Annotated in this window: 53 protein-coding genes and 1 pseudogene (1 of these 54 cut by a window edge); 30 read left to right on the forward strand and 24 right to left on the reverse strand. The window is 69.5% G+C overall.

The annotated features are described in order from the left end of the window. The 8 genes and pseudogenes from A3AG_RS0107345 to A3AG_RS0107380 all read right to left on the reverse strand — a co-directional run. Window positions 1–244 (reverse strand): annotated as a pseudogene (locus A3AG_RS0107345) (IS256 family transposase); the annotation flags it as partial. A gap of 285 nt (window positions 245–529) precedes the next feature. Then, complete coding sequence (locus A3AG_RS0107350; protein ID WP_018004798.1) at window positions 530–718, reverse strand: hypothetical protein; 189 nt, start codon at window positions 716–718, stop codon at window positions 530–532. Window positions 719–1,208: 490 nt separating this feature from the next. Further along, complete coding sequence (locus tag A3AG_RS0107355) at window positions 1,209–2,708, reverse strand: tripartite tricarboxylate transporter permease (RefSeq protein ID WP_018004799.1); 1,500 nt, start codon at window positions 2,706–2,708, stop codon at window positions 1,209–1,211. A 13-nt stretch (window positions 2,709–2,721) separates the two neighbouring features. Further along, entirely contained in the window at window positions 2,722–3,228 is a 507-nt protein-coding gene (locus A3AG_RS0107360; protein WP_018004800.1) for a tripartite tricarboxylate transporter TctB family protein, read from the reverse strand. 71 nt (window positions 3,229–3,299) lie between these two features. Continuing rightward, a complete protein-coding gene (locus A3AG_RS0107365) occupies window positions 3,300–4,295 on the reverse strand; it encodes a Bug family tripartite tricarboxylate transporter substrate binding protein (protein ID WP_018004801.1) in 996 nt (331 codons plus the stop codon). 80 nt (window positions 4,296–4,375) lie between these two features. Continuing rightward, window positions 4,376–5,542 (reverse strand): DSD1 family PLP-dependent enzyme, encoded by a 1,167-nt coding sequence (locus A3AG_RS0107370; RefSeq protein ID WP_051073490.1) that lies wholly within the window; start codon window positions 5,540–5,542, stop codon window positions 4,376–4,378. Beyond that, window positions 5,535–8,588: an FAD-binding and (Fe-S)-binding domain-containing protein gene (locus A3AG_RS0107375; RefSeq protein WP_018004803.1), complete on the reverse strand. Its 3,054-nt coding sequence runs from the start codon at window positions 8,586–8,588 to the stop codon at window positions 5,535–5,537. The genes A3AG_RS0107370 and A3AG_RS0107375 overlap by 8 nt, the downstream gene beginning before the upstream one ends. 164 nt (window positions 8,589–8,752) lie before the next feature. Continuing rightward, window positions 8,753–9,973: a pyridoxal-phosphate-dependent aminotransferase family protein gene (locus tag A3AG_RS0107380; RefSeq protein ID WP_018004804.1), complete on the reverse strand. Its 1,221-nt coding sequence runs from the start codon at window positions 9,971–9,973 to the stop codon at window positions 8,753–8,755. 170 nt (window positions 9,974–10,143) lie between these two features. Here A3AG_RS0107380 and A3AG_RS0107385 point away from each other — a divergent pair, with 170 nt between their 5' ends. From A3AG_RS0107385 to A3AG_RS0107410, 6 genes are all read left to right on the forward strand, one after another. Beyond that, window positions 10,144–10,899: a GntR family transcriptional regulator gene (locus tag A3AG_RS0107385; protein WP_018004805.1), complete on the forward strand. Its 756-nt coding sequence runs from the start codon at window positions 10,144–10,146 to the stop codon at window positions 10,897–10,899. A gap of 104 nt (window positions 10,900–11,003) precedes the next feature. Further along, complete coding sequence (locus A3AG_RS0107390) at window positions 11,004–11,288, forward strand: CppA family protein (protein WP_018004806.1); 285 nt, start codon at window positions 11,004–11,006, stop codon at window positions 11,286–11,288. Window positions 11,289–11,415: 127 nt separating this feature from the next. After that, on the forward strand, window positions 11,416–12,519 hold the full coding sequence (locus A3AG_RS0107395; protein ID WP_026164021.1) for a malate/lactate/ureidoglycolate dehydrogenase: 1,104 nt from the start codon (window positions 11,416–11,418) through the stop codon (window positions 12,517–12,519). Window positions 12,520–12,841: 322 nt separating this feature from the next. After that, window positions 12,842–13,840, forward strand: coding sequence for an MBL fold metallo-hydrolase (locus A3AG_RS0107400; protein WP_018004808.1), 999 nt, complete (start codon window positions 12,842–12,844; stop codon window positions 13,838–13,840). 43 nt (window positions 13,841–13,883) lie between these two features. Beyond that, complete coding sequence (locus A3AG_RS0107405; protein ID WP_018004809.1) at window positions 13,884–14,705, forward strand: alpha/beta fold hydrolase; 822 nt, start codon at window positions 13,884–13,886, stop codon at window positions 14,703–14,705. Window positions 14,706–14,858: 153 nt separating this feature from the next. Further along, a complete protein-coding gene (locus A3AG_RS0107410) occupies window positions 14,859–15,857 on the forward strand; it encodes an NAD(P)H-quinone oxidoreductase (RefSeq protein ID WP_018004810.1) in 999 nt (332 codons plus the stop codon). A 43-nt stretch (window positions 15,858–15,900) separates the two neighbouring features. Here A3AG_RS0107410 and A3AG_RS0107415 read toward each other — a convergent pair whose 3' ends face one another. The 3 genes from A3AG_RS0107415 to A3AG_RS0107425 form a co-directional block, all read right to left on the reverse strand. After that, window positions 15,901–17,142, reverse strand: a complete 1,242-nt coding sequence (locus A3AG_RS0107415; RefSeq protein ID WP_051073491.1) for a YbfB/YjiJ family MFS transporter — start codon at window positions 17,140–17,142, stop codon at window positions 15,901–15,903. Between the two features lie 131 nt (window positions 17,143–17,273). After that, the gene (locus A3AG_RS0107420) at window positions 17,274–18,149 is read right to left on the reverse strand and encodes a LysR family transcriptional regulator (RefSeq protein ID WP_018004812.1); all 876 of its coding nucleotides are present in this window, start codon (window positions 18,147–18,149) and stop codon (window positions 17,274–17,276) included. Between the two features lie 90 nt (window positions 18,150–18,239). Next, entirely contained in the window at window positions 18,240–19,271 is a 1,032-nt protein-coding gene (locus tag A3AG_RS0107425) for a LysR family transcriptional regulator (protein ID WP_018004813.1), read from the reverse strand. A 152-nt stretch (window positions 19,272–19,423) separates the two neighbouring features. Between A3AG_RS0107425 and A3AG_RS0107430 the strand changes: the two genes are divergently transcribed. Further along, window positions 19,424–20,503 (forward strand): maleylacetate reductase, encoded by a 1,080-nt coding sequence (locus A3AG_RS0107430; protein WP_018004814.1) that lies wholly within the window; start codon window positions 19,424–19,426, stop codon window positions 20,501–20,503. A 31-nt stretch (window positions 20,504–20,534) separates the two neighbouring features. Here the strand turns inward: A3AG_RS0107430 and A3AG_RS0107435 are convergent, their stop codons facing one another. Together A3AG_RS0107435 and A3AG_RS0107440 are read right to left on the reverse strand one after the other, a co-directional pair. Further along, window positions 20,535–21,998, reverse strand: coding sequence for an aldehyde dehydrogenase family protein (locus tag A3AG_RS0107435; RefSeq protein WP_018004815.1), 1,464 nt, complete (start codon window positions 21,996–21,998; stop codon window positions 20,535–20,537). A 31-nt stretch (window positions 21,999–22,029) separates the two neighbouring features. Continuing rightward, on the reverse strand, window positions 22,030–23,022 hold the full coding sequence (locus A3AG_RS0107440) for a tripartite tricarboxylate transporter substrate binding protein (protein ID WP_051073492.1): 993 nt from the start codon (window positions 23,020–23,022) through the stop codon (window positions 22,030–22,032). Between the two features lie 333 nt (window positions 23,023–23,355). Here A3AG_RS0107440 and A3AG_RS0107445 point away from each other — a divergent pair, with 333 nt between their 5' ends. Further along, entirely contained in the window at window positions 23,356–24,291 is a 936-nt protein-coding gene (locus A3AG_RS0107445; RefSeq protein WP_018004817.1) for a 2-hydroxy-3-oxopropionate reductase, read from the forward strand. An 18-nt stretch (window positions 24,292–24,309) separates the two neighbouring features. Further along, window positions 24,310–25,179 carry a DMT family transporter gene (locus A3AG_RS0107450; RefSeq protein WP_018004818.1) on the forward strand — a complete coding sequence of 290 codons (870 nt, stop codon included), beginning with the start codon at window positions 24,310–24,312 and terminating at the stop codon, window positions 25,177–25,179. On the opposite strand, the gene A3AG_RS0107455 is transcribed toward A3AG_RS0107450, so the two are convergent. Further along, window positions 25,176–25,751, reverse strand: coding sequence for a flavin reductase family protein (locus A3AG_RS0107455; protein WP_018004819.1), 576 nt, complete (start codon window positions 25,749–25,751; stop codon window positions 25,176–25,178). The two genes, A3AG_RS0107450 and A3AG_RS0107455, sit on opposite strands and share 4 nt — an antisense overlap. Continuing rightward, window positions 25,748–26,926 (reverse strand): acyl-CoA dehydrogenase family protein, encoded by a 1,179-nt coding sequence (locus A3AG_RS0107460; protein WP_018004820.1) that lies wholly within the window; start codon window positions 26,924–26,926, stop codon window positions 25,748–25,750. The genes A3AG_RS0107455 and A3AG_RS0107460 overlap by 4 nt, the downstream gene beginning before the upstream one ends. A 157-nt stretch (window positions 26,927–27,083) precedes the next feature. Here A3AG_RS0107460 and A3AG_RS0107465 point away from each other — a divergent pair, with 157 nt between their 5' ends. Beyond that, complete coding sequence (locus A3AG_RS0107465) at window positions 27,084–28,070, forward strand: AraC family transcriptional regulator (protein ID WP_018004821.1); 987 nt, start codon at window positions 27,084–27,086, stop codon at window positions 28,068–28,070. Window positions 28,071–28,131: 61 nt separating this feature from the next. On the opposite strand, the gene A3AG_RS0107470 is transcribed toward A3AG_RS0107465, so the two are convergent. After that, window positions 28,132–28,275, reverse strand: a complete 144-nt coding sequence (locus tag A3AG_RS0107470) for an entericidin A/B family lipoprotein (protein WP_012355598.1) — start codon at window positions 28,273–28,275, stop codon at window positions 28,132–28,134. 315 nt (window positions 28,276–28,590) lie between these two features. Here A3AG_RS0107470 and A3AG_RS0107475 point away from each other — a divergent pair, with 315 nt between their 5' ends. From A3AG_RS0107475 to A3AG_RS0107490, 4 genes are all read left to right on the forward strand, one after another. After that, entirely contained in the window at window positions 28,591–28,863 is a 273-nt protein-coding gene (locus A3AG_RS0107475) for a DUF2188 domain-containing protein (protein ID WP_018004822.1), read from the forward strand. A 209-nt stretch (window positions 28,864–29,072) separates the two neighbouring features. Further along, entirely contained in the window at window positions 29,073–29,270 is a 198-nt protein-coding gene (locus A3AG_RS0107480) for a hypothetical protein (RefSeq protein WP_018004823.1), read from the forward strand. 181 nt (window positions 29,271–29,451) lie between these two features. Further along, on the forward strand, window positions 29,452–29,763 hold the full coding sequence (locus tag A3AG_RS0107485) for a hypothetical protein (RefSeq protein WP_018004824.1): 312 nt from the start codon (window positions 29,452–29,454) through the stop codon (window positions 29,761–29,763). Between the two features lie 174 nt (window positions 29,764–29,937). Beyond that, window positions 29,938–32,229, forward strand: a complete 2,292-nt coding sequence (locus A3AG_RS0107490) for a VTT domain-containing protein (protein ID WP_018004825.1) — start codon at window positions 29,938–29,940, stop codon at window positions 32,227–32,229. On the opposite strand, the gene A3AG_RS0107495 is transcribed toward A3AG_RS0107490, so the two are convergent. The 3 genes from A3AG_RS0107495 to A3AG_RS0107505 all read right to left on the reverse strand — a co-directional run bounded on the left by A3AG_RS0107495 (window position 32,211) and on the right by A3AG_RS0107505 (window position 34,062). Further along, entirely contained in the window at window positions 32,211–32,693 is a 483-nt protein-coding gene (locus A3AG_RS0107495; protein WP_018004826.1) for a DUF1579 domain-containing protein, read from the reverse strand. The two genes, A3AG_RS0107490 and A3AG_RS0107495, sit on opposite strands and share 19 nt — an antisense overlap. Before the next feature lie 165 nt (window positions 32,694–32,858). Next, complete coding sequence (locus A3AG_RS0107500) at window positions 32,859–33,212, reverse strand: DUF2880 domain-containing protein (RefSeq protein ID WP_018004827.1); 354 nt, start codon at window positions 33,210–33,212, stop codon at window positions 32,859–32,861. A gap of 112 nt (window positions 33,213–33,324) precedes the next feature. Beyond that, window positions 33,325–34,062 (reverse strand): GntR family transcriptional regulator, encoded by a 738-nt coding sequence (locus A3AG_RS0107505; protein ID WP_026164022.1) that lies wholly within the window; start codon window positions 34,060–34,062, stop codon window positions 33,325–33,327. A gap of 147 nt (window positions 34,063–34,209) precedes the next feature. Here A3AG_RS0107505 and A3AG_RS0107510 point away from each other — a divergent pair, with 147 nt between their 5' ends. From A3AG_RS0107510 to A3AG_RS0107545, 8 genes are all read left to right on the forward strand, one after another. Beyond that, complete coding sequence (locus A3AG_RS0107510) at window positions 34,210–36,399, forward strand: acetate--CoA ligase family protein (RefSeq protein ID WP_018004829.1); 2,190 nt, start codon at window positions 34,210–34,212, stop codon at window positions 36,397–36,399. Continuing rightward, entirely contained in the window at window positions 36,396–37,709 is a 1,314-nt protein-coding gene (locus A3AG_RS0107515) for a DUF1254 domain-containing protein (RefSeq protein WP_018004830.1), read from the forward strand. The genes A3AG_RS0107510 and A3AG_RS0107515 overlap by 4 nt, the downstream gene beginning before the upstream one ends. Before the next feature lie 12 nt (window positions 37,710–37,721). Beyond that, a complete protein-coding gene (locus tag A3AG_RS0107520; protein ID WP_018004831.1) occupies window positions 37,722–39,038 on the forward strand; it encodes a DUF1254 domain-containing protein in 1,317 nt (438 codons plus the stop codon). Continuing rightward, window positions 39,035–40,015: a Bug family tripartite tricarboxylate transporter substrate binding protein gene (locus A3AG_RS0107525; RefSeq protein ID WP_018004832.1), complete on the forward strand. Its 981-nt coding sequence runs from the start codon at window positions 39,035–39,037 to the stop codon at window positions 40,013–40,015. Before A3AG_RS0107520 ends, A3AG_RS0107525 begins: the two co-directional genes overlap by 4 nt. Before the next feature lie 66 nt (window positions 40,016–40,081). Continuing rightward, entirely contained in the window at window positions 40,082–41,104 is a 1,023-nt protein-coding gene (locus tag A3AG_RS0107530) for a Bug family tripartite tricarboxylate transporter substrate binding protein (RefSeq protein WP_018004833.1), read from the forward strand. A gap of 174 nt (window positions 41,105–41,278) precedes the next feature. Continuing rightward, on the forward strand, window positions 41,279–41,770 hold the full coding sequence (locus tag A3AG_RS0107535; RefSeq protein ID WP_018004834.1) for a flavodoxin family protein: 492 nt from the start codon (window positions 41,279–41,281) through the stop codon (window positions 41,768–41,770). Between the two features lie 84 nt (window positions 41,771–41,854). Beyond that, window positions 41,855–42,127 carry a hypothetical protein gene (locus tag A3AG_RS31485; protein WP_018004835.1) on the forward strand — a complete coding sequence of 91 codons (273 nt, stop codon included), beginning with the start codon at window positions 41,855–41,857 and terminating at the stop codon, window positions 42,125–42,127. A 60-nt stretch (window positions 42,128–42,187) separates the two neighbouring features. Next, window positions 42,188–43,006, forward strand: coding sequence for an SDR family NAD(P)-dependent oxidoreductase (locus tag A3AG_RS0107545; RefSeq protein ID WP_018004836.1), 819 nt, complete (start codon window positions 42,188–42,190; stop codon window positions 43,004–43,006). A gap of 16 nt (window positions 43,007–43,022) precedes the next feature. On the opposite strand, the gene A3AG_RS0107550 is transcribed toward A3AG_RS0107545, so the two are convergent. Both A3AG_RS0107550 and A3AG_RS0107555 read right to left on the reverse strand, forming a co-directional pair. Next, window positions 43,023–43,841 carry a BON domain-containing protein gene (locus tag A3AG_RS0107550; RefSeq protein WP_018004837.1) on the reverse strand — a complete coding sequence of 273 codons (819 nt, stop codon included), beginning with the start codon at window positions 43,839–43,841 and terminating at the stop codon, window positions 43,023–43,025. A 185-nt stretch (window positions 43,842–44,026) separates the two neighbouring features. Then, the gene (locus A3AG_RS0107555) at window positions 44,027–44,230 is read right to left on the reverse strand and encodes a hypothetical protein (RefSeq protein WP_018004838.1); all 204 of its coding nucleotides are present in this window, start codon (window positions 44,228–44,230) and stop codon (window positions 44,027–44,029) included. A 105-nt stretch (window positions 44,231–44,335) separates the two neighbouring features. Here A3AG_RS0107555 and A3AG_RS34205 point away from each other — a divergent pair, with 105 nt between their 5' ends. From A3AG_RS34205 to A3AG_RS0107570, 4 genes are all read left to right on the forward strand, one after another. After that, complete coding sequence (locus tag A3AG_RS34205; protein WP_145987523.1) at window positions 44,336–44,554, forward strand: hypothetical protein; 219 nt, start codon at window positions 44,336–44,338, stop codon at window positions 44,552–44,554. A gap of 23 nt (window positions 44,555–44,577) precedes the next feature. Next, on the forward strand, window positions 44,578–45,174 hold the full coding sequence (gene flhC / locus A3AG_RS0107560) for a flagellar transcriptional regulator FlhC (protein WP_026164023.1): 597 nt from the start codon (window positions 44,578–44,580) through the stop codon (window positions 45,172–45,174). Between the two features lie 113 nt (window positions 45,175–45,287). Then, complete coding sequence (locus A3AG_RS0107565; RefSeq protein ID WP_018004840.1) at window positions 45,288–45,674, forward strand: hypothetical protein; 387 nt, start codon at window positions 45,288–45,290, stop codon at window positions 45,672–45,674. A 457-nt stretch (window positions 45,675–46,131) separates the two neighbouring features. After that, window positions 46,132–47,010: a lipid A biosynthesis lauroyl acyltransferase gene (locus A3AG_RS0107570; RefSeq protein WP_018004841.1), complete on the forward strand. Its 879-nt coding sequence runs from the start codon at window positions 46,132–46,134 to the stop codon at window positions 47,008–47,010. Between the two features lie 121 nt (window positions 47,011–47,131). Here the strand turns inward: A3AG_RS0107570 and A3AG_RS0107575 are convergent, their stop codons facing one another. Further along, window positions 47,132–48,025, reverse strand: coding sequence for a LysR family transcriptional regulator (locus tag A3AG_RS0107575; protein WP_018004842.1), 894 nt, complete (start codon window positions 48,023–48,025; stop codon window positions 47,132–47,134). Window positions 48,026–48,159: 134 nt separating this feature from the next. On the opposite strand from A3AG_RS0107575, the gene A3AG_RS0107580 reads away from it, so the two are divergent. From A3AG_RS0107580 to A3AG_RS0107595, 4 genes are all read left to right on the forward strand, one after another. Then, entirely contained in the window at window positions 48,160–49,713 is a 1,554-nt protein-coding gene (locus A3AG_RS0107580; protein WP_018004843.1) for an acyl-CoA synthetase, read from the forward strand. A 27-nt stretch (window positions 49,714–49,740) separates the two neighbouring features. Then, window positions 49,741–50,922 (forward strand): acyl-CoA dehydrogenase family protein, encoded by a 1,182-nt coding sequence (locus A3AG_RS0107585; protein ID WP_018004844.1) that lies wholly within the window; start codon window positions 49,741–49,743, stop codon window positions 50,920–50,922. Window positions 50,923–50,999: 77 nt separating this feature from the next. Continuing rightward, window positions 51,000–51,992 (forward strand): tripartite tricarboxylate transporter substrate binding protein, encoded by a 993-nt coding sequence (locus A3AG_RS0107590; RefSeq protein WP_018004845.1) that lies wholly within the window; start codon window positions 51,000–51,002, stop codon window positions 51,990–51,992. Between the two features lie 90 nt (window positions 51,993–52,082). Further along, entirely contained in the window at window positions 52,083–53,177 is a 1,095-nt protein-coding gene (locus tag A3AG_RS0107595) for a CaiB/BaiF CoA transferase family protein (RefSeq protein ID WP_018004846.1), read from the forward strand. A gap of 184 nt (window positions 53,178–53,361) precedes the next feature. Here the strand turns inward: A3AG_RS0107595 and A3AG_RS0107600 are convergent, their stop codons facing one another. Both A3AG_RS0107600 and A3AG_RS0107605 read right to left on the reverse strand, forming a co-directional pair. Continuing rightward, complete coding sequence (locus tag A3AG_RS0107600) at window positions 53,362–54,273, reverse strand: DUF2950 domain-containing protein (RefSeq protein ID WP_051073489.1); 912 nt, start codon at window positions 54,271–54,273, stop codon at window positions 53,362–53,364. 15 nt (window positions 54,274–54,288) lie between these two features. After that, window positions 54,289–54,997 carry the final stretch of a DUF3300 domain-containing protein gene (locus tag A3AG_RS0107605; RefSeq protein ID WP_018004848.1) on the reverse strand. 737 nt of this gene lie beyond the right edge of the window, so the window shows 709 of its 1,446 coding nt (coding positions 738–1,446); its start codon lies beyond the right edge, outside the window; the stop codon is at window positions 54,289–54,291.

A 54,997-nucleotide genomic window follows, 5' to 3' on the forward strand; every position in this document is an offset into this window, starting at 1 on the left:
TGGCGCTCTTGCCATTGCGCTGGTTGGCCGTGCCGGCCGGGCGCTCGGCGCCAGCCGGGTAGCCCAGATGATGGCCGAGCTCGGCCCCCAGGGCGCGCTCGATCAGGGCCTTCTTGAACGCCATCGAGGCGTCCTGCACCGCCTCGGCGGTCATCGGACCCTTAACGAAATGGGCAATCAGGTCCTCGGGAATGGTCGGCAGCTCACGGTCGGCGGCCTGGCTGGTCTTGGTTTTGCGTGGCATACATGCTCCTTGGCGACATGTTATGCCCTAAACACAAAATTTCTGACAGGTCCGGCGCTGCTGTATCGCGGGCGAATCCAAAGGATTTAGCCTCCCGCTGGTTTTCTCCCCTCTCCCGCTTGCGGGAGAGGGGCGGGGGAGAGGGCAGGAGCATCGACGAAGTCGGGCGTCCAAATCCGGGCAGGTCTTTCAACGTTTGCTGTCCGGATTTTTGTGTGCAAGGCGTTTGAATTCCAAGCACCGCACCCCCTCCATGCCAATGCCAACAAGTGAGAACGGCCAGCCTCAGGAAACCGGCAACTCTTCTTCCAACACCCGTTCCGACTGCGCCTTCACCAACCCCAAAAAGCAAAACGCCCCAAAAGCCTGCTCCCACCATTCACTCTGCTGCTCTAGCAGAGCAAGCACGCCATCCATTCCCGCTGCCACTGCCAAGAGACTGTACCGGGCCGTTGATAGATCGATTTCCGCCATCGGACCCTCCAATCTTTACCTGAAGGTCCGCCGCGCGACGCTAGCGGAGGGCGGCGGGCCTGACGACGAGGGTGGAAGATTGATGCAAACACCAAGCCGGCCAGCCTTGCGGCTGCCTCGTGTCGGCCCGCCATGGATGACAAGCGCGTATGCGTGGAGACAGGCGGCGTCGAAGACGCCGACCTGTGGTGCTTGCAGTTCGGGCTTACACGCCCGGCCACCGTTGTTTGCGATGACCGTGTCAGTCTCCCGCATTAGGGTCAGGAACTCGATAAGACAGTTCCCATTCCTGAGCGGACGCAGCATCGTGCCGTCGCTGCGCCCTTTCGCAAATAGCCGATCTCCGAAACGATTCCTCAAGGCATGCCTTGGCTGGTGAGGTGGCAGATTTGCAGTCCTGACTTCGTGGATGCTTCTGCCCTTTCCCCCGCCTATCTCCCGCAAGCGGGAGGGTCGGCTCGTCGGGCTGCCGCAGAGCATGACCCGTCCCTCAGGCAACCCCCTTCCGGCCCCGCATCCTCAAATCACTGACCACCGGCCACACCAGTACGAACACCGCCAGCCCCATGATCGTCCCCACCAGCCCGTTCGACCAGAACACATCCAACGCCCCGGACGACACCAGCATCGTTTGCCGGAACGCGTCCTCGGCCCGGTCGCCCAGCACCAGCGCCAGCACCATCGGCGCCAACGGGTAATCCAGCTTCTTCAACACATAGCCCACCACGCCGAAGCCCAGCATCAGCCAGACGTCGAACAACGCGCCGTTGACGGTGTACGCGCCGATCGCGCAGATCACCAGGATCAGCGGCGCGATGATCGAGAACGGGATGCGCAGGATCGCCGCGAACAGCGGCACGGTCGACAGCACCACGATCAGTCCGACGATATTGCCCAGGTACATGCTGGCGATCAGGCCCCATACGAACGGCCCCTGCTCGGCGAACAGCAGCGGCCCCGGCTGCAGGCCCCAGATCATCAGGCCGCCCAGCAGCACCGCCGCGGTGGCGGAGCCGGGAATGCCCAGGGCCAGCATTGGCAGCAGCGCGCTGGTGCCGGCAGCGTGTGCTGCGGTCTCGGGCGCGACCACGCCTTCGACATTGCCCTGCCCGAACGAATCGGGATCCTTCGCCATGCGCTTGGCCACGCCATAGCCCATGAACGACGCCGCGGTGGCGCCGCCCGGGGTGATGCCCAGCCAGCAGCCGATCACCGACGAGCGCAGCACGGTCAGCCAGTAGCGCGGCAGTTCGGCCCAGGTCTTCAGCACCACCTTCAGGTCGATGCGGGCCTGCTTGCCGCGGAAGGCGACGCCCTCTTCCATCGTCATCAGGATCTCGCTGATGCCGAACAGGCCGATCACCGCTACCAGGAAGTCGAAGCCGCGCAGCAGCTCGGTCGAGCCGAAGGTCATGCGCAGCGTGCCCGAGACCGTGTCCATGCCGACCGCGGCCAGCACGAAGCCCAGGCACATCGCGATCAGGATCTTGGGCTTGGATTCCTTGCCCATGCCGACAAAGCTGCAGAAGGTCAGCAGGTACACCGCGAAGAACTCGGGCGGGCCGAAGCGCAGCGCGAACTTTGCCACCATCGGCGCGAGGAAGGTGATCAGCAGCACGCCGGCCAGCGCCCCCAGGCACGAGCCGGTGAAGGCCGAGGTCAGCGCCTTGCCGGCCTCGCCGCGCTGCGCCATCGGATAGCCGTCGAAGGTGGTGGCCACCGACCAGGCTTCGCCCGGAATATTGAACAGGATCGAGGTGATCGCGCCGCCGAACAATGCGCCCCAGTAGATGCAGGACAGCATGATGATGGCAGACACCGGGTCCATCGAGAACGTCAGCGGCAGCAGGATCGCCACGCCGTTGGGCCCGCCCAGGCCCGGCAGCACGCCCACCACGATGCCAAGCAGGATGCCGACGAACATCAGCCCGACGTTCTGCCAAGACAGCGCCACGGCGAAGCCGCCCATCAATGCATTGAGTTCATCCATGATCCGCCCCTCCCTAGTAGCCCAGCGCCGCTTCCAGCGGGCCCTTGGGCAGCGGCACACGGAACTGGATCTCGAAGATCCAGAACAGCAGCGCATTGATGCCGACGCCGATCAGCGCAGCCTTCCACCACGCCGCCTTGCCCACCCACACCATGAAGCCGGCGATGAAGAGCGCAGATGCCACGTAGATGCCGAGCAGCCCGATCAGCCCGACATACACGGTCAGCGGCACCAGGATCACGCCCACCTGCCGCAGCTGCTGCCACGTCGCAAACACGGCGCCGCGGTCGGCGCGCAGCGCCTGCACACCCACCAGCACGCTGCAGACCAGGATGATGAGCCCGACCCGCATCGGGAAATACCCCGCTTCCGGCCCGTCCGGCGCCCAGCCGGCGCCGATGGCGTAGTTGCTCCAGATCACCACCAGCGCGCCGGCCAGCAGGCACAGCGCCACCGCCAGTTCCACCGCCTTGACCGAGATGCCGGCGCCCGCATGCGCCGCTTCCTGTTGTGAATCCATGTTGTCCCCCGCCTTGCTTCAGGCCAACGGCTGCGCCGCGCGGCGCAGCCTCTTTTTGCTCCGCGCCAGCGTCAGCGCGCGGCGACGAAGCCCGCCTCCTTGATGATGTCGCGATGCGCGGCTTCGTCGCGCGCCAGGAAGTCGGTCAGTGCCTTGCCGGTGAGGAACTCGTTCTTCAGTGCGTTCTTCTCCAGGTATTCCTTCCACTCCGGCGTGGCCACGATCTTCTGCATCAGGTCCACGTAGTACTTCTGCTGCTCGGGGGTCACGCCGCCCGGCATCATGAACACGCGCAACATCTGGTATTGCACGTCGAGGCCCTGCTCCTTGCAGGTCGGCACGTCGTGCCAGCTCTGGGTCTGCGTGACCTTGCCGTTGTAGGCCATGCGCTCCGGCGCGAACACGCACAGCGCGCGATGCTCGCCGGCGCGCCACTGGCCGATCGATTCGGACGGGTTGTTGACGTTGGCGTCGATATGCTGGCCCGACAGCTGCGTGGCGGCCTCGCCGCCGCCCTTGTACGGCACATAGATGAAGCGGGTGCCGGTCTTCTTCTGCACCAGCGCGCTGATGATCTGGTCCTCGCGCTTGGAGCTGGTGCCGCCGACCTTGATCTTGCCGGCGCTGGCCCTGGACGCGTCGATGAACTGCGCGACGGTCTTGTACGGGGCCGCGGCATTGGTCCACAGCACGAATTCGTCCTGGGCGATCATCGCCACCGGGGTCAGGTCGCGCCAGCTGAACGGCAGGTGGCTCACCATCGGCACCGTGTACAGCGCCGACGAGGCCACCAGCAGCTTGTGCGGATTGCCCTGCGAGGCCTTGGTATCCATCAGCCCTTCGGCACCGCTGGCGCCCGCCTTGTTCAGCACGATTACCGGCTGGCTCATCAACTTGTGCCTGGCGATGATGCCCTGGATCGACCGTGCCATCTGGTCCGAGGCGCCACCGGCCCCGAACGGCACCACGATCTCGACCGGCTTGGCCGGCTCCCATGCCCATGCGCTCAGGCAGGCCGTGGCACCCACCACGGCCGCCAGGGTCTTCCTGACTGTGTTGCGTTGCATCGTTGGTCTCCTTTGGCTTTGACTACCCGCTGCCGCTGGTTGCGGCTCTTGTCTCTTTTTTCCTGCGCTGCCACGCGGTATCAGCGGCTCAGGCCGCGCGCCGCGATGTCCCACAGCCCGGCCACATGCCCGTCGCGGCAGCAAACGTATTGCGCGTGCAGGTTCGCGGTGGGATCGCAATGGCCAGGCACCAGCCAGAGCTTGCTGCCCAGCAGGGCCTGGGCGTCGGCGTCCAGCACCTGCAGCACGCCATGCTCATCGTTGGCCGCGACATAGCGCAGCGACTCGCTGCCCGGGCCGGACCATACGCGCGGCAGGCCGGAATCCACCGCGAGCGACTTCAGGCCCGCATCGCACACCGCCACGCCGGCGCGCGCGGTGCTCATCACCGTGGTCGACAGGAACAGGCCGTGCCGGGGCTGGAAGCGCCCGGGCCATTCGCTGGCGCCATAGTGGGCGTCGAGGAAAACGTAGCTGCCGGGCTGGATCTCGGTATAGACGCCGCTCTCGCAATCGAACTCCGCGGTGCCGCTGCCGCCGCCGGTGATGACCGGGCAGGCGATGCCACGGGCACGCAGGTGCGCCACATAGGCACCCGCCTGTTCGGCAGCACGCCGGGCCACGTCGCGGCGCCGGGTCCAGTGCGGCAGGTGCTGCGCGCCGCCGTGGTACGCCTGCAGCCCGCCGAAACGCAGCGACGGCGCCGCGCCGATGGCATCGGCCAGCCGGCCCAGCGCTGCGGGGCTGTCGACGCCGCAACGCCCCTGCCCGACATCGGCTTCCGCCAGCACGGTGATGCGCACCCCGCCGGCCGCCGCGGCGGCGGCCAGCGCGGCCACCTGGCGCACGTCGTCCACACAGACGCTCAGGTCCACATGCCGGGCCAGCTCTACCGCCATCGCCAGCTTGTCGGCGCCGACGAATTCGTTGCTGATGTGGATGCTGGCGATGCCGGCGGCGGCAAACGGATAGGCCTCGCTGAGCTTCTGGCAGCAGATCCCCACCGCGCCGGCGGCCATCTGCCGCTGCGCGATCGCGACCGACTTGTGCGCCTTGGCATGCGGGCGCAGCGCCACGCCGCCGGCATCGGCCAGCGCCTGCATCCGCGCCACGTTCTGCTCGAAGGCGTCGAGGTCGACCAGCAGCGCCGGCGTGCCTACGTCCTCGACGCGATCGCCAATCCTTGCCGGTGCCGGCGGCTGCAGGCGGGTGCGGTCCCGGACCGGCTCGTGCAACGGCTCAGTCATGGCGGCCACCCTCGAGCGACATCGCCAGTACTCTTGCCACATGCATGGCCTCGGCCTGCGCGCCGTCGCGGATCTGGTGGCGGCAGCTGGTGCCGTCCGCGACCACGATGGCATCGCCGGCGCGCCGGCGCACCGCCGGCAGCAACGACAGCTCGGCCATCGCCTGCGATGCTTCGAAATGCTCGGCCTCATAGCCGAAGCTGCCGGCCATGCCGCAGCACGACGACTCCACCGGCGCCACCTTAAGGTCCGGAATCCAGCCCAGCACGGTCTGCACCGGCGTGAAGGCATCGAACGCCTTCTGGTGGCAGTGCCCGTGCACGATGGCCTCGGAGACCTGCAGCGGCTGCAGCGCAAGCGCCAGCCGGCCCGCCTGGCGCTCGCGCACCAGGAACTCCTCGAACAGGAACGCCAGGCCGGCGAGCTGGCGCGCCTCGTCGCCATAGCCATAGCCCAGGAACTCATCGCGCAGCGACAGCAGGCATGACGGCTCCAGGCCGACCACCGGCACGCCGCGCGCGACGAAGGGGCGCAGCGTATCGAGCAGGCGCCGCGCCTCGGCCTTCGCCTGCTCGACCAGGCCCGCGGCGAGGAAGGTCCGGCCGCAGCACAGCGGACGTTCGCCTGCGCGGGTGTTGAAGTGCACGGTATAGCCCGCCGCTTCCAGCACGGCCTGCGCGGCGCGCGCATTGTCCGGCTCCATGTAGTTGCTGAAGGTATCGACGAAGAGCAGCACCTCGCGGCCATCGGCCTGGTTGCCCGCAGCTTTGGCCGCGCCGCGGCCGCGCGCCAGGAACGGCGCGGTGAAGCGCGGCAGCGAACGCTGCGGGGCAAACCCCAGCGCGCCTTTGATCCAGCCGGACACCCCGGGCAGGCTGTCGGCCAGCGCCAGCAGGCCCGGCACGCGGCTGGCCACGGGCGCATAGCGCGGCAGGAATGCGACCAAGCGCTCGCGCAGGCTGATGCCGTGCCGGCTGGTCCAGGCATGGCGCGCCTCGATCTTGAACTTCGCCATGTCGACGCCGGTCGGGCAGTCGCGCTTGCAGCCCTTGCACGAGACGCACAGGTCCAGCGCCTCCTTCACTTCCCTGCTGGCCAGTCCGTCGCTGCCGAGCTGGCCGGTCAGCGCCAGCCGCAGCGTGTTGGCGCGCCCGCGCGTGACGTGCTGCTCGTCCTTGGTCACGCGATAGCTGGGGCACATGGTGCCGGCGTCGAACTTGCGGCAATGGCCGTTGTTGTTGCACATCTCGACGGCCGACGCCAGGCCATGGGTGGCGGTATCGTTCCCCGTGCCCGGCGCGGTCTCGGCGCCCGTCATCGGGTCGCGCCGCACGTTCCACGCCGACCAGTCCAGCGCCGGGCTCAGCGGCAGCGCGGCGTAGCCGGGCGCGAAGCGGAAGTTTTCGCGCGCATCCATGCGCGGCGGGCGCACGATCTTGTCGGGGTTGAAGCGGTTGTCCGGATCGAACAGCGCCTTGATCTCGCTGAACGCGGCGTTGATGCGCGGGCCGTATTGCCAGGCCACCCACTCGCCGCGGCACAGGCCGTCGCCGTGCTCGCCGGAATAGGCGCCCTTGTATTCGCGCACCAGTTCGGCGGCCTCTTGCGCGATCTCGCGCATGCGCAGCGCGCCGTCGCGGCGCATGTCCAGGATCGGCCGCACGTGCAGCGTGCCGACGCTGGCATGGGCGTACCAGGTGCCCTCGGTCTCGTGCTTGTGGAAGACCTCGGTCAGGCGGCGGGTGTATTCGGCCAGGTGCTCGAGCGGCACTGCGCAGTCCTCGATGAACGAGACCGGCTTGCCGTCGCCCTTCATGCTCATCATGATGTTCAGGCCGGCCTTGCGCACATCCCACAGCGCCTTCTGCGCCTTCTCTTCCGGCATCTTCACCACCGAGCCGGGCAGGCCCAGGTCGGCCATCAGCTCGGCCAGCCGGTCCAGTTGCGCCAGCAGCGCCTGGCGGTCGTCGCCGGCGAACTCCACCAGCAGGATGGCCTGCGGATCGCCGGCCAGCGCACGCTCGACCACCGGGCGGAACGCGGGGTTTTCCATCGACAGGTCGATCATGGTGCGGTCGACCAGTTCCACCGCCACCGGGCGCAGCGTGACGATATGCTGGGTCAGGTCCATCGCCTGGTAGAACGTGGGGAAGTTGACCACGCCCAGCACCTTGTGCGCCGGCAGCGGCGCCAGCTTCAGCGTGAGCTGGCGGCTGCAGGCCAGCGTGCCCTCGGAACCGACCAGGATATGCGCGAGGTTGGCGTGGCCATCGTCGGTATAGGCGCGCGGATTCTGGCAGTCGAACAGGTCGATGTTGTAGCCGGCCACGCGGCGCAGCACCTTGGGCATGCGCTCGGCGATTTCGCCGCGCTCGCGCGTGGCGATGCGCTGCAACCCCTGCAGGATGCCCTCGGCGCGCCCTGGCGCCACCGGTTGCGCCAGCGAACCGAAGTGGCAGTCGCTGCCGTCCGCCAGCACCGCATCGATGGCCAGCACGTTATGCACCATGTTGCCGTAGGCGATCGAACGCGAGCCGCACGAGTTGTTGCCGGCCATGCCGCCGATGGTGCATTGCGCGCCGGTGGAGACGTCCACCGGGAACCACAGCCCGTGCGGCCTGAGCCAGGCGTTCAGGTGGTCCAGCACGATGCCGGGCTCCACCGTCACCGTGCGCGCGCCGGCATCGAAGGCGACCACGTTGTTGAGCCACTTGCTGGTGTCGATGACCAGCGCCTCGCCCACAGTCTGGCCGCACTGGCTGGTGCCGGCGCCGCGGGCCAGCACCGGCACGCGCTGGTCGCGCGCGATGTCGAGTGCGCGCACCAGGTCGGCCTGGTCGCGCGGCACCACCACGCCGACCGGCATGATCTGGTAGATGGAAGCATCGGTGGCATAGCGGCCGCGGGCGGCGCGGTCGAACAGCACGTCGCCGCGCAACTCCTTGCGCAGCAGTGCCGACAGCGGCGAGAGCGGCGAGGAGGCCCGGCGCTGCGCGGGCACCAGGTGGATCGGCTTGACCAGCAGGGAAGACGAAGTCATGTTCATGGCATGCAAGAAACAAGGGCTGCGCGCCCACGGCGATGCATGCGGCCGCCTGCGGTGGGCGCATGTCGTGGTGATGCTGCGGCAGGTAAGGCAGGCAGGTGGCGGACCGTGCCGCGCCCGCCCTGCCCCGCACCGCTCGGTCGGCCGCGCTCGGTCGGCTCCGCTCAGGCGGCAGCCTTGAGCACGGGCTTGTCGGCGTGCTCGGCGAGCGACGCCATGGCCGCGGCCACGCCGCTGCCGGCAAGCGGCACGCCGGCCAGCTTCAGCCCCATCTCGCAACCGGCGAGCGTGGCCATCAGGGTCAGGTCATTGCAATCGCCAAGATGGCCGATGCGGAACATGCGGCCGCGCATCTTGCCCAGCGCCTGCCCCAGCGACATGTCGAAGCGCTCGTAGATCAGCTTGCGCACCGCATCCGCGTCGACGCCGTCGGGCATCATCACGCCGGTCAGCACCGGGCTGTACACCGCGGGATCCGCGCACTGGATCTCCAGGCCCCAGGCGCGCACGGCACGGCGCGTCGCCTCCGCCAGGCGCTGGTGGCGGGCAAAGACCTGTTCCAGGCCCTCGCCCAGGATCATGTCGAGCGCTTCGGACAGGCCGTACAGCAGGTTGGTGTTGGGCGTGTACGGCCAGTAGCCGTTCTTGTTGGCCTCGATGATCTCGTCCCAGCCCCAGAACGCGCGCGGCAGCCTGGCGTTCTGGCTGGCGGCGATCGCCCTGGGCGAGAGCGCGTTGAAACTGATGCCCGGCGGCAGCATCAGGCCCTTCTGCGAGCCCGACACGGTCACATCCACGCCCCACTCGTCATGGCGATAGTCGGCCGAACCCAGGCCGGAGATCGTGTCCACCAGCAGCAGCGCCGGGTGCCCGGCGGCGTCGATGGCCCGGCGCACTGCGGCGATGTCCGAAGTCACGCCGGTCGAGGTCTCGTTGTGCACCACGCAGACCGCGCGGATCACATGGCCGCTGTCCTCGCGCAGGCGCGCCTCGATCATGTCCGCCTGCACCCCGCGGCGCCAGCCCTCGATGCCTGGCAGGCCCAGGAATTCCGGCCGCAGGCCCAGGGCCTCGGCCATTTTCTTCCACAGCGTGGCGAAGTGGCCGGTCTCGAACATCAGCACCCGGTCGCCCGGGCTGAGCGTGTTGGTCAGCGCCGCTTCCCAGGCACCGGTACCCGACGCGGGATAGATGATCACCGGCTGCCGGGTCTTGAAGATCTCCTTGATGCCGGCGAGTACCTTGCGGCCGAGCGCGCCGAATTCCGGGCCACGGTGGTCGATGGTCGGGTAGCTCATCGCGCGCAGGATGCGGTCGGGCACCGGGCTCGGGCCGGGGATCTGCAGGAAGTGGCGGCCAGAGGGATGGAAATCGAGGTGAACCATGAGAACGCGCCTCCTTGTTGGATTATGAATTTTGAATGCAATCGACTATAGCAGAGCGATCCGTGGGGCCCAAGGCGGAATTTGCGGCTTTTTGTCGTGGTTAACCCGCGCTTTGAAACCATGAAGCGCGATGCAGGTAGAATTCTCACCAAGCAGTTAGAGGACATTGAATGCAAAAATCAAATCATGAGGAGGCGACGGAAGGGGTTGCGGGGCATGCTGCGCCCCGCTCCCTGCCGCGCCTGGCACGCCCGCGCCTGCACGACACCGTGGTCGAGCACCTGCGCCAGTTCATCGTCGAAGGCGTGTTCGCGCCGGGCACCAAACTCAATGAACGCGAGTTGTGCGAGACGCTGGGGATCTCGCGCACGCCGCTGCGCGAGGCGCTCAAGGTGCTGGCCGCCGAGGGCCTGATCGATTTGCTGCCCAACCGCGGCGCCAGCATCTCGCGCATGAGCGAGGCCGAAGTCAGGGAGAGCTTCGAGCTGATGAGCGGCCTGGAGGCGTTTTCCGGCGAACTTGCCTGCGAGCGCATCACCGCGGCGGAGCTTGCGCAGATCAAGGCGCTGCACTTCGCGATGCTGGCCTGCCGTGCACGGAACGACCTGCCCGGGTACTACAGCCGCAACCAGGAGATCCACGACCGCATCAATGAGGCCGCGCGCAACGGGGCGCTGCGCCAGACCTACCAGTCGATCAACCGCCGCCTGCAGGCCTTGCGCTTTCGCTCCAACCAGCAGAGCGGCAAGTGGGACGAGGCGGTCCAGGATCATGAAGAGATGATCCAGGCGCTGGAAGCCCGCGACGGCAAGCGGCTGGCGGCGGTACTGAAGCGCCACTTGCTGGAGAAGCGCGAGGCGGTACTGCCACTGGTGTCGGGCGACGGCACCGGCACCAAGAATCTTGTGAAATCGACGGACGCGTAACCGCAGCGCAGCCTTTTACCGGGCCGGGGCCGGATTTTTCTTGCCTCCACGCGGATACTGTATATATTTACAGTACCTGTATGGATGAACAGTGGAGCCCCGGCATGGAACATTTGATCCGCGTGCAAAACGACTACGACCGCCAGGTGCTGGCCTGGCTGCGCCGCCGCATCGGCGACGCCGCGCTGCAGAGCGCGGTGGACCGGCTGGCGGACCCACGCAAGCCTTATCTGTCCACGATCTGCCGCAGCCTGGGCATCCGTCCGCCCAGCCGTCGCCAGTTCGCCGCCGAGACGGCGCGCATCCACCGCACTGTGGGCGACAGCTACCTCGCCCGCATCAGGGAAATCCTGGCAAAAGCCGCCGCACACGAACCCCCACGCCGGTAGGCATTTGCCGATCACCGGCCACGCGCCAATCATCGGGCGCGCGCCGGACGTATCATGAAAGCCCCGTTGCCGTCACACGGCACGGGGCTTCTTGTTTCTCAGCGTATTCATCCCTCCAAAGGCCGACATGAGCGAACTCCGCATTCCCACCCGCGCCCTGCAACAGTGGGTGACCGATCTCTGGCTTGCCGCCGGCAGCGGCATCCAGGAAGCGCAACTGACGGCAGATCACCTGGTCGGCGCCAACCTGAGCGGGCATGACTCCCACGGCGTCGGCATGATCCCGCGCTATGTGCTGGCGTGGCAGGCCGGCGAGCTGCAATTGAACCGGCAGGTCAGCGTGCTGCAGGACGCCGGCAGCCTGCTCAGCCTGGACGGCAACCGCGGCATGGGGCAGGCGGTGACGGCGCAGGCCATGGACATGGCCATCGCCCGGGCGCGCGAGCACGGCGTCTGCGTGATGGGGCTGCGCCAGTCGCACCACCTCGGGCGGGTCGGCCACTGGGCCGAGCAGGCCACCGCCGCGGGCATGATCTCGATCCACTTCGTCAACGTGCTGTCCAAGCCGATCGTAGCGCCGCACGGCGGCTATGACGCGCGCTACGGCACCAATCCGTTCACCATCGGCGTGCCGATGGCGGGCGAGCCGCCGCTGGTGCTGGACTTCGCCACCAGCGCCATCGCGCTGGGCAAGGTGCGCGTGGCCCATAACAAGGGCGTGCCGGTCGGGGCCGGCTGCCTGCTCGATGCGCACGGCGAGCCCACCACCGATGCCGCCGTGATGTACCCGCCCGCCGGCACGCCGCAGGGCGCACTGCGGCCCTTCGGCGAGCACAAGGGCCACGTGCTGGCGGTGATGTGCGAGCTGCTCGGGGCCGCGGTCACGGGCGGCCATACCATCCGCCCGGAAACGCTGCGGCACCAGCATGCGGTCTGGAACAACATGCTGGCGATCGTGTTCGATCCCGCGCGGCTGGGCACCAGCACCTCGTTCGGCCACGAAGTCGCGGCCTTCGCCGACTGGATGAAGAGCGCGCGGCTGCAGCCCGGCCAGACCGGCATCCAGCTGCCCGGCGAACCGGAGCGCGCGTTCCGCGCGGCCCGGGCGCAACAGATCCCCATCGATGCCGGCACGCTGGCGCAGCTGGACGACGCCGCCGCGAGCGTGGCAGTGGCGCGCACCAGCCGGCATCCCGCGCCCGGTCCACTGTCAGCGCTCGCGCGCGGCTGAACCGGGGCGCGGCGCAAGGCGCGCCACCGTGCTGGCGCGTACCGCTGCCCCCCATTGCAGCGCATCCAACCGGCTCGTCCGACAGCGGGGCCACTGCCGCCCACGCCGATGCAAATCTGCATCGGACCACCGCAAAAGCGCCGCACCGATAACGTCGACGCCGCTTCTATACTTGCCGCAAGTGCTGTACCGGACGCCTTGCCAGGCTTCCGCCACGATGCGCCCTGTCGTTTTCCCTTTCCCGATGCCACGACGCAGCGGTTGCCGCAACGCCATGCTCGTCGTCGCCGACGCCCTGACCCACTCCATGCCGACGCCACCCATGAAGATGCTTCGCACCTCGCTGTCCCACTTCGCCGCCTCGCTTGTCATGGGGATGGCGGCGCTGGCCCCCGGCCTGCCATCGGACGCCATTGCCGCCGCGCCGCTGGTGCAAAAGCAAGGCCCTGGCATTTACCGGGTCATGGTTGGCAACTTCGAAGTCACGGCGCTCCTCGACGGCACGCATGCCTTCCCGATCGACACGGTGGTGCAGGGCATGCCCGCCACGGCGATCGCCGACACCCTGGACCAGGACTTCCTAAAGCCGCCCGTGCAGGGTTCCATCAATGCATATCTGGTCAATACCGGCAGCAAGCTGGTGCTGATCGACGCCGGCGCGGGCGCGCTCTATGGACCCTGCTGCGGCCGCCTGGTGGATAACATCCGTGCCGCGGGCTACCAGCCCGAGCAGGTCGACCAGGTCCTGCTGACGCACCTGCATATGGACCACATCGGCGGCATCGCGGCCAACGGCAAGATGCTGTTCCCAAACGCCACCGTGCGTGCCAGCAAGGCCGAAGCCGACTACTGGCTCGATGCCGCCAACAAGCCCGGCGCGCCGCAGCTGCTTGTACGCTTCTTCGACGATGCCAGCGCGGCCGCGGCACCGTACCTGGCGGCGCATCGGTTCCAGCCTTTCGAAGGCGACGGGGAACTCGTGCCCGGCATTACGGCGATGCAGACGCCCGGCCATACGCCGGGACACGTGTCGTACGTCATCAGGAGCCAGGGACAAACGCTGGTGGTCTGGGGCGACATCGTCCATGTTGCCGCGCTTCAGCTGCGCCACCCCGAGACCACCGTCAGGTACGACAGCCATGCCGGCAGCGCCACGCGCTCGCGACGGAAAATATTCGACGAAGTCGTGCGCGAGCGCGCCCTGGTTGCCGCGGCGCATATCTCCTTCCCTGGCCTCGGCCATCTGCGCAAGCACGGCAGCCGGTACGAGTGGGTGCCGGTGAACTACGAAGCCGAGCCCGGCACAGGCGCCGGCCACTGAACCGGCCGGCACATCACGGCAATCTCCATCACGCAAAGTCACCATGGCAGACATCCATACCAAGGACGGAACACGCATTTTCTACAAGGACTGGGGCGCGGGCCGCCCGGTGGTCCTGTCGCACGGCTGGCCGGTCAATGCCGACGCCTGGGACGCCCAGGCGCTGGCGCTGGTGCAAAACGGCTATCGTGTCATCGCGCATGACCGCCGCGGCCACGGCAGGTCGGACCAGCCCGCGCACGGCAACGATATCGACACTTACGCCGACGACCTGGCCGCGCTGCTCGACACGCTGGACCTGAACGATGCCGTGCTGGTCGGCCATTCCATCGGTGCCGGCGAGGTGGCGCGCTACATCCGGCGCCATGGCACCGCGCGCGTGGCGAAGGTGGTGCTGATCGGCGCACCGGCCCCGGCCATGGCCAGGACCGAGGCCAATCCGGACGGTGTCCCGATGGAGATCTTCGACGGCATCCGGCGGGCCGTCGCGCAGGACCGGTCGCAGTTCTTCCGCGATCTGGCGGTACCGTTCCACGGCTACAACCGCGCCGATGCCAGGGTGTCGCAAGGCGTGGTCGATGCCTTCTGGGCGCAAGCCATGACCGGGGGCATGCTCGGCCAGCATGCTTGCGTGCGCGAGTTTTCGGAGGTCGACTTCACCGACGACCTGCGCGCGCTCACCGTGCCCACGCTGTTCCTGCACGGCGACGATGACCAGAACGTACCGCTCGAGATGTCCGCGCGCCTCGCCGTAAAGCTCGTGCCGGATGCCCGGCTGAAGGTCTACCCCGGCGGTTCGCATGGCCTCATCGCCACCAGTGCCGACGCGGTCAATGCCGACCTGCTGGACTTCGTGAAGACGTAAATGCCCCGCGGCGGCGCTGTTGGCGGGCCGCTGCAGAATTGCATGGCACCAAAGGAAAAGTCCTTGCAATTTCCGCGAAACCGCCAACCTATACTGGGCTTCCCTTACCGGCTTGCGCGCCCTCCCTCTGCGCGGGCCACTCCAGGAGTCCTAGTGAAAGCCATCACCCTCCCGTCCTTCGGCGATGCCGATGTCCTGCAACTGGCCGAGGTCCCCGATCCCGCGTTGCGTCCCCATGACCTGCTGGTGCGCAACCACGCCGCCGGCGTGAACCGCGCCGACGTCAACCAGCGGCGGGGCGCCTATGGCCGCGCCGACTTTGGCGACTCCGCGCTCATGGGCCTCGAGATTGCCGGCGAGGTCCTGGCCGTTGGCGACGCGGTGCAGGGCTTCGCAGCGGGCGACCGCGTCATGGGCATCGTCGGCGGTGGCGGCTATGCGGAACTGGCGCGGATCGACTATCGCATGGCCATGCCGGTTCCCGCGGGCCTGAAATACGTGGAGGCCGCGGCCATTCCGGAAGCCTTCGTCACCGCGCACGAGGCCCTGCTCCACCTTGGCCAGCTTCGCGCCGGCGAGCGCGTGCTGATCCACGCAGCGGCAAGCGGGGTGGGCTCCGCCGCCGTCCAGATGGCGGCAGCGTGCGGGGCGCAGGTCTTTGCGACGGCCAGCGGCCACAAGCTGGATCAGCTGGATGCACTTGGCGCAAGCGTGCTGATCGATTACCAGCGCGAGGACTTCCGGACCGTCATCGAGCAAACCACCGCGGGCCGGGGCGTCGATGTCATCGTCGATTTTATCGGCGCCCCGTATTTCGAGCGCAATATCCTGTCGCTCGCCAATGGCGGCCGGCTGGTCCAGGTCGGCATCCTCGGCGGCGGCAGCGGCGCCAGCGTGCCGCTGGAACGCATCCTGTACGGCCACCTCAAGATCCTTGGCACGGTGATGAAGTCACGCACGCAAGCCGAGAAGCACGCCATGGTCAGCCGCTTCAGCACGCACTGGCTGGCGGACTTCCCGGCCAGCGGACTGAAGCCGGTGGTCGACAGCGTAGTGCCGCTGGAACGTGCTGCCGAGGCCCACCGGCGCATGGAGTCCAACCAGAGCATCGGCAAGATCGTGCTCGCCGTGAGCCATCACGGCGCGGCGTAGGCGCGAGGGCCGGCAGGCGTCAGGTGCCGCCGGCCCCACCGGGTCACCGCTGCGCGGCGTGCGCGCGTGCCAGCCACAGTTCCGGGATCGCGAGATCCGAAGCGAGCGCGATCACCAGCGCCCCCAGGGCAATGCCGAACAGCGGCCGATGATTGCCCCCGTTGGCGGCGAACACCGCCGAGTACGCATACCCCGCCAGGGCCTGGCACGCCGCGAAGCTGATCGTCGCGCGGCTCCATGCGCGGCTCTGCGAGACATGGTCATGCAGGCGTTCGTGGAGGCGCGCCAGCGCCAGCGGCACGATTCCCGGCGGAAAGGTGCCGACCGCCATGGTCGCCGCCGCGAGGCAGAGCATGCTGCCCGACAGCCAGAACACCCCCACGGCAATGGCCTGCACGGCCAGCGTCAGGCGCAGGGCCCGCCGCGCGCCGAGGCGATCGGCGAGCCAGCCATACAGCGGCGGCCCGGCGATCGCGCCAACGCCATACACCACCCAGAACTGCGCACCGGCATGCGCGCCCGCGCCGAGGCCGCGTGCGACGAAGTCAACCAGGAACACCATGGCGGGCACCAGCGCCACGGCCATGAGGCCGTATTGCAGGAACAACAGCACAACGCCGCGGTCCAGGCGCTGGCCGTGCTCACCGGCGCGCACGGCGGCCCCGGCGGACGCGATCGCCGCGCTGTCGTGCCGATGCGGCCACGCGAACCAGGTCGCGGCCGTCAATACGGCGGAAAGGGCCGCCAACCCGATCCAGGTCGAACGTAGTCCAGACCCCAGCAACATCGGCACGACCGTGCCCGAGCCCGCAATGCCCACGCCGATGCCAAGGAAGATGGCGCCGCTCGCCAGGCCGCGACGCTCGCGCGGCACGTGGGGCAGGATGGTCGCGGCGGCCAGCACCATGATGGTGCCTCCCGCAACGCCCGAAGCCAGGCGCCAGATGAAGAACCACGTCACCGACACCGGCCACGCGCAGGCAACGAAGGCCACCGTCACCAGCACCATCATCGCGCGCAGCGTCGCCACGCTCGAGCTGCGCCGCGCCAGCGGATGCGCGACCAGCGCGCCGACCAGATAGCCGGCCAGGTTGGCCGCGCCCAGGAACACCACGTTCGAAGCAGAGAACCAGTGCGCGTCGATCAGCGGCGGCACCAGCGGCGCATAGGCGAAGCGCGCCAGCCCGATGCTGACGAGACTGGCCGAGAAGCCGGCAAGGATGTATTGCCACACGCGCGCTGGCGCCGTGGCATGGGATGCGTAGGAGGAGGGATTGGAAGACATGGCTGCAGGCATTGAGGGAGACCGCCGACGCGGTCCGGTGCCTGCGAGTATAGGTAGCCCCCTTGCCACTGCCGCGTGGCAGTTTGCCCGCGCTGGCATGCAGATCTGCAGCACCTTGCCTGAGGCCGCCGCTAGCTCCCGCGCGGCTGGAAAGCGTCGACGACGCTGTCGATCATCGCCCTGACCCGCGCGGTATGCCGCAGGTCCTGGTGCGTGACCAGCCAGACCTCGTAGCGGCCGGCACGCTCGCGCTCGGGCCAGATCCGCACCAGCCCGTCGCGCTCGGCCAGCGGCACCGGCACCTCGCCGATGGCCATGCCGGTGCGGATCATGGTACGCAGCATCAGGCTGGAATTGACCGCCGCCACCAGCCTGCCCGTGTGGATCGGCTCGCCGACGAGGGTCGGCGCGGCACTGCCGTGCAGGTACGGCTGGTACATCACCAGGTCATGGCCCGCAAAGGCTTCGGCCTGCGCGGGCGTGCCGCGCCGGCCGAGGTATTCAGGTGACGCGAACAGGCCCACCGGCCAATGCGCGAGCCGGCGCGCCACCAGGTCCGGATTCTCCGGCTTCATGTTGCGTATCGCGATGTCCGCCTCGCGGCGCGCCAGGTTCAGCATCTGCGTCGAGGTATTCAGCATGACGCGCACATCCGGATGCTCGGCATGCACGCGTGCTATCGCCGGGATCACGAACTCGAGGGCAAGCGAATCGGTGGTCGTCACCTTGACCTCGCCGGCCAGGCGGCTGTCGGCGCCCTGGGCCTGCCTGACCAGGTCATGGGCGAACTTCTCCATCTTCTCGGCCGAGCGCAGCGCATTCTCGCCCGCGGGCGTCAGCACATAGCCTTCGGAAGTGCGCAGGAACAGCGTGGCCCCCAGGGCATGCTCCAGTGCCGCCAGCCGGCGCCCTACCGTCGCCTGGTCAACGCCGGCCACACGGGCAGCCTGGCGCAGCGTGCGCTCGCGCTGGAGCGCCAGAAAAATTCGAGTATCGTCCCAGTTCACTTCGGTGCGGCGCCTGGCGCCTGTTCTGATTCATCCCGATGCGCCAGGGCCGGACTTCCGCGGCGGAATCCGCTAGTCCTGCCCCCGCCCTTATGCCCGCGCTTCCTGTGCGGGCGCCCTGCTCCCGGCCTTGCGCGCCGGCGCGCGCCGGGGGCCCTCCGGCAACGCTGCGGCCGGGTCGCGCCGTCCGCTCTCGCGCGCCGGCACCATCGCCAGTTGCCAGCTCGGCGGCGAGCCGATGCCATGGGCCAGGTGGGCGTAGAACGCCTTGACCTTCGCCGTGGCGCGCGGGGCGGCGCGCAGCAGGTAGATGTTGCTTTGCGGCTGCGGCAAGGTGCCTTCCAGCAACAGTTCCTCGAGGCGCCCGGCGCCGATGTCCTCGCCCACGGACCAGTCCGGCATCAGCGCGATGCCCAGTCCCTGCAGCACCGACAGGCGCCGCGCATCGCAATCGTCGCACTCGACCGCGAATGCCGCGCGCGCGGCATGAACCGGCGTCAGCAGCTCGCGCCAGCCGCGCATGCTGGTGCTGTGCGCGCGGTCGATCAGGCGATGCCGGACCAGGTCATCGACATGGGTGGGACGCCCGTGCGTGCGCAGATAGTCCGGCGTCGCGCAAACGACATAGCGCTGCGTGGCAATCGCGCGCGCAATCAGGTTGCTGTCGGCCTGCTGCCCCACGCGGATCACCAGGTCAAAGCGCTCGAGCACCGGGTCGACCACGCGCTCGGTCAGCTCCAGCTCGACCGACAGGCCGGGATACTGCGCGTAGAGGCTGCCCAGGTGAGGCACCACATGGCGGCGCGCGAACGCCGGCAGGCAGGCCACCCGCAGCCGCCCGGCAACGCCCTGCTCCAGCGCCGCCACCGCATCGCGGGTTTCGCTCAGGTCCTGCAGGATGCGCGCGGCGCGCTCGTACAGCAGGTCGCCTGCGTCGGTGCGCGCCAGCGCCCGGGTCGAGCGCGTGAACAGCGCCACGCCCATTTCGCGTTCGAGCGCGTCGATCTGGCGCGCCACCGACGACGCCACCTGTCCGCGCTGGCGCGCCACGGCGGAAAAGCTGCCGGTACGCGCGACGTCGACAAAGGTGGCCAGGTTTTCGGCAAAGCGAACAAATTCCATTTGTGCTTCCTTCGCAAAGGCATTGCGCAGCCGCGACGGCTTCCCGCAGCCATCACGCTGCCCGTAGTATCGGTGTCATTGAGGCCTGCGACAAGTCTTTGCACGATATGCAAAGCGCCAGGGCCGGTTCCGTTATCCGAGCGAGTCTTGCAATGCATCCCTTTTCCTACCAGACCTTGCCCCAGCGGGTCGTGTTCGGCCATGGCAGCCTGGCACGGTTGCCCGATGAAGCCGACGCACTCGGCGCCGGCCGCGTGCTGGTGCTGTGCACCCCCGGCCAGCGCGCGCTTGCCGAGCGTGCCGCCGCGCTGCTTGGCCCGCGCAGCGCCGGCATCTTCGATGGCGCGGTCATGCATGTCCCGATCGAACAGGCACGCCGCGCGCGCGAGGCCGCGGCGCGCAGCGGCGCCAGCGCCGTGGTTGCCATCGGCGGCGGCTCGACCGTCGGCCTGGGCAAGGCCATCGCGCTGGAGTCGAACCTGCCGGTGATTGCGGTGCCATCGACCTACGCGGGATCCGAAATGACGCCCATCTACGGCCTGACCGATGCCGGCCTGAAGCGCACCGGCCGCGATGCCCGCGTGCTGCCGCGCACGGTCATCTATGACCCTGAGTTGTCGCAGGCGCTGCCTGCCGCGATCAGCGTGACCAGCGGCATCAATGCGATCGCGCACGCGGCCGAGGGTCTCTATGCCGCGGACCGCAACCCGGTCAGCGAGTGGATGTCGCGCGAAGGCATTGCGGCGTTGAGCCGCGCCTTGCCGCTCATTGCCGACGCCGCGTCGCCGGCGCAGGCCCTGCGTGCGGCGCGCGGCGATGCGCTGTATGGCGCCTGGCTGTGCGGCGCCGTGCTCGGCAGCGTCACGGTGGGGTTGCATCACAAGCTGTGCCACACGCTGGGCGGCACGCTGAACCTGCCGCACGCCGAAGTGCACACGGTGGTGCTGCCGCATGCGCTGGCCTACAACGCCGCTGCCGCGCCGCAAGCCATGCAGGCCATCGCGCAGGCCATGGGCGCTGAGCACGCTTGCGGCGCGCGCGCGGTCTTCGACCTGGCCCTGCGGCTGGGCGCGCCGACCTCGCTGCGTGAGCTGGGCATGGCGGCGGCCGATCTCGACCGGGTCTGCGCGCTGGCGCTGCGCGACCAGTATCCGAACCCGCGCCCGCTCGAACCCGAAGGCATCCGGCAACTGCTCGAGGATGCCTTCGCAGGCCGGCCGCCGCGCGGCTGACACGCGGCCAGGACGCGGGACGCCCGCCGCCTCAGCGGCGGAAGTGCGGCGCAATCTGCGCGTCGACATTCACCCACACCGAGCGCGCCTCGGTGTAGTCGCGCATGGCCTCGAAGCCCATCTCGCGGCCGTAGCCCGACTGGCCCACGCCGCCAAACGGGCTGGCGGGGCTGACGCGCTTGTAGCAGTTGATCCAGCACATGCCCGCCTGCATCGCCCCGGCAAGCTGGTGCGCCCGCGACAGGTCGCGGGTCCACAGGCCGCTGCCGAGCCCGTAGGGCGTGCCGTTGGCAATGGCCAGCGCCTGCTCGTCGCTGCCAAAGCGCAGCACGGTGACGAACGGGCCGAACACCTCTTCCTGCGCCACGCGGTCATCGGGCCGCGCCTGCACGATGGTCGGCTCGACGTAGTAGCCTTGCGCCAGCGCGGCGTCTGCGGGCGCCTTGCCCCCCGCCAGCACCTGCCCGCCCTGGTCGCGCGCAATCTCCACGTACGACAGCACCCGGTCACGATGCTGTGCCGAAGTGAGAGGCCCCATCTCCGTCTCCGGGTCCAGCGGGTCGCCGATCCGGATCGAAGCCGCCAGCGCACTGAACCGGTCCAGGAACGCATCGGCAATGCGCTCGTGCAGCACAAGGCGCGATCCGGCGATGCAGGCCTGGCCCTGGTTATGGAAGATGGCCCAGGCCGCGCCGTTGATCGCGGCATCCAGATCGGCATCGTCAAAGACGATGTTGGCGCCTTTGCCGCCAAGCTCCAGCTGCACGCGTTTCAGGTTGCCCTGCGAGGCCTCGACGATCCTGCGCCCCGTGGCGGTCGAGCCCGTAAAGGCAATCTTGCCGACGCGCGGATGCTCGGCAAGGCGCTGGCCCGCCGTATGCCCGTAGCCGGGCACCACGTTGACCACGCCGTCCGGAAAGCCGACCTCGGCCATCAGCTCCGCCACGCGCAGCGACGACAGCGGCGTCAGCTCGGACGGCTTGATCACCACCGTATTGCCCGCGGCCAGCGCCGGGCCCATCTTCCAGCTGGTGAACATCAGCGGGAAGTTCCACGGCACGATCTGCCCGACCACGCCGATCGGCGCCCGCTGCACGTAATTGAGGAAGCCCGGCTCCACCGGCACCACCGTGCCTTCGAGCTTGTCGGCCATGCCGCCGAAGTAACGGAAGCAGGCGGCCGTGCGCGGCACATCGAGGGCGCGCGAATCGCGAATCGGATGGCCGGTGTCCAGCGATTCGAGCCGTGCGAGTTCTTCGGCGTTGGCTTCGATGGCATCCGCCAGCTTGAGCAGCAGGCGCCCGCGCTGCGCCGCGGCCATGCGGGACCACGCCGGGAAAGCGCGCTCGGCGGCTGCCACCGCCTCGTCGACATCGGCCGCCTGCGCGGCCGCGATGTGGGTGATGACACTGCCGTCGTGCGGGTTCAATACTTCGATGGTGGCGCCGCTCAGTGCGTCGACGAAGCGCCCGTTGATAAAGAGCTTGTTCTGCATGCTGGATGGTTGACAGGTTAAGGCCGACGAACTAGTCGGCAACGATATTGCGGGACTTGATCAGCCGGCCCCAGCGCGCCGATTCCTGCTGGACCAGCTGGTTGGCCTGGGTGCCGTCGCCGGCCACGATATCGAAGCCGCCATCGGTCAGCTGTTTCGCCACGGCGGGATCGCGCAGCGTTGCCGTCACCGCGGTGGCAAGTCTGGCAACGACCGCGGGCGGCGTCTTCGCCGGCGCGATCATGGCGACCCACGAGTACGCCTCGAAGCCCTTGTAAAGCTCCGCCACTGCCGGCACGCCGGGCAGGCGGGCGTCGCGTTGCGTCGACGTGATCGCCAGCGCGCGCAGCTTGCCGGCCTGCACATACGGCAGGCACAGCGCCAGGCTGGCGATCATCGAATCGACGTGGCCGCCGAGCAGGTCGTTGATGGCCGGGCCGCCGCCCTTGTACGGAGTATGGATGCCGCTGGTGCGCGCCGCTTCGTGGAAGGCTTCGGCCACCAGCTGGTTGGAGCTGCCGGACCCGACCGAAGCGTACGACACCTTGCCCGGCGTTCGCGCCGCCGCCACGTACTCCTGCACAGTCTTGTAGGGTGAAGCGGCGGGCACGACCAGGACCATCGGCGCCCGTACCATGTACGAGACGCCGGTCAGGTCCTTGTGCGCGTCGTACGGCAGCTTCGGATAGAAGTGGCGCTCGGTGGCAAAGCTGTCGAACACCATGCCGATGGTGTACCCGTCCGGCTGGCTGCGCGCAATCTGGCCGGTGCCGATGGTGCCGCTGGCGCCGGGGCGGTTGTCGATGATCACCGACTGGTCCAGGCGCTTGCGCAGTCCCTCCTGCGTCTGGCGCGCGACCTTGTCGACCACGCCGCCGGCGGGGAACGGCACGATCAGCGTGACCGGCCTGGTCGGCCAGGTCTCGGCCGCGCCCGCGGCCGCAGGCAGCGCCAGCGCCAGGGCAGCCAGCGCCGGAGCCAGCCACCCGATGCGCGGCCCTGGCGGGGCCGACCGGGGGACCATGAAACGTTGCTTGCGTACAGATGCGGTCTCCATTTGCTTCACCTCGGTTTGCATTGCTTTGTTTTGCGGTGGGCACATCTCACCTATTGCTTTCTGAGCAAAGATGCGTTGCCGCATTTTGCCGATCCAATAATATGGGCCGCTGCGGCGGGCGATAAGACCTTCGCACCGCCTAATGCCTTTGCGGCCAAAGCAAAGATATTGGCACTGGGCCTACCCTGGCCGCGCGCTCGCCCCCAGCGCGGCGTGATCGCATGGGGGATGCCCGGGATGCGGTCTATCATCTGGATAGGCGCCGGCACCGGCACGGCGCAACACCTACCGGACACTGACATGAGCAAGATCGGCTTTATCGGGCTTGGCGTGATGGGCAAGCCCATGGTGCGGCACCTGCTCGACGGCGGGCATGCCGTGTTCGCCCACAGCCGCAGCGGCGTGCCGCAAGACCTGCAGGATGCCGGCGTGACCGCCTGCGCCAGCGCCGAGGACGTGGCCAGGCAGTCGGAGACCATCATCCTGATGCTGCCCGACACCCCCGACGTGGAAAAGGTGCTGTTCGGCGAGCGCGGCGTCGCCGATGGCCTGGCCGATACCGCGGACGGCGTCACGGTGATCGACATGAGCTCGATCTCGCCGATCGCCACGCGCGAGTTCGCGCGCTGCATCGAGGCGATCGGCGCGGACTATATCGACGCGCCGGTGTCGGGCGGTGAAGTCGGCGCCAGGGCCGGCACCTTGTCGATCATGGCCGGCGGCAAACAGGAGGTGTTCGACCGCGTGCTGCCCATCCTGCAGCTGATGGGCAAGAACATCACGCGCGTGGGCGCGGCCGGCGACGGCCAGGTGGCCAAGGTGGCCAACCAGGTGATCGTGGCGCTGACCATCGAGGCGGTCAGCGAGGCGCTGGTGCTGGCGGCGCGCGCCGGCGCCGACCCGGCGCGCGTGCGCGAGGCGCTGATGGGCGGCTTCGCCAGTTCGCGCATCCTGGAAGTCCATGGCGAACGGATGATCCGCCGCACCTTCGACCCCGGCTTTCGCATTGCGCTGCACCAGAAGGACCTGGAGCTGGCGCTGTCGACCGCGCGCGAGCTTGGCGTGGGACTGCCCAATACGGCGTCGTGCCAGCAGCTGTTCAATGTCTGCAGCGGACTGGGCGGCGCGGCCTGGGACCATTCCGGGCTGGTCCGGGCGATCGAGCATTTGTCTTCGTTCGCCCTCGGCGACTCCGGCGAGACCGGCGAGGGCGGTGACGCAAGACCCGCCGGCTAAACGCAAGGCCCGGTCCGCATGCCGCATGCAAGCACCGCGCTGCTGACCGCGCTGGCGATGCTGGCGTTCGCCGGCAATTCGCTGCTGTGCCGGCTGGCGCTGAAAGGCACCACCATCGACGCCGGCAGCTTCACGCTGGCGCGCGTCGCCGCGGCGGCGGCGGTGTTGTGGCTGATCGTGATGGCGCGGCGACAGGCCGGGCGCCACGGCGCGGGCGCCATGACGGTGGGCGGCAACTGGGTCTCGGCGCTGGCGCTGTTCTGCTATGCCGCGGCATTCTCGTTCGCGTATGAGCGCCTGAGCGCGGGCACCGGCGCGCTGCTGCTGTTCGCCGCGGTGCAGGCCACCATGACCGGCTACGGGCTCTACACCGGCGAGCCGCTGCGCGCGCAGCAGTGGATCGGCCTGGCGCTGGCGCTGACCGGCCTGGTCTGGCTGATGCTGCCAAGCCTGGCGACGCCGCCGCTGGTCTCATCGCTGCTGATGATTGCGGCGGGCATCGCCTGGGGCGTTTATTCGCTGCGAGGCAAGCGGGCCGCGGATCCGGTCGAGACCACCGCGGGCAACTTCGTGCGCGCCGTGCCCATGGCGCTGGCCCTCGGCGCGGCGATCCAGGCGCAGCGCTCGCTGGATGCCTCGGGGCTCGCCTATGCGGTGGTGTCCGGCGCGATCACCTCGGGGCTCGGCTATGTGATCTGGTACGCCGCGGTGCCGCGCCTGCGCGCCGCGACCGCGGCCACCGTGCAGCTGAGCGTGCCGGTCATCGCCGCGGTGGGCGGCAGTGCGTGGCTCGGCGAGGCCCTGACCTTGCGGCTGGCGCTGAGCGCGGCCGCGGTGCTGGGCGGGATCGCGCTGGTGATCCTGGGCAAGCGCGCCGAGCGCGCCTAACCGGCGCAGGGTTCGCGCGCGTCGGCAAAGCCGCCGCCATGGAACACCAGCGGCGTGCCCGGCGCCGCGCCATAGGCCACCACTTCCACGACGAACAGCACGTGGTCCCCCACCGTGCGCACCGAGCGGTGCCGGCAGATAAAGTAGGCCAGCGTGCCGTCGATCAGCACCGTGCCGCACGGGCCGGGGCGATGGGCGATGCCGGCGAAGCGATCGCCGGCGCGCGACGCAAAGCGACGGCACACCTCAAGCTGGCCGCTGCCGAGCACGTTGATGGCGTGGCAGGGCGCCGCGCGCAACACCGGCAGGCTGCCGGAGCTTCGCGCCAGGCACCACAGCAGCAACGGCGGCGCGAGCGACACCGAAGCGAACGCATTGATGGTCACGCCGACCGGGCGGCCATCGGCGCCGGCGGCCGTGACCACGGTCACGCCGGTGGCAAACTGCCCCAGCGCATCGCGCAAGGCGCGGCGTGCCGCGCCATCGTGGCCGATGGCGCAGGCGTCGTCGCCCTGGCCGCTGTCATTGCAGGCCTCGGTGCCGTAGGAAAGCTGGGCCAGGGCGGACATCATCGCGCTGCCGTGCGCACCTCGCCGGTCGGCGCATCGATATCCAGCCCCAGCGCGATGCGACCGGCGTATTCCTGCTGGGCCCCGGCCTGCAGCGGGTGGAAGCGCGCGCCCTGCGCATCGCGGAAGCGCCGCTCCAGCCCGGCATCGCGATAGAAGCCGGCGCCACCGGCCAGGTCCATCGCCGCTTCCACGGTCGCCAGCACCGCGCGCGCCGCCAGCGTGCGGGCGCTCATGATGCGGTTGGTGGTGATCGCGCCGGGTGCCTGCCCGGCCGCGGCGGCGAACATCGCATCGAGCCCCAGCTGCGCCGCATCCGCTTCATTGCACAGGCGCCCCGCGGCCTCGACCGCATGCGCGTTCAGGCGCCGCTGGCGGGCCAGCTGCAGCGCGATCTCGCGCGCGGCCTCGGCGATGCCGACGTAGACGGCATAGATCAGCGGCAACGCGATCATCGCCACGGTATGCATCATCGGATGCCACACGCCTTGCGGGCGGCGCGCGGCAACGGCGGTGTCGGGCACCAGCACGCCTTCGAGCATGACATCGTGCGAGCCGGTGCCGCGCATGCCCAGCGTGTGCCAGTTCGACAGCACGCGCACGCCCGGCGTCTTCATCGGCAAGGCGAAATGCAGCACGGTGGGGCCTGCCTCCGGGTCGTCATAGACCGCGCAGGTCATGAACAGGTCCGCCACCGGCGCGCCGCTGGCGAAGATCTTGCGCCCGTCGACGCGATAGCCGCCATCCACGCGCGTGGCCGTGCCGCTGCCCTGCAGCCAGTCGGAGCCGCCGCTGCCCAGCAACACCAGCTGCTCGGCGCCGACCCGCTTGAGCAGGCCCTCCACCGGCGCTTGCTGATTGCGCCAGCGCCATGCGGCCGTCGCCACCGGGTGGGTATGCATGGCAAAGGCCAGCGCGGTCGAGCCGCAGTACTTGCCCAGTTCGCGCAGCACCGCGCCAAGCTCCTGGTGCGACAGCCCGGCGCCGCCCAGCTCCTGCGGCACCGCCGCGGCAAAGAAGCGGTGCGCGCGCAGGTCGTCATAGTTGGCGCTGACGAACTGCTCGCTCGCGTCGATCTCGGGCGCGCGGCCATCGAAGGTGCGGCCCAGCGTGGCGGCAAGGCCGATCCAGTCGGCCTGCGCGCCGGCGCTGGCATCCGCTGCGGAAAGGGTTTCCATGGTGTTGTCTCCGTCCGGTCAGGTGGCGTGTATTGGCGTGTGCCGCGCCGTTGTACGGCCACGGGCACGGTGCTAGTATCGGAGCCCGGTCCCCTCGCCCGTATGATCGGGCGTCCGGCTTTCTTGCGCGAAACCCCGGATCTGGAGGAATGTGGCCATGGATGCCTTGTCCGACCTCTTGCGCGCCGTGCAACTGAGCGGTGCCGTGTTCCTGAACGGCGAGTTCAAATCACCGTGGTGCCTGATCAGTGAAGCCGATGCTGAATTGCGCGCCGCGTTCCTGCCGCGCGCCGACCGCGTGGTCTCGTATCACCTGATCACCGAAGGCATCTGCTGGGCGCGCCTGGTCGACGACACCGGCCCCGGGGTGCGGGTGGAAGCCGGCGAGCTGCTGGTGGTGCCGCAGGGCGAGCCGCATGTGCTCGGCAGCGACCTCCATCTGCAGCCCTTGCCTTCCGCGCCGCTGGTGTATGACCTGCTGCGCAACAGCCCCGGCGAAGTCATGCGGGTTTCATACGGCGGCGGCGGCGAACACACGCGCATGGTCTGCGGCTTTCTCGGCTTCGACGACACCATGGGCAATCCGCTGCTGACGTCGCTGCCGCGGCTGTTCAAGGTGGGGCTGGGCAGCGGGCTGGAATCCGCATGGCTGGCTTCGGCGCTGGCCTTCGCCACCTCGGAGGCGGCGGAGCCGCGCGCCGGCAGCGCCACCGTGCTGGCCAAGCTGTCGGAGCTGCTCTTCGTGCAGGCGGTGCGACGCTGCATCGACACCCTGCCGGCCAATGAAAGCGGCTGGCTCGCCGCGCTGCGCGACCGCTACGTGGCGCGTGCGCTGTCGCGCATGCATGCGCGGCCGGCCTATCCGTGGACCGTCGACGAACTGGCCGGAAACGTGGGGCTGTCGCGCTCGGCGTTGGCGCAGCGCTTCACCGACCTGCTCGGCCAGCCGCCGATGCAGTACCTCGCGCACTGGCGCCTGCGCACTGCCGCGGCCGAGCTGCGCAGCGGCAACCGCTCGATCAGCGAAGTCGCCGGCGCGGTCGGCTATGACTCCGAGGCCGCCTTCAGCCGGGCCTTCAAGCGCGAATTCGGATTGCCGCCGGCCAGCTGGCGCCGCAACTGCACCGAAGCGGCGCACGCATGAATGAAAACGGCCCGCGCCTGGGGCACGGGCCGTCGACTGGCCACTGGTGGCCGCCAGTGGCTTACATCTTCTGCTTGGTGCTTTCCGCCGCGCCCTGCACCTTCTCGCCGCCGCGCTCGATATCCTTGCCGGCGCCGGCCATGGTGTTGCAACCCGTGACCAGCAGCATGCCGGCGAGGGCAAACAGTGCGTATAGCTTTCTCATGATGATCTCCTTGCTTCGTGTGGATGCGGCATGCGCCGCCAGGATGGAAGAGCTCGGAATAGCTTGACCGGGCAGCCTGTTGCCCAACCGGCAATTGGATCGTAGCAATCCGTGGCGGTACGAAAAGTCGGGATTCGTCCTACCGCGATGTCAGCAGAACGCGCGACATGCCACGCCGGCATCCGCACTACGGCGGTGCCGACCCCCCGGCCTGCCGGCTGGTCCCGAATATGCTTGTAGGACTGCGACCGATAGCCCGCGGCCGCGGGATCCCTTAAAAACCCAATGTCACTGCCAGCCATCACGGAGAACACCATGACGTCACGCAGCATCCATGTGCTTCCCGCCACGACCGGCGAATCCGGGTACGCCAGCGACGGGGAATGGGCGCTTACCATCGAGGGCCTGGAAAGCGGCCCCGACGACGCGGCACTGCACTTCCCGACGCAGGAAGCCGCCATTGCCGCCGGCTGGATGCGTGCCCGCGAGGACGGCGTGTCGCTGTGCATCCATGGCCGCGACGGCCTGGTGCGCGAACGCAAGATCTACTGCCGCGACGGTCGCGGCAATTCCGGCCTCGGCCGCTAGCGCCATCCCGGCTGGCCGGCCCGCCGCGGCGCCGCTGCCTCGCCGTCATTGCCTTGCGTGCCCGCTGACACAGCGGGCCGCAACCGATCATTGCGCCGGATGCATTGAGTCGCATCAAAATACCGCGCATCTTCTGCTGAAAACACCGGGTCCACCGCCAATACTGGAGTCAGGCCACAGGCCGACGACCAGGACAACCGAGACCCGTCATGCGTTTTCTGCTCCGATACCGTCCGCTGGACATCTATCCCGACCCGCTCGACGCCAGGGTGGCGGAACTGCACGAGCTTGCCGAAGACATCCAGGATCGCCACGCCCGCAAGTGGCGCCGGCATGGCTCCATGCTGACCCGGCATGACGGCGCGCCGCCCGGGTTTCCCACCGGCGACCCGAAAACGCGGCACTGATGCGCCAAGGCGCGGACCTCGCCGCCATTGCAGGAATGTGAACAAGTGTCATATCGGGTTGGCAAGACCATGACCCCTGCTGAAGAATGGTTATACGCAGGCAAGCGACCCGATCGGCGGGTTCGCTGCCGCACCATTTTTCTGACGCAGCGACATGAATCGAACCACCCGGGAATGCGTGATGGCGTTGATTGCCAGCCTCCGTGCCAACGGGCCCATGCCCCGGCACCGGCTCGCCACCGCCAGCCGTCTGAGCGCCGCCGAGCTGACCCGCGCGCTCAAATCCGCCCGCCAGATGGGCGTCGTGGCCTATGAAGGCGAGCCCGAGTTGCCGCCCGAGGCCGATACCCTGCTCTTGCTAACCGGCCGGCCCCTGCCGCCACCGCGGCGCGTCACCCCCGCACCGCGCGAGAACATCCCGCGTTTCGAGCCGCTGCTGGACGTCTGGGGCATCTCCCGCCCCGCCACGCTGCGGCGCGGCCACGCTTCCTGACCACGCTCCGGCGCCCGCGGCACGCCGGCGCGGCCGCGTGCCGTTCTTACAAAGGCCGGTAAGGCGCACACGCAAAAGCCGCGCCCGGCGCGGCGCCAGCGGGCGCTTGCGCAGGGTACGGAACTTGCGCGCGACGCTTCAGGCTATGGCTTTCGCTTCCCCTGAGCGTACGCAATGAGGCAATACAACGCGCCCGGCACCACGGCGTCCCCAGCGGCCCCGCCGGCGCCACCACCGCATGATTCCACCTCGCCGCCCGGCTTCCAGCTCGAGCCCGGGCGCAACTGCTGGCGCGTCGAGCGTTGCCGGCGCTTTGCCATGCTGGTCGACGCCGACGCCTATTTCCGCGCGCTGCGCGAGGCGCTGCCGCGGGCCGAGCACACCATCTTCATCCTGGGCTGGGACATCGACAGCCGCATGGAACTGGTCCCCGCGGGCGCGCAGGATGGCCTGCCGCCCGGGCTGCGCGACTTTCTGTGCGCGCTGGCCGACCGTCGCCCCAACCTGCGCATCTACATCCTGAGCTGGGACTACGCCATGGTGATGGCGATGGAGCGCGAATGGCTGCCCTCGGCCAGCGCGCACTGGCAGGCGCACCGGCATCTGTCGTTCCTGCTGGACGGCAATCATCCGCCCGGCGCATCGCATCACCAGAAGGTGGTGGTGCTCGACAACAAGGTCGCTTTCGTCGGCGGGCTGGACCTGACGCTGCGCCGCTGGGACGACAACCAGCACGCGCCCGGCGCGCCGCTGCGCATGGCCGAGGGCCGGCCCTACCCGCCCTTCCATGACGTGCAGTGCGCGCTCGACGGCGACGCGGCCGCGGCGCTCGGCAAGCTGTGCGCGCAGCGCTGGCTGCGCGCGAGCGGCAGCCAGCCGCGGCCGGTGGCGGCAACCTCGTCGGATCCGTGGCCGCCGAGCCTGGCGCCCGAGCTGACCGATGTGCGCGTGGGCATCGCCCGCACCATGCCGATGTACGAGGACGAACCCGGCGTCAGCGAAATCCGCATGCTGCTGCGCGATGCCATCGCCTCGGCCCGGCACAGCATCTACATGGAGAACCAGTACTTCAGCTCCGGCGAGATCGCCAAGGCGCTGGCCGCGCGGCTGGGGCACGAGGACGGCCCGGACATCGTGCTGGTGTCGCGCCGCAACGAGAGCGGCTGGCTCGAGGCGCACAGCATGGGCGTGCTGCGCGCACGCCTGTACCGGCAGCTGCGCGCGGCCGACCGCTTCGATCGCTTCCGCCTGTACTGCCCGACCATTCCCGGCCTGATGCCCGACTGCGTCAATGTCCACAGCAAGGTCACGGTGATCGACGACGACTTCCTCACCATCGGTTCCTCCAACCTCAGCAACCGCTCGCTCGGGCTGGACACCGAGTGCAATATCGTGGTGGTCTCCGGCGGCGAGCCGCGCATCCAGGCTGCCATCGCAGCGATGCGCGCGCGGCTGCTGGGCGAACACCTGGCGGTGTCGCCCGAAGCGTTACAGGCCGAGGTGGCGGCCACGCGCAGCGTGCTTGGCGCGATCCGGAACCTGCAGCGCAGCGACGGCCGCTCGCTGGAAGACTATGTGCCGCCGCTGCCCGACGATGTCGATGCCGCCTCGCCGGCCGCCAACCTGCTGGACCCGATCGAGCCGATCGACAGCGACCAGGTGCTGGCCGAGTTCGTCAGCCACGAGGCGCGCCCGCGCGTGCTCGGGCGCGTCGGGGCGATGGTGGTGCTGGCGCTGTTGATGGCGGGACTGGCCTTTGCATGGCGCTATACCCCGCTGCGCGAATGGGCGGATTTCCGCGCGCTGCTGGGCGCGATCGAGCGCGTCGACCGGATGCCGCTGGCGCCGCTGGCGATGATGGGGGTCTATCTGGCCGGCGCGGTAATGATGCTGCCGGTGACGCTGCTGATCCTGGTCACGGTGGTGGTGTTCGGCCCGCTCTACGGCGCGGTGCTGGCCCTGTGCGGCACGGTGCTGAGCACCGGCGCGGGCTACCTGGCCGGGCGGCTGCTGGGGCGCAACGCGGTGCGACGCTTCGGCGGCCGGCGGCTCAACCGCGTCAGCCACCAGTTAGGCAAGCACGGCATCGTCGCCATGGTGGTGCTGCGGCTGGTGCCGCTCGCACCGTTCTCGCTGGTCAACCTGGTGGTGGGTGCCTCGCGCATCAGCCTGCGCGATTGCCTGATCGGCACCGCGCTGGGGATGTTGCCGGGCATCGTGGTCAGCGCCCTGCTGGTGGACCGGGTCGCCGCGGCGGCGCGCGCCCCTGGGCTGTTTACCTTTTTGCTGCTGGCCCTGGTGCTGCTGGTGCCCGCCTCGCTGCTGCTGGTGCTGCGTCGGCGCCGGCGCAATGCGGCGCGGCCGCGCCGCGGCCGCCACGTCGCTCCGCCTGGCGCCGGCTCGCGTTTGTCGCGGCTGGCTAGGATGGCCGGAGAGCGTCCTGAAGCTCAGGGCTGGCGGCGGTAGGTGGCCTTCACGATCTGCGTCCACTCGCCGTTTTCGCCCTGCATGTACGAAGTCAGTTCGCGATGGTCGTCGTCGCGGAACGTGATCACGTCGCGGTACTGCACCATGCGGCCGTTGCCGGAGCAGTCCGGCCCTTCGGCGCGCAGCGTCAGCTGCTGCCCGCCCGCGTCGAGGTCGCCTTCATATACCCACAGGTGGGTCATCATCGAGCCGATAAAGGTGCCGACAAAGTGCTTGCGCGCCGGGTCATAACCCAGCGTCATGACGGTCGAGGCCGGGCCGCAGCCGGGCATGTCGCCCTGGGCCACGCACTGCACCCAGATGTCGCCGATGGCGCTTACCCGTTCCGGGATTTCCCACTTCTGCACCGGCTGGTCCGGCCCCATCACGGCCTCGCCCTGGGCGATCCAGTTGCCGATCAGACGTTGCAGCCAGCGATGCTCCTTGTGTGCTTCGATTTGCATTTTCGGTCTCCGGTGCGTGGGTACGGCCGCGGGTCCGGCCCGACCAGGGCCGCGTGCGACGATTGCGGCGAGCATTTGTGGATGCTGTACACATAGACTAGCAAACGAAATGTACAGTGTCCACATTAAATTGCAACAGCCGGCACAGAGGGAAGCCAGGCCTGGCTACCGCGGCAGCCGCAGCTTGGGCACGGCAAAGCGGTTGCCCTGCGCGCGGCGAACGTCGCACTGGACCTTGGCTTCGCGCACGGCGCCGTCCTGGGCCAGGTATTCGACATCGGCCACCACGCTGTAGTTGTCCTTGTCGATCTGGCGCGCGGTGGCGGCCACCCACTTGAAGCTGCCGGGGTTGGGCAACGCCGCCTTGACCGCGTGCTTGCAGGCGGCCTCGGGCGCGCCCTCCTTGCCGGGCGGCCGCGATGCATCCTGCCGGGCGGCGGCCAGCGCGGCCGGCACGCCCGCCGACAGCGCTACCGTCAGCGCGGTGGAGAGCAAACGTGGGGAAAGCGGCGAGAACATCCTGGACTCCTGCAACGGGGCGGCGCCAGACCGCACCTTCAGGCGCCGGCGCCGATGCAGTTCAGGCCGCGACGCGCGGGCAAAAGTTCCCTTGCCGCCACAGCCAGCGGCCCTAACGCCGCACGCAGGCCTTGTAGGTGAACTTGTCGCCGCGGAACATGAATTCCGAAAACGCCAGCGGCCGGTCGTCGATATCGTGGGGCGTGAAGCGGATACGCAGCAGCGGCTCGCCCGGCTCGACCTTGAGCCGGCGCGCGGCTTCCGCGGTGGCGGGGATCGCCGCGCTTTCCGTGTGCAGGTACTTGAGGCGATAGCCCAGCCGGGCCTCCACGATCATCAGCGCGTCATTGTTTTCCAGGTCGTGCTCGAGGATGGCGCGCATCAGCGCTTCGGGCGCCATGGTCACGCCGACCGCCACCGGCGTGCCGGCCACGGACTTGAGCGTGGTCACGCTCAGCAGCTTGCTGCCGGGCGGTACGCGCAGCGCATCGGCGGCGATAGCCGGCGCGGTGATCAGCCGCGTCGACAGCAGCCTGCCGTGCGCTTCGTGGCCACGGGCGCGCATGTAGTCATAGAAGCCGGTCAGCGGTCCCAGGTCTGCCTGCCCCGCCGGGCGGCTGACGAAGCTGCCCTTGCCGTGGACCGTTTCGATCAGCCCCTCCGCCAGCAGCGACGCCAACGACTGGCGCACGGTGATGCGGCTGACGCCGAACTCCGCCATCAGTTCGGCCTCCGACGGCAGCTTGATGCCCGGTGTCCATTCGTTGTTGACGATGCGCTGGCGCAGCGCGCCTTCGATCTGCTTGAAGCGGGGCAATGAGCTGGTTGTCACGAGATTCGGCGGATTCATGGGGACGGCCCATGCGGGCATCTACTTATCATAACAACGTTGACTCATCATAACATGTTATGACAACATCGGCCGGCATCATCCATGACAAGACCAGCGGCGCCGGCCCGGCCCTTACGTGACGGCGCACGCATACGGAGACAACCGATGCCAGACCTGAGCGCACTGCTGCAACCGCGCACCATCGCCGTGATCGGCGCTTCCACCCAGCCCGACAAGGTAGGCGGCATGCCGGTGCGGCTGCTGAGCGAGCTGGGCTACGCCGGCCGCATCGTCCCGGTCCACGCCACCGCCAGCGAAGTGCAGGGGCTGGCAGCGGTGCCGACGATGGACGCGCTGGATGCGCCGGCCGACCTCGCCATCGTCGCGCTGCCGGTCGGTGCCAGCCTCGACGCAATGCGACAGCTGGCGCGCAACGGCACGCGCGCCGCGGTGTTCTTCACCTCTGGCTTTGCCGAGACCGGCGGCGATGGCATCGCTCTGCAGGCCGAACTGGCGGCGCTGGCGCAGGCCCACGGCATCACGCTGCTGGGACCGAACTGCCTGGGCGCGATGAGCCTGCGCGAACGCGTGTTCGCCACCTTCTCGCCGATTCCGCTCGGCGGGCTGCCGCCGCTCGGCGAGGTCGGGCTGGTCAGCCAGAGCGGCGCCTTCGGGGCCTATGCCTTCGCGCTGGCGCGCGAGGCCCAGCTGGGCCTGAGCCACTGGGTCACCACCGGCAACGAAGCCGGCCTGCATGTGGCGGACGTGATCGAATGGCTGGCCCGCGACGACGCCACGCGCGTGATCCTGGCCTACCTGGAAGGCTGCCGCGACGGCGCTCGCCTGCGCCGCGCGCTGGCGGCCGCGCGTGCGGCAGGCAAGCCGGTGGTGGTGACCAAGGTGGGCACCACCGCGGCCGGCGCGCGCTCCGCGCAATCGCATACCGCCAGCCTGGCGGGCGAAGACGCGGTCTACCAGGCGGTGTTCGACGAATACGGCGTGTTCCGCGCCGATACGCTGGAGGACTTCTTCCGGCTCGGCTACGTGCTGTCGCGCGGGCGCCGGCCCACGCGCTGGCAGCCTGCGGCGAAGGAGCCGTCCAATGCCGTCACCCCGGTCGCGCTGGTCACTGTCTCCGGCGGCGTCGGCATCATGATGGCCGACCAGGCCGAGGCGCTGGAGCTGCCGCTGCCGCCAATGCCCGCAGCCCCGGCCGCGGCGCTGCGCAACGCGATTCCGTTCGCCAGCACCGCCAACCCCATCGACGTCACCGGACAGGTGGTGGCGCAGCCCGAAGTATTGCTGGACGCCATTGCCGCCGCGGCACAAAGCCCGGACTACGGCAGCGTGGTGGCCTTCCTGGCCGGCGGCGTGGGCTCGCCGCGGATCTGGCCCGGGCTGCAGGAAACCGTCGAGGCCCTGTACCGCGGCGGCAATGCGGCGCCGCTGCTGTTCAGCGGCCTCGCCGATGACGACAAGCGCCGCTGGCTGGAAGCGCGCGGCGCGCTGGTGTTCCGCGAACCGGCGCACGCGGTGCAGGCCGTGGCCGTGCTGGCGCGGGCCGCGGCGCAAGCTGCGGCAGCACAGACGCCCGCCTCAGCATGCGTCGCCGCGGCAGTCGGCCTGCCGGTTCCCGATGTGCCGCCCGGCACCACCGCCTTGTCCGAGTTCGAAGCCATGCAGTGGCTGGCCGCGTGCGGCATCCCCACCGCGCCGCACGGCCTGGCGCGCGATGCGGACGAGGCCGTGCGCATCGCCGGCGGCATGGGCTATCCGGTCGCGATCAAGCTGTGCTCGCCCGACATCCTGCACAAGAGCGACGTCGGCGGCGTGGTGCTGAACGTGGCCGACGCGCAGGCGGCACGCGCGGCGTTTGCACAAGTGCGGGCGGCTGCCACCAGCCACGGCAGGCCGGCGCGCTTCGACGGCGCGCTGGTCGCCGGCATGGTGCGCGGCTGGGGCGAACTGATGGTGGGCGTGCGGTGCGATCCGGTGTTCGGCCTGGTGGCGCTGGCCGGCATCGGCGGCACCGCGGTGGAGATCTTCCGCCAGACCGCGTTCGGCCTGGCGCCGCTGAGCCATGCCCGCGCCCGCACCATGCTGCGCGCGAGCCGTGCCGAGGCACTGCTGTCGGGCCACCGCGGCCATCCCGCGCTCGACGCCGGGGCCGTGGCCGAGGTGCTGGTGCGCGTGTCGCAGGCCGCCGCGGCGCTGGGGCCGCGGTTGGACACACTCGAAATCAATCCGCTGATCGTCACCGCGCGCGGCGTGGTCGCCGCCGATGCCGTGGTGACCCTGCAGGCGGCGGCCTCCGACCGCCACACGAACCGACCCACCGAGGAGACCACCCGATGAACCAACCCGCTGCGCCCTTCCTTGCCGGCGCTCCCATCGACACCCCGCAGGAAGCGCTGACCGCCGCGGCGGCACTGCCGCTGGTGCTGGCGACGTATCCGCTGTTTGAAAGCCTGCGCACGTGCCGGCTGCAGACCTCGGTGGCGCAGGCCACCGGCTACGGGCGTGCGCCGGTCAACATGCTGTCGGCCAGCCCCCAGCCGTGGACCCACCACGACCGCGACATCGTCACGCCGGCCAATGACCTGCTCTACTTCTGCGCCTGGATCAACCTGGCCGACGGGCCGGTCACGCTGCACGTGCCCGCGCTGCCGGACGCGCGCCGCTACTACGTGGTGGAACTGCTCGACGCCTGGACCAACAACTTCGAGAACCTTGGCCCGCGCAACGTGCCCGCCGCGGGCGCCGACATCGTGCTGGCCGGCCCGGGCCAGCACGCCGACGGCGCGCACGTGGTGCATTGCCCCACGTCGCTGGTCTGGCTGCTGGGCCGCGTGCTGGTGACCGGCACCGACGACCTGCCCGCCGCCAGCGCCTTCGAGCAGGGTTTCCGCCTGTCCGGCGGCAGCGCGCGGCAACCCGCCTGCGTGCGCGACTGGCAGGACAGCGGGGAGCCGGCGCTCGACTTCTTCGCCAACGTCTTCAACGCGCTGCGCGAATATCCGGCCGAGCCTTCCGCCGCGGGGCTGCTGTCGCTGCTGCGCAAATGCGGCATCCGTGCGGGCGAGCCGCTCGACGTGGGCGCGCTGCGGCCCGCGGTGCAGCAGGGCCTGATGCGTGCCTGGCGCGAAGGGATCGCGCTGATCGAAGCCAATACCCGCAGCCATGCGCGCAAGAGCTGGACCTACAGCCTGCTGCTGGGCCGCTATGGCGACGACTGGATGCAGCGCGCCGTGACCGCGATGAAGGGCCTGGGCGCACTGCGCGCCGACGAAGCCGTCTACGCCGCCGCCGACTACGATGCCGACGGCGAGCTGCTGCACGGCCGCCACACCTATGCGCTGCACTTCCCGCCCGGACACCTGCCGCCGGCGCAGGCGTTCTGGTCGGTCTCGCTCTACGGCGCCGACCGCTTCTTCACCGACAACGCCATCGGCCGCTATGCGCTGGGCGACCGCAGTCCGGGGCTGCAGTACGACGCCGACGGCGGGCTCACGCTGACGATCTCGCACCAGCGCCCCGGGCAGGCTGAGGACAACTGGCTGCCGGCACCCGACGCCCCGTTCTACCTGATCCTGCGCCTGTACCACCCCACCGACGGCTTCATCGCCGGCGACTACGTGATCCCGCCGCTGCGGCGCATCGCCTGAAGGAGACGGCCCATGGCAACCCAGGACATCTCCCCAGAAGCGCTCGCCCGCGACGCGGTGCGCTACACGCTGCCGCTGTACGAAATGGCGCGCATGCGCGCCGCCACCTGCCCGCGCCGCGACAGCGCCGGCGTCTTTGCCGGCGACGGCCCGGAGTCGACGCTGCGCTGGATCAACACCGTCACGCACGTGCGCACGCTGCTCGGCCCGCAACACCGGCAGGTGGTCACGCCGAACAACGACACGCTCTACACCAACGCCTGGCTCGACCTGTCGCGCGGCCCGCTACTGCTGGACGTTCCGGACTGCCACGGCCGCTACTACGTGCTGGGGCTGCTCGACGCCTATACCAACCCGTTCGGCTACATCGGCACCCGCACCACCGGCAGCCAGGGCGGCACCTGGCTGCTGCACGGGCCGGCCTGGCGCGGCGAAGTGCCGGCCGGCGCCACACCGCTGCCCTGCCCCACCGATGCGGTCTGGATCATCGGCCGCATCCTGGCCGACGGCGAAGCCGACCTGGCGGGCGCGCACGCCTTGCAGGACGGCATCCGCCTGCGCCGGCCCGACGGCACCGCCGCCGCGAGCGTGATCGACGCCGGCATGCACGCCGGCGAGCGGCCGGCCGATCCCGACCGCTACGCCGCCATCGTCCGGCGCATGCTGGCCGAAAACCCGCCACCTGCCGCCGAGGCGGACCTGGTGCGCAGCTTCGCCGCCGCCGGCATCGGCAGCGCGACGCCGCTGACGCCGACGCAACGCACTGCGCTGGCAGCCGCGCTGGCGCACGTCGATGCCGAACTGGCCGCGCCCAAGGCTTCCGCGCTGGGCGGCGGCTGGTCCCTGCCGGTGGAGATCCGCACCTCGTTCGGCGCGCACTACGCGCTGCGCGCCGAGGTGGCGCGCAACTACATCGGCGCGCTGGGCATCGAGGAAGCCATGTACCTGATGGCCGATTGCGATGCCGACGGCCTGCCGCTGGACGGTACGCACCAGTACGAGCTGGTGTTCCCCGCGCAGGGGCTGCCACAGGTGGGCGCGTTCTGGTCGCTGACCATGTATCGCAAGACGGACTGCATGCTGGCGGAAAACCCGCTGCAGCGCTATTCGCTGGGCGACCGCTCGCCCGGCCTGCGCGCGGCGCCGGATGGGAGCCTGCGCATCGTGCTGGGCGCACGCGCACCGGCGGAGGCCACCAGTACCGGCAACTGGCTACCCGCGCCGCCCGAACCGTTCTACGTTGCGTTGCGCCTGTACGTCCCCGGCAGCGCGCACCTGGAACGCACCTTCCGCTACCCCGCCATCCGCCGCATGAAGGAAGCATCATGAACCGAACCGTTGTCTTCGCCCGGGCCGTGCTCACGACCAGCGTGGCGCTGCTGTGCCTGGGCGGCCAGGCGAAGGCGCAAACCTATCCGTCGCGGCCGGTCAAGCTGGTGTCGCCCTACGGCGCCGGCGGCTCCAACGACATCTCGGCGCGCATCCTCGCCGATGCGCTGGGCGGCAAGCTCGGCCAGCAGGTGGTGGTCGAGAACAAGCCCGGCGCCGGCACGCGCCTGGCCACGGAGCAGGTGGCGCATGCCGCGCCGGACGGCTATACGCTGCTGTGGGCGGCCGCGCCCTTTGCCATCAATACCGCCGCGGGCATCGCGCAGCGGTACGACGTGCACAAGGACTTCGTCGCGGTGGGGCCGCGCGTGCTGGGGCCGATCTTCCTGATCGTCAATGCCAGCTCGCCGGCGCGCACCGTGGCGGACTTCGTGCGCATGGCCCGGGAGAAGCCCGACGGCGTGACGGTGGCTTCGCCGGGCGCCGGCTCGGGCCCGCACCTGACCGCCGAGCTGTTCGGGCAGGTCGGCAAGTTCAGGCTGCTGAACGTCCACTACCGCGGCGACGCCACCGCCTACACCGAGCTGCTGGCCGGCCGCGCCGACGCCACGCTGACCGCCATCACCTCGGCGCTGCCCTTTATTAAGGCCGGCAAGCTGCGCGTGCTGGCGGTGGCGTCTGAACAGCGCACGCCGGTCTATCCCGATGCGCCCACCTTCGCCGAACAGGGCTATCCGGGCATGGTCGGCTATGGCTGGTTCGGGCTGGTCGCGCCGGCCGGCACGCCGCCCGCCGTCACCGAGCGGCTCAACCGCGAGGCGTCGGCCGTGCTGGCCGATGCGCAAACCCGCAACAAGCTGCTTGGCCTGGGCCTGGAGCCGCATCCCGAGCGCGGCAGCGAGTTCTCGGCCTTCATCGACCACGAGATCGGCAAATGGGGCAAGCTGATCCAGGCGCGCGGCATCAAGCTGGACTAGCGTGCGGGCGCACGCCGTCCGCGCAAGGCAAACCGTGACATCGCATAAACAGGAGACCACGCCATCATGAAGACCGTTGCCCCTTTTTCGCCGTGGGTGCAAGGCAAGCTGCTGCAGGTCGCGCTGCCCTGGCTCGGCATCGCGGCGCTCGCCGTAGCCCCCGTCGCCGCGCCCGCGCAGGGCGCCTATCCGGCCAAGCCCATCCACCTGATCGTCGCCTATCCGCCGGGCGGCCTCACCGACACGCTGGCGCGCGCCGTCGGCGACGGCCTGTCGCGCCAACTGGGCAAGACCGTGGTGGTCGAGAACAAGGGCGGCGCCGGCGGCATCATCGGCACCGACTATGTCGCCAAGGCGGCGCCGGACGGTTACACGCTGCTGATGACCATTCCCGGACCGATCACGTCCAACCTGGCGCTGTACAAGAAGCTGCCCTACGATCCCCGCACCGACCTGCGCCCGGTCTCCGACATTGCCACCGCGCGCACCGTGCTGGCGGTCAACAGCAGCGTGCCGGCCAGGACCGTCGCCGAGCTGCTGGCCTATGCCAAGGCCTCGCCCGGCAAGCTGCGCATGGGCTCATGGGGCCCGGGCACGCAGCCGCATACCATCCAGACCTATTTCGCCAGGCAATACCAGGCTGACATGCTGCACGTGCCCTACCGCGGCGAAGGGCCGATGGTGACCGACCTGCTGGCCGGCCAGGTCAACGTGACGGTGGGCTCGGTGACCGCGCTCAAGCAACATTTCGCCACCGGCAAGCTGCGTCCGCTCGCGGTCACCGGCACGCGGCGCGCGCAGGCGCTGCCGGACGTGCCAACCTTCACCGAAGCCGGCTACGCCGACGAGCCGTTCCGGCTGACCGGCCCCATCACGCTGATGGCGCCCGCCAGGACGCCGCAGGACATCATCGACCGCCTCGGCCGCGAGACCGCCGGCCTGGTCGCCAGCGCCGACATGCAGCGGCGCATCGTGGACATGGGCGCGGAGCCGCTCGGCACCACCCCGGCGCAGGCCGAGGCGGCCTACAAGGCCTACCTGCCGGTGGTGCTGAAGCTGACGGCGGATACGGGGGTGACGCTGGACTGAGGGACGCCGGGACTGTGCAACCAGCGCCATCGCCTGGCGGGGGCGTTGCCGACGCCGCCCGCGGCAAAGCCGATGTCGCCGGGCGGGCCCTGAGTGACCGGTGCGCGACCCGGCGAAGCTGCCGTGATACAGTCGACAGCGTGCGTCAGACGGACGCACCAGTCCCCCGCACGCATGAAAACGCTGCTGATCGTCTACCACACCATGACCGGCGGCACGCGCCAGATGGCCGAGGCGGCCGCCGACGCAGCGCGCCGGCAGCCCGGCGTCACGGTCGTGCTCAAGACCGCCGCCGCGGCCGGCCCCGACGATGTGCTGGCCGCTGACGGCTACCTGTTCGCCACCCCGGAGAACCTGGCCGCGATCGCGGGCATGATGAAGGACTTCTTCGACCGCTGCTATTACCCCGCGCTGGACCGCATCAACGGCCGGCCCTACGCCGCCATGATCTGCGCCGGCAGCGATGGCCAGAACGCGCTGCGCCAGCTCGAGCGCATTGCCACCGGCTGGCGCCTGAACCGCGTCGCGCCCGGGCTGATCGTCTGCACGCATGCGCAGACGCCGGAGCGCATCCTCGCCCCCAAGCAGATCGAAGCCGCCGACCTGGCGCGGTGCGCGGAGCTTGGCGAGGGCCTGGCCGCGGGGCTGGGCCTGGGGGTGTTCTAAGGCCCTTCCGGCCATCGCACAGCCACGGCGCGGACCGGGAACAGGTCTTGCACGTCCCACGCATTCCCTGTACGGCCCCTTGCCATGGACGACCCCGAAATTACCGCTTCAGAAGCCCGGCGCGATCCGCTTGCCGGCACGGCGCGCGGCGTGATGCGCCTGGTCGACGCGCTGACGCAGACCGCGCTGGTGGTCGCCACCGCCACCCTGGCCTGGGTGCTGTGGCGCCGTTCCGATGCCTATGCGTGGTTTGGCGGACTCGGCCCCGGCACCGCGGTGACGCTGGCGGTGCTGGTCACGCTGGTGGCGCTGCTCGGTGTCTGGATGGGCGTGCGCACCTGGCGGCGGGTGGGCTGAAGCGTCGCTAATCCTTACAACGCCACAGTAAAAACCGGCCACCCACCCAGAGGAGCTTCGGTGCCTGACACTTCGCTTCGCCGTACCGGCCTGCTTGCCGTCGTCACCGGGGCATCCTCCGGCATCGGCTACGAACTGGCGCGCTGCTGCGCGCGGCACGGCTATGACCTGGTGGTTGCCGCGGACGAACCGCAGATCGAGATCGCGGCCAGGCAACTGCGCGACGAAGGCGCCGAGGTGACGGCGCTGCTGGCTGACCTGTCCACGCCCGAGGGTGTCGAGCAGGTCTGCTCGGCGCTGGGCAGCCGCCGTGTCGACGTGCTGTGCGCCAATGCCGGCCGCGGCCTGGGCCACGCCTTCCTGGACCAGGACTTCGCGGCCATCCAGCGCGTGGTGGAGACCAACGTGACCGGCACCTTGCACCTGCTGCACCGGGTCGGCCAGCGCATGCGTGCCCAGCACGAGGGACGCATCCTGATCACGGGATCGATCGCCGGCTTCGTGCCGGGCACCTGCCAGGCCGTCTACAACGCAACCAAGGCGTTCCTGGATTCCTTCTCCTATGCGCTGCGGCACGAGCTGCAGCACACCGGCGTGTCCGTCACCTGCCTGATGCCGGGTGCCACCGAAACCGATTTCTTCGAACGCGCGGATCTGCTCGACACCCGCCTCGGCCAGCAGAAAAAGGCCGATCCCGCCGAGGTGGCGCGGATCGGCTTCGATGCCATGATGCGCGGCGAGGGCGAGGTGGTGCCGGGCTGGCACAACAAGCTGCGCGCCGCCATCGCCATGGTGACGCCCGCCGACGTGCTGGCCGAGCAGCATCGCCGCATGGCCGAGCCGCTGGAGGCGCCGGCGGACAAGCCGCCGGCCACCTAGGGCTGCGCGGGCAAGATCAACCCATGCGCGTGGTGCCGCCAGTGCTGTCGCGCCCCTGGCCGGGACCGCCGCTGCCGGTTTCCATGCCGCCGCCATAGCTGCTGGCGCTGGAACCGGTGGCGCTGCCGGAACTGCTGACGCCGCTGACATGGCCCTGGGCAGGGCTGCCGGATGTCGCACCGGACTGCGCCCCTTCGGTAATGCCCGATACGCCGAATGCGCCCGGCGCGCCGAGTCGTACCGCGTTATGGATCTCCTGCACGCCGAAGACATCGTCGACGATGTCCTCGATGCAGTACTTCTGGCGCCGGTCGCGCACGTTGCCGGTCAGGCGCACCACGCCGCCCTGCACTTCGACTTCGACGTCGCGCACATCGACATGGCGCGCGTGCGCGAGCCGTTCGCAGATGTCTTCGCGGATGCGCTCGTCGCTGCGCTGGTAGCCCTTTGGGCCGACGCGGTCGCGCCCGCGCGGCATCTCGCGCGGCGCATTGCTGCGGCTGTCGCCACCGCTGTCACCCCACTCGTCGCGCACCTCGCTGCCACGGCGCCAGGCTTCGTCCTCTTCCCATGGCGCGCGCCGCGGAGAAGATTCCCAGACCCGCTGCGCCGGGCTGGAGCGGCCGCCGTAGTAGCCGGACTCGCGCACGTCGCTGTCGTGCCGCTGGCGGCCTTCATAGCGGCCTTCGCCGTAGTCGCGCGCGGGACCGCCGCGCTGGCCATAGCGCCCCTCGCCGTAGCCGCCCGCGTCGTCGCCGCGAATGCGGCGCGCTTCATCGGCGTCGCGGTCCCCGCGCCACCAGGAGCCGCCGCCTTGATTTCGGAATGGATGCATCGCTGTCTCCAAGGGTTGAGCTTCCGGCGCGGCCGGCGGGCCGCGCCGCCAGTCAACGGGGCGCAAATTCCATACCATTTCGCGGGCATGGAGGACGGCACGCATGCCGCGCGCCCCGCACCAAAGCAAAGGCGGGCGCCACCGGGAAAGGGCGCCCGCCGTTATCACGCAACCGGGTTGCAGCGTCAGGCGGCCAGGGGAGCGAGGCCGTGCGGGGCATCGTCCTCGTCTTCGTGCACGATCAGCACCACACCGCGCCGCTTGGCGGCGGCCATGCCGATGTTGACAGCGACGTCGCGGTCGTCGCAGTGGACCAGGCCCTTGCGCGCGCTTTCGACCGTCAGTTCCCAGCCCTGCGCGGTCTGCCTGATCAGGAAGTTTGCAGCCATGGGTTGCTCCCTGTCGTTGGTGTTCTTGCAGCGTAGCCCATGGGCGGAACCGTTAAATCGGCGTCTGTCCGATAGCGTGTGGGCGCTTCTCCTACAGTCGTGCCGATGGCGCCCCTGATTGGCGCCACGGATGGCACCCCTGATGCGCCCGGGCCACCGACAAATTGCGCCAACAAGCGGGCCATTCAAATTGATGCCGTCGATCGTGGAATTGCGATTGTTGACAAGAATCACGGATATAAGCGGACTGCGATCGAAAAATCGTCCTCCATCACGCAAAGCCGGACCCGCGGAACGCAGCAGGCGGACAGCGCCGCACTGTGACACACCCCGGGCAGGAGGAGACCATGGACACACACCCTGCCGCCACCAGCGGCCCCGCTGCGGCAACGTCCCGCCCGTTGCCCGCACCGGCGCGCAAGAGCGTGCTGCACGACCTGGAGCAAACCCGGCTGGCGATCGAGATGATCGGCCTGGGCGCGCGCCTGCAGGTGCTGGAAGCGGAAGTGTCGCTGCCGCGCGAGCGGCTGACTCGCCTGTACAAGGAGCTTCGCGGGGCGTCTCCGCCCAAGGGGATGCTGCCGTTCTCGACCGACTGGTTCCTGGCCTGGCGCCCCAACGCCCATGCCTCGATGCTGCTCGGCGCCTACCGCTTCATGATCCGTGCCGGCCACCTGGACGGCATCCGTGCCACCCTGGCCGCCTTCCGCATGTATCGCGAGCATCTGTGCGTCACCGGCGAGGTCGCCCAGCTGAGTTTTACCCGTGCCTGGATGCTGGTCCGCTTCTATGAGCGCGGCATGCTGCAGCTGGCGCGCTGCCAGTGCTGCCGCGGCGAGTTCGTGGTGTGCGCCCACGCTGCGCGCCAGCGCTACATCTGCGGCTTGTGCCTGCCGCCGGCGCGCGCGGGCAAGTGCCGCAGGCCCGGACCGGCCGGCGCATGAACGCCCGTGCCGCCCCGGCGCCATTGTCTGCTGGCGCACAGTCCGCCCACCCGCACCCTTCCATGATGGATGCACCAGACCATGCCGCCCGCGGCGCACCCGGAGCCTCGCCCATGTTCAAGATCCCCATGCTCGGCAAGATGCTGGGCACCCCCGCGCCCGAGGCCGGCGGCAAGGCCCGCGCCGAGCCACCGCCGGCGCCGTCTGGCTCTGCGGCGGGCACGCCGCGCCAGGGCATGCCGGAACAGCTTGCGCAGAACCTCAAGACCCAGGGCGATGCCATGATCCAGTACGGCGCCCGGCTGCTGGTGATGCGCGAAATGCTGTGCGCCATGGCCGCGGCGCTGCCGCCCGATGCGCGCGCCAGCGCGCAGCGGCAGTTCCGGCAACGCATCGACCAGTTGCTGTCGCTGACCGACGACCACGTGCTGCCGGCCGAATTCCACACGGCGCTGCTGGCCGAGGTCAACTACTACCTCGGCGAGCTCAGGCAACGCTGACGGCACAGCGGCTGGCACGGCCCGGGAGGCGATTTCCCGAGCGCCCGGCGCGCCCGCTGACGCCGGCTGGCGCCCTATCCTGCACTACTCCTGAGTATGCCGCGCCAGGGCGTTGCACAGGCGGCCCTTGTGTCCGGTTTGATACCGGTCGTAACTGCCATTCCGGGGCCCCGGCCATCGTGCTACAGTGCGCCCTCAGCACAAAGCTGCAAAGCGGCGTATAGCACACCTCCCGGCCTGACCGGGCAGCAGGTGGCCCTGGCGTTCCGCCCCGGCTTTGTCACCCCGAAGCGCACACGGTGCGCGCCCAGGCGCCGGCACGTGCCGGGAGCCGGCCCTTGCTCTTCGTGCCTTGCCGCGCGCTTGCCGCTCGCCACAGTTGTGGCGCCGAACCATTGCCGCGCAGCCGCCTGTCCCGGGGTCCGCCCCGACCGCCGCTGCCGTCCCCAGGATCTTCATGACGCACCAGTTCCAGGCTGCGCTCACCATTGCAGCCTTCAAGCTCTTTGCCGCCCTGCCCTACGGCGTGACCGCCCGCCTTGGCGACGCCCTCGGCAGGCTGCTGTACCGCATTCCCAGCCGCCGCCGCCGCATCGTGCATACCAACCTGGCACTGTGCTTCCCCGACATGGATCCCCGCAAGCGCGAGCAGCTGGCGCGCGACCACTTCGGCCATGTGCTGCGCAGCTACCTGGAGCGCGGCGTGCAGTGGTTCGGCAACGCCGAGCGCCTGGGCAAGCTGGTCGAGCTGGATTCGCGCATCGACCTGGCCTCGTGCGCGGAGCATCCGACCATCTTCATGGGCTTTCATTTCGTCGGCATCGAGGCCGGCTGCATGTTCTATTCGATGCGCCACCCGGTGGCATCGCTGTACACGCGCATGTCGAGCCCGCTGCTGGAGCAGATCTCGCGCACCCAGCGCGGGCGCTTCGGCGCCGAGATGATCCCGCGCAACGGCAGCGGCAAGCAGGTGGTGCGCACGCTGCGCGCCGGCTGCCCGGTGATGCTGGCGGCGGACATGGACTTCGGCATCAACGATTCGGTGTTCGTGCCGTTCTTCGGCGTGCCGGCGTGCACCCTGACCTCGGCCTCGCGCCTGGCCAGCCTGACCGGCGCGCGCGTGGTGCCGTTCACCACCGAAGTGCTGCCCGACTACCGCGGCTACCGGCTGCGCGTGTTCGACCCGCTCGAAGGCTTTCCCTCCGGCAGCGTCGAAGAGGACTCGCGCCGCATGAACGCCTTCCTCGAAACCCAGATCGCCACCATGCCGGAGCAGTATTACTGGATCCACCGGCGCTTCAAGAACCGGCCGGAAGGCATGCCGTCGGTGTACTGACGCCGCTCGCCGGCACTGGTCCTGTCGTCGCCGGCCGAGATGGGGCAGTACCGGAAGGACGAGATCGAGCGCTGCAAGCGGCTCGCGGTGGCCAGGGTGCCGCTGCAGTCAGCGCGCCCCGCTACCCGCTGTGCTCGCGCAGCAGCACCGTCAGGCGCTGCGCCAGCGGCGACAGGTAGGCGCCTGCGCGCGTGACCACGCCGATGCGCCGGCGCAGGTCCAACTCTTCCACGCCCAGCGCCAGCACGCGCAGGCCGCGCTGCATGGCCTCGCCGCCGGCATTGGCGATGCTCAGCATCTGCGTGCCCTGCATCAGCGCGAACAGCGAGCTGCTGCCGAAGTCGATCTCGATGCGCGGCTGCGGCTCCTGCAGGCCGCGCTGGCGGAACGCCGCGTCGACCTGCTGGCGCAGCGTGATATGCCGTTCCGGCAGCAGCCATTCCTGGTCGGCGAGGTCGGCCAGCCGCAGCTTGCGCCGCCGCAGCAGCGCGTGGCCCTGGTCGGCCACCACCACCAGCCGGTCGTCGAACAGCGGCTGCACCGCGAAGGTCGCCGCCAGCGCGCCGGACGGGGTCGGCGCCACCGCCATGTCCAGCTCTCCGGCCGCAAGCAGGTCCAGCAGGTCGCGCGCGAGCCGGCGCCGCAGCCGCAGCCGCGCCACCGGGCGCTCGCGCACCAGCTGCTGGCACGCGCCGAGCACCACATCGCCGGGGATCGACGGTGAATAGCCCACGCGCACGATGCCCTGCTCGCCGGTGCGGATGCCCAGCATTTCCTTGATGCCGTCCTGGTACTCCAGCTGGATGCGCCGCGCGCGCTCGAGGAAGCGGGTGCCGGCATAGGTGGCGGCCATGCCGTTGGCGGTACGTTCGAACAGCGGCAGCCCCGCCTGCGTTTCCACCCGCTGCACTGCCTTGGTCAGCGCTGGCTGGCTGATCCCCAGCGCCTCGGCGGCGCGGCCGATGCCGCCGTGCGCCGCCACGGCGAGGATGTATTCGATATCCCGCGTCTCCATTGCCTCACATTCCCGACGGTTATGGCTTTATAGCCATCGCGTCATTGTGGTGATGACCGCCATCTTACAGACTACAGCGCACGAGCACACCACCGAGCGTGCAGCGACATCACTAAGCCTTCACCGGAGACAGCATGGGTTTCGCGTATTTCCTGCGCCGCGCCGCGCGTTACTGGGGCGACCAGCCCGCCATCCTCTACCAGGACCAGGTGGTGACCTATCGCCAGCTGGACGAACGCTCGTCGCGGCTGGCCAATGCGCTGCTGGCGCTGGGCCTGCGCCCTGGCGACCGCGTCGCGGTGCAGTCGCGCAACCGGCCCGAGCTGGTCGAACTGGAATGCGCGCTGTACAAGGCCGGCCTGGTCAAGGCCGCGCTCAACCCGCGCTTTACCGCGGCCGAGGCCAGCGACGTGGTCGAAAACTGCACCCCGCGCGTACTGATCGCCGGCCCGGGCTATACCGGCTACGACCGCGCCACGGCCGGCTTCGGCAGCATCGAGACCTTTATCGCCATCGGCGCGGCGCCCGCCGGCTATGTCGAATACGAGGCGCTGCTGGCCAATGCCGGCACCACCCCGCCCGACATCACCCCCGCGGCCGACGACCTGGCCGTGCTGCACTTTTCGTCGGGCTCCACCGGCAAGATCAAGGCCGCCATGCAGAGCTACGGCAACCGCATGGCGGCGCTGCGCAAGGTGGTGTCCGGCATGGACCGCCCCGCCCGCCCCGGTGACCGGCTGGCGCTGATCGGCCCGGTCACGCACGCTTCCGGCATGCTGATGCAGCCCTACCTGTATGTGGGCGCGACGCTGGTGCTGTTCGAAAAATTCGAGCCCGCGCACTTCCTGGCTGAAGTCGCGCGCCTGCGCATCACCCATGTGTTCATGGTCCCGGCCATGATCAACATGCTGCTGGCCGAGCCGACGCTGGCGCAGGCCGACCTGTCGAGCCTGAAGACGCTGGCCTACGGCGCCGCGCCGATGGCGCCGGCCCGCATCCGCGAGGCCTGGGAGCGCATCGGCCCGATCCTGTCGCAGGGCTATGGCGCCAGCGAATCGACCTCCGGCGTCACGCGGCTGTCGACCAGCGACCATGCCGACGCCATCGCCAGCCATCCCGAGCGCCTGGCCTCGTGCGGCCGCGCGCTGGGCGAGACCGAAGTGCGCGTGGTCGACGAGCACGGCAGGGAAGTGGCCGTGGGCGAGATCGGCGAGCTGGTGATCCGCGGCGACGACGTGTTCCACGGCTACTGGAACGAGCCCGCGCTGACGCGCGAGACCCTGGTCGACGGCTGGCTGCATACCGGCGACATGGCGCGCGTGGACGAGGCCGGCTACCTGTACCTGGTCGACCGCAAGAAGGACATGATCATCTCCGGCGGCTTCAACGTCTACCCGACCGAGGTCGAGGCCACGCTGTACCAGCATCCCGACGTGCTCGAGGCCTGCGTCATCAGCGTCCCGGACGACACCTGGGGCGAAAGCGTCAAGGCCGTGGTCACGCTGCGCCCCGGGCGCGAGGCCACCGCGCAGCAGCTGATCGCGCATTGCCGCGAGCGCATCGCCGACTACAAGTCGCCGCGCTCGGTTGACTTTGTCGCCGAGCTGCCCAAGAACGCCAGCGGCAAGCTGGCCCGCAAGGTCGTGCGCGAACGCTACTGGCAAGGCGTCGGACGCCGCGTCAACTGAACCCGCAAGCGCACCGAGGAAACCGCCATGTTCGATCACCTGACCAACCCCGTCCTGCTGGAAACCCGCGCCGGCATCCGCCGCTTCATCGATGCGGAGTTGCGCCCGCTCGAACAGGAGCTCGGCCTGGGTTCCGAGGACCCGTGGCCGCGCGAGACCCTGCGCCAGGTCTGGCGCCGCTCCAGCGAGCTGGGCTTCTACGCCGCCTGCCTGCCCGCCGCGCTCGGCGGCAAGGGCCTGAACATCCAGGAGCAATGCGCGCTCAAGGCCGACCTGGCCGCGAGCGGCTCGACCCTGGCCGCGCACGTGCTGGGCGACCTGGGCGGCCCGCCGCGCGTGGGCAACATGCTGAAGTACGCCACGCCCGAGCAGCTCGAGCGGTATTTCAAGCCGGTGATCCGCGGCGAGAAATCGACCTGCTTCGCGCTGACGGAAACGCATTCCGGCTCCGATGCGCAGAGCATCAAGACCTCGGCAGTGGCCGACGGCGATGCGCTGGTCATCAACGGCGGCAAGCACTACATCAGCGGCGCGCCGTTTGCCGACTTCGCCATCGTCATGTGCGTGACCGACGCCACCGCGACGCCGCCGGCCATCACCGCGGTGCTGGTCGACCTTGACCTGCCCGGCGTGACGGTGACCAACGAGTACGTGCCGATGTCCGGCCAGCATATCGACGGCGACATCCGCTTCGACAACGTGCGCGTGCCGCGCGCCAACATCTTCGGCGGCGAGGGCAACGGCTTCAAGCTGGGCATGTCGCGCATCAACGTGAACCGCCTGCTGCACTGCCCCAGCATGCTGGGTCTGGCCATGCGGGCCTACGAGTCGTCGGTGGAGTATGCCGGCCAGCGCCGCCAGTTCGGCGGCCCGATCGCGCGCTTCCAGGCGATCCAGCACATGCTGGCCGACATGGCCGCGGCGCTGTGGGCCTGCGAAAGCATGATCGCGCACACTGCCGCGCTGGCCGACGCCGGTGCCGACCTGCGCATGAAGGCCGCGGCGTGCAAGCTGTTCGTCTCGGAGCGCTGCTTCGAGGTGGCCGACAAGGCCGTGCAGATCCACGGCAATGTCGGCGTCACGCGCGGCCATCCGGTCGAGCAGACCTTCCGCAAGCTGCGCATGTTCCGCATCTTCACCGGCACCAGCGAGATCCAGCGCAACACCATCGCGCGGGCTATCCTGGAACCGCTGCAACAGAAAGCCTGACCGTGCCGGCGGCGCGGTCGCCGCCGGCATCCGGATCCCGGCCACAGCACACTACGACAAGACCACGGAGACCAAGCATGAACCGCCGAAACTGGCTTGCCAGCGCCGGTGCCGCCGCGCTGGGCAGCCTGCTGCTGCCGGCCCGCGCCGCCACCGCCACATCCCCCTACCCCGGCCGCCCGATCCGGCTCATCGTGCCGTTTATCGCCGGCAGCACGCCGGACAACGTGGCGCGCACGCTGTCGGCGGAGCTGGGCAAGAAGCTCGGCCAGCCGCTGGTGGTCGAGAACATGCCCGGCGCCGGCGGCATCATCGGTGCCAGCGCGCTGCGCCGCGCCGCGCCCGATGGCTACACGCTGGGCATCCTGGCCAACTCGCACGTCATCAACGTGCACATGTACCGCAAGATGCCGTACGATCCAACCCAAGACTTCACGCCGATCACGGCGTTGTCGGGCGGGCCGTCGGCGCTGGTGGTGCCGGTGTCCGCGCCCTACAAGACCGCCGCCGAACTGGTCGCGGCGATGAAGAAGGAACCGGGCAAGTTCAACTACGGCTCCGGCGGCAAGGGCAGCATCGCCCATCTGGCGGTGGAGGCCATGCTGCACCAGACCGGCTGCGACGCCGTGCATATTCCCTACAAGGGCGCGCCGGAAATCCTCACCTCGATGCTGACCGGGCAGACCCAGTTCGGCATGCCGGTGCTGGGCACGGCGACGCAGTACGTGCGCAACCACCAGGTCAGGGTGCTGGCGGTCACCGCCGCCGCGCGCTCGCCGTACTTCCCCGACGTGCCGACCATGGCCGAAGCGCTGCCGCCCGGCTTTGTCATCGACAACTGGAGCGGCCTGTTCGCCCCGGCCAATTTCCCGGCCGACCTGGCGCAGAAGCTGCACGCCGCGGTGCGCGCGTTGCAGAGCGCCGGCGTGTTCGACGCCCAGCTCAAGGCCAATGCCGGCGAGCTGCGCCGCAGCGCGTCGCCGGCGCAATTCGGCACCATGGTGGCGAGCGACAACGCGCGCTACGGCGACCTGATGAAATCGATCGGCATGACCGGCGACCTGGGCTGATACGGCTGCTGCCTTTGCTCCACCCGTCCTGTGCCGCACGCCGTCGCGCATGCGGCGCTGGTGTCTTCTCCCTCCTGCCAGAGGCTAAGCATGAAGCCAGCATGGTCTTGCCTGAACGACGTCACCATCATCGACGTCAGCCAGTTGCTGCCCGGCCCGCACGCCTGCAGCCTGCTGCGCCAGCTTGGCGCGCAGGTGATCAAGGTCGAGCAGCCCGGCAGCGGCGACACCGCGCGCCAGCTGGGCGCGCATGTGTACGCGCAGTTCAACCGCGGCAAGCGCTCGGTGGCGCTGGACCTGAAGACCGATGCCGGCCGCGGCGCCTTCCTGGACCTGGTGCGCGATGCCGACGCCGTGGTCGAAGGCTTCCGCCCGGGCGTGATGGCGCGCCTGGGACTGGACTATGACGCGCTGGCGGCGGTGAATCCGGCCATCGTGCTGTGTTCGGTCTCAGGCTTCGGCCAGACCGGGCCGTACGCCAGCCACGCCGGACACGACCTGAACTACCTGGCGCTGGCGGGTTACTGGGCCACGCCGGTGCAGGTGCACGATGTGGTCTCGCGCCCGCGCGTGCGGGTGTCGGACTACGCCGCTTCGGGCTACGCGGCGTTGTCGCTGGCCGTGGCGATCATGAGCGCGCGCCAGCACGGACAGGGACAGCATCTCGATGTCTCGATCCACGATGCCGTGCTGTCGTGGACCGCGCATGGCGCGTGGACCGCGCGCGCCCACGAGGATACACCCCGGGCATCGTCCAGCGTGATGCCGGAAAACGATCTGTTCGAAACCCGCGACGGGCGGCACCTGGCAATGGGCATCCTGGAAAACAAGTTCTGGGACAACCTGTGCGCGGCGCTGGGCGACGCGTTCCCGGCCCTGCGCGATCCGCGCTTCGCCACGCGCGCCGGGCGTAGCGGTCACAAGGTGGAAGTCAATGACCTGATGGCGGCGGTGTTTCGCACGCGGGATCTGGCGGAATGGGAGGACTTCTTCGCGCCGTTCGATATTCCGTTCTCGCCGGTGCTGGGGGCTGGTGAACTGTTCGAGGATCCGCATGTGCGGGCGCGCGAGGTGGTGCGGCGGGTTGACGGTGGGATTGCGGTGAATTTTCCGGTGAAGTTCTCGTTGGGGTTGCCGGAGGGGGAGGATTTTGTGGCCGGGGTGGGAGAACATGATCGGCGGTAGCAGCATTGTCTGCGCTGCGCGTGCTCCCGAACCCGGGTCTACTGCTCTGGCGCGGAGTGCGTCGCCGCGCTAGCACGCGCTGTCGCGGTCGAATTCTCTGGCTTTCGTGTCCGCCTGCTTTCTGCCCTCTTCCGCTTGCGGAAGATGGGCGGAGGTGCGACGGACCTTCCGTGGCCCCGGGGTGTCATGGCTTGACCTCGGTCCACCCGGGGCCGGGGTCGAAGGACCGGATCGCACCGGCCCTTGCCGCGCTGTCCGGACCCAGGTCGCGCTCGTAGACGCGGCCGTCGTGGCTCACCATGAAGCTCTTGATGCCGGTATCCCCGTACCGCAGCGGCCACGCGATCACGGCAAACCCGCCAAAGAGCTTGCCGTCGACGACGTAGTCATACTGGCCGCCGGGCGCGTGCGGACCCTGCGACGTCAGCAGCCGGTAGCGATAGCCCTGGTAGCCAGCGCCCGGCGCGCTGCGATGCTCGGCTCTCATGAAGGCGGGACCAAGCGGGCTTTCCGGTTCGCCCGGCCCGGTTGGCCAGTACAGGCCATCCTTCTTGCCGGGCGAGCTGACCAGCTTCGACGCATAGGCGGTCACGCCGCGGTCCTGGCGCATCCGTTGCGCATACTCGTACTGCGCGTCGCGCACGGCGAGCAGGGTCTGCATCACCGCCAGTTCATTGCGGCCGATGCGGCGCAGGCGCATTTCCTCGACGCCGGCACGCGTATCGAAATGCCAGCCTTTCGCGGTCTTGACCAGCGGAACCGGCATGGTCCAGCCGTCATTGCCCGCGGCAATGCGGGCGCGGTCCGGGCCGTCGGCGCGAATCGCGTGCGACTGGTGCCACGCTTCCAGGAACCTGTAACGGATCTCGGCACCGACCGGCGGGATCAGGTCGGTATAGCGGGCGCCCAGCAGCGCCTTCATGGCGTCGTCGTCGCTGGTGGCAACCGCTTCGCCGAACGCGTTCATTGCGGCCTCGGGCGTAGCGAAATTCTTCTGCGCGAAAGCCGGCGCCGCCGCCAGGGCGAGCAGCATCCCCGCCAGGGACAACGCCTGGCGGCAGGGCCATGCCAGGCCCGATCGTTGCGTGCGCTGCATATCGCTGTCCCCTGGTCAACGCCGTCCGCCACCACGGCCACCACCGCCGCGGCCACCGCCGAAGCCCCCGCCGCCACGGCCGCCACCGCCGCTGAAGCCACCGCCACCGTGGCCGCCGCCACTGAAGCCGCCGCCACGCTGACCGCCACCGTCGCGGAAGGAGGCCGACTGCGTGCTGGCACGGCCCCGGTCGAAATCGCGCTGCGCATTCGCACCGCCGCCTACGCCCTGAAATGCGTTATCGCGGCCACCGCCGGCGGACCGGTCCGACACGCCGGCACGATCGCCCGGCCCGCCGCGGTCGCCAACCCCGCCGCGGTCGCCAACCCCGCCACGGTCGCCAACTCCGCCGCGGTCACCAACCCCTCCACGGTCACCAACCCCGCCGCGGTCGCCAACCCCACCGCGGTCGCCAACCCCACCGCGGTCGCCAATCCCGCCACGGTCGCCAACCCCGCCACGGTCGCCTCGATTCCCGCCGGCCATGCGGTCGGACACGCCGCCCTCGCGGCCGCGGAATTCGTTGCGGCGGTTGGCGGCAGCCGCATCACGCCCGCCAAACCGCTCGCTCGTCGCGTTGTCCCGGTACGAAACCCCTTTGCGGTGCGAAGCATCGTGCTGCCATTTCCCGCCGCCCTGCACCTTGGTGCGGTCGAAATTGCGGTCGATATTGGCGGCCTTGTTGACGTTGATGTTGACGTCGCCTCCGCCCCAGTTGCAGTTG

The sequence above is a fragment of the Cupriavidus neocaledonicus genome (genome assembly GCF_000372525.1).
Classification (GTDB): domain Bacteria; phylum Pseudomonadota; class Gammaproteobacteria; order Burkholderiales; family Burkholderiaceae; genus Cupriavidus; species Cupriavidus neocaledonicus.

Excerpts from the sequence above, each read along its gene's own strand:
- A3AG_RS0107350 (WP_018004798.1), bottom strand. The coding sequence starts at position 718 with ATGGCGGAAATCGATCTATCAACGGCCCGGTACAGTCTCTTGGCAGTG.
- A3AG_RS0107355 (WP_018004799.1), bottom strand. The coding sequence starts at position 2,708 with ATGGATGAACTCAATGCATTGATGGGCGGCTTCGCCGTGGCGCTGTCT.
- A3AG_RS0107360 (WP_018004800.1), bottom strand. The coding sequence starts at position 3,228 with ATGGATTCACAACAGGAAGCGGCGCATGCGGGCGCCGGCATCTCGGTC.
- A3AG_RS0107365 (WP_018004801.1), bottom strand. The coding sequence starts at position 4,295 with ATGCAACGCAACACAGTCAGGAAGACCCTGGCGGCCGTGGTGGGTGCC.
- A3AG_RS0107370 (WP_051073490.1), bottom strand. The coding sequence starts at position 5,542 with ATGACTGAGCCGTTGCACGAGCCGGTCCGGGACCGCACCCGCCTGCAG.
- A3AG_RS0107375 (WP_018004803.1), bottom strand. The coding sequence starts at position 8,588 with ATGAACATGACTTCGTCTTCCCTGCTGGTCAAGCCGATCCACCTGGTG.
- A3AG_RS0107380 (WP_018004804.1), bottom strand. The coding sequence starts at position 9,973 with ATGGTTCACCTCGATTTCCATCCCTCTGGCCGCCACTTCCTGCAGATC.
- A3AG_RS0107385 (WP_018004805.1), top strand. The coding sequence starts at position 10,144 with ATGCAAAAATCAAATCATGAGGAGGCGACGGAAGGGGTTGCGGGGCAT.
- A3AG_RS0107390 (WP_018004806.1), top strand. The coding sequence starts at position 11,004 with ATGGAACATTTGATCCGCGTGCAAAACGACTACGACCGCCAGGTGCTG.
- A3AG_RS0107395 (WP_026164021.1), top strand. The coding sequence starts at position 11,416 with ATGAGCGAACTCCGCATTCCCACCCGCGCCCTGCAACAGTGGGTGACC.
- A3AG_RS0107400 (WP_018004808.1), top strand. The coding sequence starts at position 12,842 with ATGAAGATGCTTCGCACCTCGCTGTCCCACTTCGCCGCCTCGCTTGTC.
- A3AG_RS0107405 (WP_018004809.1), top strand. The coding sequence starts at position 13,884 with ATGGCAGACATCCATACCAAGGACGGAACACGCATTTTCTACAAGGAC.
- A3AG_RS0107415 (WP_051073491.1), bottom strand. The coding sequence starts at position 17,142 with ATGTCTTCCAATCCCTCCTCCTACGCATCCCATGCCACGGCGCCAGCG.
- A3AG_RS0107425 (WP_018004813.1), bottom strand. The coding sequence starts at position 19,271 with ATGGAATTTGTTCGCTTTGCCGAAAACCTGGCCACCTTTGTCGACGTC.
- A3AG_RS0107430 (WP_018004814.1), top strand. The coding sequence starts at position 19,424 with ATGCATCCCTTTTCCTACCAGACCTTGCCCCAGCGGGTCGTGTTCGGC.
- A3AG_RS0107435 (WP_018004815.1), bottom strand. The coding sequence starts at position 21,998 with ATGCAGAACAAGCTCTTTATCAACGGGCGCTTCGTCGACGCACTGAGC.
- A3AG_RS0107440 (WP_051073492.1), bottom strand. The coding sequence starts at position 23,022 with ATGGTCCCCCGGTCGGCCCCGCCAGGGCCGCGCATCGGGTGGCTGGCT.
- A3AG_RS0107445 (WP_018004817.1), top strand. The coding sequence starts at position 23,356 with ATGAGCAAGATCGGCTTTATCGGGCTTGGCGTGATGGGCAAGCCCATG.
- A3AG_RS0107450 (WP_018004818.1), top strand. The coding sequence starts at position 24,310 with ATGCCGCATGCAAGCACCGCGCTGCTGACCGCGCTGGCGATGCTGGCG.
- A3AG_RS0107455 (WP_018004819.1), bottom strand. The coding sequence starts at position 25,751 with ATGATGTCCGCCCTGGCCCAGCTTTCCTACGGCACCGAGGCCTGCAAT.
- A3AG_RS0107460 (WP_018004820.1), bottom strand. The coding sequence starts at position 26,926 with ATGGAAACCCTTTCCGCAGCGGATGCCAGCGCCGGCGCGCAGGCCGAC.
- A3AG_RS0107465 (WP_018004821.1), top strand. The coding sequence starts at position 27,084 with ATGGATGCCTTGTCCGACCTCTTGCGCGCCGTGCAACTGAGCGGTGCC.
- A3AG_RS0107470 (WP_012355598.1), bottom strand. The coding sequence starts at position 28,275 with ATGAGAAAGCTATACGCACTGTTTGCCCTCGCCGGCATGCTGCTGGTC.
- A3AG_RS0107475 (WP_018004822.1), top strand. The coding sequence starts at position 28,591 with ATGACGTCACGCAGCATCCATGTGCTTCCCGCCACGACCGGCGAATCC.
- A3AG_RS0107480 (WP_018004823.1), top strand. The coding sequence starts at position 29,073 with ATGCGTTTTCTGCTCCGATACCGTCCGCTGGACATCTATCCCGACCCG.
- A3AG_RS0107485 (WP_018004824.1), top strand. The coding sequence starts at position 29,452 with ATGGCGTTGATTGCCAGCCTCCGTGCCAACGGGCCCATGCCCCGGCAC.
- A3AG_RS0107490 (WP_018004825.1), top strand. The coding sequence starts at position 29,938 with ATGAGGCAATACAACGCGCCCGGCACCACGGCGTCCCCAGCGGCCCCG.
- A3AG_RS0107495 (WP_018004826.1), bottom strand. The coding sequence starts at position 32,693 with ATGCAAATCGAAGCACACAAGGAGCATCGCTGGCTGCAACGTCTGATC.
- A3AG_RS0107500 (WP_018004827.1), bottom strand. The coding sequence starts at position 33,212 with ATGTTCTCGCCGCTTTCCCCACGTTTGCTCTCCACCGCGCTGACGGTA.
- A3AG_RS0107505 (WP_026164022.1), bottom strand. The coding sequence starts at position 34,062 with ATGAATCCGCCGAATCTCGTGACAACCAGCTCATTGCCCCGCTTCAAG.
- A3AG_RS0107510 (WP_018004829.1), top strand. The coding sequence starts at position 34,210 with ATGCCAGACCTGAGCGCACTGCTGCAACCGCGCACCATCGCCGTGATC.
- A3AG_RS0107515 (WP_018004830.1), top strand. The coding sequence starts at position 36,396 with ATGAACCAACCCGCTGCGCCCTTCCTTGCCGGCGCTCCCATCGACACC.
- A3AG_RS0107520 (WP_018004831.1), top strand. The coding sequence starts at position 37,722 with ATGGCAACCCAGGACATCTCCCCAGAAGCGCTCGCCCGCGACGCGGTG.
- A3AG_RS0107525 (WP_018004832.1), top strand. The coding sequence starts at position 39,035 with ATGAACCGAACCGTTGTCTTCGCCCGGGCCGTGCTCACGACCAGCGTG.
- A3AG_RS0107530 (WP_018004833.1), top strand. The coding sequence starts at position 40,082 with ATGAAGACCGTTGCCCCTTTTTCGCCGTGGGTGCAAGGCAAGCTGCTG.
- A3AG_RS0107535 (WP_018004834.1), top strand. The coding sequence starts at position 41,279 with ATGAAAACGCTGCTGATCGTCTACCACACCATGACCGGCGGCACGCGC.
- A3AG_RS31485 (WP_018004835.1), top strand. The coding sequence starts at position 41,855 with ATGGACGACCCCGAAATTACCGCTTCAGAAGCCCGGCGCGATCCGCTT.
- A3AG_RS0107550 (WP_018004837.1), bottom strand. The coding sequence starts at position 43,841 with ATGCATCCATTCCGAAATCAAGGCGGCGGCTCCTGGTGGCGCGGGGAC.
- A3AG_RS0107555 (WP_018004838.1), bottom strand. The coding sequence starts at position 44,230 with ATGGCTGCAAACTTCCTGATCAGGCAGACCGCGCAGGGCTGGGAACTG.
- A3AG_RS34205 (WP_145987523.1), top strand. The coding sequence starts at position 44,336 with ATGGCGCCCCTGATTGGCGCCACGGATGGCACCCCTGATGCGCCCGGG.
- flhC (WP_026164023.1), top strand. The coding sequence starts at position 44,578 with ATGGACACACACCCTGCCGCCACCAGCGGCCCCGCTGCGGCAACGTCC.
- A3AG_RS0107565 (WP_018004840.1), top strand. The coding sequence starts at position 45,288 with ATGTTCAAGATCCCCATGCTCGGCAAGATGCTGGGCACCCCCGCGCCC.
- A3AG_RS0107570 (WP_018004841.1), top strand. The coding sequence starts at position 46,132 with ATGACGCACCAGTTCCAGGCTGCGCTCACCATTGCAGCCTTCAAGCTC.
- A3AG_RS0107575 (WP_018004842.1), bottom strand. The coding sequence starts at position 48,025 with ATGGAGACGCGGGATATCGAATACATCCTCGCCGTGGCGGCGCACGGC.
- A3AG_RS0107580 (WP_018004843.1), top strand. The coding sequence starts at position 48,160 with ATGGGTTTCGCGTATTTCCTGCGCCGCGCCGCGCGTTACTGGGGCGAC.
- A3AG_RS0107585 (WP_018004844.1), top strand. The coding sequence starts at position 49,741 with ATGTTCGATCACCTGACCAACCCCGTCCTGCTGGAAACCCGCGCCGGC.
- A3AG_RS0107590 (WP_018004845.1), top strand. The coding sequence starts at position 51,000 with ATGAACCGCCGAAACTGGCTTGCCAGCGCCGGTGCCGCCGCGCTGGGC.
- A3AG_RS0107595 (WP_018004846.1), top strand. The coding sequence starts at position 52,083 with ATGAAGCCAGCATGGTCTTGCCTGAACGACGTCACCATCATCGACGTC.
- A3AG_RS0107600 (WP_051073489.1), bottom strand. The coding sequence starts at position 54,273 with ATGCAGCGCACGCAACGATCGGGCCTGGCATGGCCCTGCCGCCAGGCG.